The organism is Brachybacterium sp. UMB0905 (assembly GCF_002871795.1).
Lineage (GTDB): Bacteria > Actinomycetota > Actinomycetes > Actinomycetales > Dermabacteraceae > Brachybacterium.
Window position 1 is genome coordinate 9799 of sequence record NZ_PNHL01000013.1, and the last position, 56897, is coordinate 66695.

The following is a 56897-nucleotide window of genomic DNA, read 5'->3' on the forward strand; positions in this document are numbered from 1 at the left end:
TGATGACCATGATCGTGTGCCTGATCCTGGGGATGGGCCTGCCCACCACCGCGAACTACGTGGTCACCGCCACCGTCGCCGCCCCGATCCTCATTAACAACTTCGACGTACCCGTGATCGCGGCGCACATGTTCGTGTTCTTCTTCGGCATCCTCGCCGACGTCACCCCACCGGTGTGTCTGGCGGCATATGCGGGCTCCGGCATCGCCGGCTCGAACCCGATGAAGACCGGCGTGACCGCGCTGCGCCTGGCGATCGCCGGCTTCCTCATCCCCTACGTGTTCGTGCTGGAACCATCCCTGCTGCTAGAGGGGTCGATGCTCGAGCTCGCCCCGGCGCTGCTCACCGTGGTGCTCGGCATGATCGCGATCGCCTCCGCGCTGGCCGGCTACCTCTTTGCGGACACCACCAGGGTGGAGCAGGTGCTGCTGATCATCGCGGGGTTCCTCATGGTCTACCCGTCGATTCCCATCTCGCTGCTGGGCATGGCTATAGCCGCCGCCATCGTGGTGGTGCAGCTCCTACGGCGGCGGCGCCAGGATGGAACCGGCGGCGGCACCTCGACGGCGCCGACGACGACCTCCGGCGCAGCTACCTGACGGGCGCGGCGCGTCGGAGCCAGCCCGCCGCGGCGTCAGCTCCGCCCCGTGCGCGCCGCTTCCGGCATCGGCCGCGTGCCCACGAGGAAGAACCCGCCGACCATCCCCAGCAGCGCCACCACCCCGGAGACCAGGAACGCCACATTCACGCCGTGGATCGGGCCCTGCGCACCATGCGTCGCCGGATCCAGAGCGCTCGCCGTCATGACGGTGATCAGCACGGCCGTGCCCACGCTTGCGGCGATCTGCCGCAGCGTGTTGTTCACGGCGGTGCCGTGCGGGATCAGGGAGCTGGGCAGGTGGTTCAGCGCGGCGGTGGTCACCGGCATGATCACCATCGCCGTGCCGAGCATCCGCACTGCATTGGCCGCGGCGATGAGCAGCAGCGAGGTGTCCGCCCGCAGCATCGACAGCGGCACGGTGCTGACTGCGACGAGCGCGAAGCCGATCACGCACAGCCAGCGCGCCCCGTAGCAGTCGAAGGCCCGCCCGGTCAGCGGGGACATCAGCCCCATCACGATCGCGCCGGGCAGCAGCACCAACCCGGACTGCATCGCCGAATGGTCGGTCATGTTCTGCACATACAGCGGGATCATCATCATCCCGCCGATCATTGCCACGAACACCAGCATGCCCAGCACGGTGCCGAGCGTGAAGGTGACATGGCGCAGCACCCGCAGCTCCAGCACCGGGTCCGGCAGGGTCAGCTGGCGGTGGATGAACAGCACCAGGGTGATGCCGCCGATGATCAGCGGGACGAGCACCTCGGGACTGCTCCAGCCGGTGTTGCCGGCATTGCCGAAGCCGAACAGCATGCCGCCGAAGGCCAGGGTGGACAACACCACGGAGAGCACATCGAGGTGATGGGGCCGGGATTCGGAGATGTTCTTGAGGATGAACCACGCCACCGCCATCACGAGCACCGCGATGGGCACCATCATCCAGAACAGGACCTGCCACGGCAGATGGTCCACGATCCAGCCGGAGAGGCTGGGGCCGATGGCGGGGGCGAAGCTGATCACGAGGCCGAACATGCCCATGGCGCGGCCGCGCCGGTCCCGCGGGAACACGGCGAACAGGATCGTCTGCATCAGGGGCAGGATGATGCCGCCGCCGGCGGCCTGCACCACGCGGCCCAGCAGCAGCATCGGGTACACCGGCGCCAGTGCGCACAGCACCGTCCCGGCGGTGAACAGGCCCATCGCCGCGAAGTAGAGGGAACGCGTGGAGAAGCGTTGGATCAGGTACGCCGTCACCGGGATCATGATCCCGTTGACCAGCATGAACACCGTCGTCACCCACTGCGCGGAGTTCGCTGTGATCCCGAAGTCACCCATGAACGCCGGCAGTGCCGTGTTCAGCAAGGTCTGGTTCAGGATGACCACGAACGCCCCAGAGACCAGCACGGCCAGGACGATGTTCGGATCCACGGTCAGGGGCGAGGAGTCTGGATCTCCAGCGGTCTCATCGCGTGCCTCGCTCACCGTGGATGCGCCTCCTGTCGTGGGGATCGGTGCGCCGGGCCGATGTGCGCAACCTTCCGCATCCTAGGAGGAAGCGGCTCCGGCGGCAAGATGCCTGCGCAGTGATGTGACCGGCCAGCCTCGACCTGAGCATCAGGACCGGGCGACGGAGCCGCCGACACCGGAGAGGGGCCGAGTGCCAGATAAGACGGCGCCCGCCTCCTGCCGAGCAGGAGACGGGCGCGTGCGCAGCTGAGCGCTCAGTCCACCGCCAGCTCGCTCATCGGCCCCCAGCCATCCCCCTCCACCTGGTGGGAGACGATCTGCGGGGTCGCGGTGAGGTACTGCGGGAACTCCTCCTGCATGGTGCGGAAATGCTCAGACTTCACATGCGGCTCAGCGCCCTCGTCGGTGAACGCCTCGATGAGCACGTACGTGTTCGGGTCCTCGACGCTGCGGGACCACTCGAACCACAGGTTGCCGGGCTCGGCCCGGCTCGCCTCAGTGAATTCGCGGGAGATCTCCGGCCACGCATCGGCGTGCTCGGGCTTCACGGGGAACTTGACATTGATGAGGATCATCGCGGGGCCTTCCGGATCGACGGCGGGGTGCATTCCAGGATGCCAGCTCGGCTGACTTAGTACCCGATCGACCGCAGATACTCGCGGGATTCGCGGATGCAGTCGATGGGGTCGCGGCCGTAGGTGTCGTCCTGCTCGATGAGGAAGTACTCCGCCCCGGCCTTCTCAGCCGCCGGCAGCAGGGCCGGCCAGTTCATATTGCCCTGACCCACCTCGGCGAACTGCGCCAGGCCCACGAAGATCCCGAAGAACTCCTGCATGTCCATCTCGCCGGCCTGCATCTTCGCCACCGCCTCCTGCGGCAGCGGCGCCACCCGGAAGTCCTTGACATGGATCAGCTTGCAGGCGCCGGAGTACAGCTCGAGCATGTCCAGCGGTGCCATGCCGCCGCGCTGCACCCAGTGCAGGTCCACCTCGAACAGCAGTGACGGCGCGACCCGGCGGACGATGTCGAAGATCCGCTCGCCCTCGAACTGGATCAGGTCCACGTGGTGGTTGTGATAGCACAGCGTTACGCCGTGTTCGGCCAGACGGGCCGCGTACGGCTCCACCGAGGCCGCCCATTCCTCGCACGCCTGCTTCGAGGTCATCGCCTCAAACGGCATCATGCCGATGCGCAGGAATCGCGCCCCCGTGGTGTGGCAGGCCTCCACGGCCCGGTCGAACTCGGTGGACAGGGCGAAACCGTTGCCGCCCGGCTCGATCGAGGCGCTCATCGCAGCGGTCTGCACGCCCAGTTCCTCACGGCCGCGTACCAGGTCCGCGATGATCTCGTCGGTCATCTCCACCTGGGAGACCTCAACGGCGGCGATGTCCAGCTCGCGCACCTGGCGCAGCACGGCGAACATCCCCTTCTCGGTGATCTGGTCCTTGAGCATCATCAGCTGCAGTCCGATGACGGGCATGGTCTTCTCCTTCTGCGAGGTCATTGCGGGTAGTGCGACGTGTTTAGAGAGGGCCCGTCCCCGCGGGACGGGGACGGGCCGGTTCCACTCAAGAGCGGGTGGGGTACTTGCCCTCCTGCTCGATGCGGCGGTTCAGCTCGGTGAGGTACTCCTCTCCGGGGTAGTTCACGAGGTCGATCTCCCGGCCGGTCCAGGCCGACAGCTGCATACCTGAGGCGAGACGCACACCGTTGATGCCCTCGGCGCCATCGGCGATCAGCTCCGTGCCCTCCAGCAGGTGGGCGGCGAAGTTGGTGAGCACATCGATGTGCTGCTGGCCCCAGGCCGACTCGTACTCCTTGACCTCCGTCGTGAACAGGTCATCGGTGTTGATCTGCCCCATGAACAGACGCTTGACGTCCTCGGGCTCCATGGAGTCGGACAGCGAGCGTTCATCCTGTGTCAGCCGGGTGATGGTGACCTTCTTCGAGTCGTCCACCACCACCTTGCCCTTGTCGAAGAGCATCTCGAGGCGGTCGGTGCCGATGATGTCGTTCGTGGAGGTCATGAAGTGTCCGGTGGCGCCGTCGCCGAAGTCCACCAGGGCATTGACCTCATCTTCGGTGGCGATGTCGCGTTGGAAGCCGAAGGCGAGCTTGGCGAACACCTTCTGTGGGGTCCCGGCCAGCCACTGCCACAGGTCCAGCTGGTGGGGTGCCTGGTTGACGAGCACGCCGCCGCCCTCGCCGCCCCAGGTGGCTCGCCAGTCGGACTGGTCGTAGTAGGCCTGCGGGCGCCACCAGGTGGTGATGATCCAGGAGGTGTGGCGCAGCTTCCCCAGCTCCCCGGAGGTGATGAGCTGCTTGAGGTCCGTGTACACGGGGTTGGTGCGCTGGTTGAACATGATCGCGAAGGTGGTCTCGGGGTGCTCCTTCGCGAAGGCGTTCATCTCCTCGACCTGCTTCACGTACACCCCGGCCGGCTTCTCGGTGAGGGTGTGGATTCCCTTGCCGATCGCGGCGATCGTCATCTCGGGATGCAGGTAATGAGGGACTGTGGTGACCACGGCGTCCACATCCCCGGAATCGAGCATCGCCACGTAATCGTCGTAGAACGGGACATCCGCATAGTCGGCGGCGGCCTGCTCACGCTTGGCCGGGTCGATGTCGGCGATCGCGCCGAGGCTCATCCCGGGCACACGGCCCTCGCTGATGAGGCCGGCGTACATGCCGCCCTGGGCTCCCAGGCCGATGATGCCGAGGCGGACGGTCTTCTCGCTCATGGTGTCTCCTTCGTCGAGGCGATCAAGGTGATCAAGGTGATCAAGGTGGTCAAGATGGTCGAGATCGGGAGTCGTGGGGCCGACGTTGTCCGACGACTGCCGTGGGGGAGTGGGGATGGTGCCGCCGACAGCATGTGGCCGTCCTCACGACCCTATGCCCATTCCGGGGTGCTGGGCGAGGGCGAGGACGCCTCGGCCCGCCCGCGGCGGGGCAGACCGAGGCAACCAGATCAGCTCTGCACGTCCTCGCTGGTGAGCTCTCCGCGCTCGGCGCGGCGCTCATCGAGGATCGCGACGTTCTGCTCCACGCGTTCCTTGGACAGCGGGTACCAGAAGATCAGGCCAGCCGCGGAGATCGCCAGCAGCACCGCGGGGACGAGGGTGGAGAGGGTGTAGATGCCATTGAGCACCGCATCGCTCTGGGTCACGCCACCGGACTGGTAGCCGATCCAGCCCAGCGCCCATCCGGACAGCCCGCCGGCGACGGCCTGGCCCAGCTTCCGTGCCCAGGAGTACAGGGAGTAGACGGTGGCGTCATTGCGCTCGCCGGTGCGGATCTCTTGGTAGTCGATTGCATCGGTGATGAAGGCCCAGATCAGCACGTTCAGCGCGGCCAGACCCGTCATGAGGATCGTGTAGCCGATGATGTAGGTGACCGCGCTGTCGGTGCGCAGGATGAACAGCGCCAGGCCGGACAGCGCTCCGATGCTCAGCCCCGCGATGCCCACCTCGCGCTTGCCCACGGTCCGGGTGAGCCAGGCGCCGATCGGCACGAAGGCGAGCGTGGGCAGCAGGCCCACCAGGTTCGCGGTCGAGAGCATCTGGCCGTTGTTGAAGTACTCGTTGAACACGTATGGCAGGACCGAGGCCAGCAGCATCATGCCGATGAGCATGAACAGCGAGGAGAAGATCAGCCCGGTCAGCGCCCGGTTCTTGAGCAGGGAACCGAACATTGCGCCGAAGCCCATGCGCTCGTCCTTGGGCTTGGGCGAGGTCTGCACGCGCTCCTCGACGTTCACGAAGCACAGGAGGTAGCACATGACCGCGAGCACGGCACAGATCACCGCCGCGAAGAACATGCGGTTGCCGGAGAGCTGCGAATCCCCATCCACCTGGATGTAGACGAAGAGCGGGACGACCACGGAGATGCCGAGGTTGGCAAGCGTCGCGCCAAGGGAGCGGAACACCGATAGGGAGGCGCGGTGGTCGGGATCCGAGGAGATCACGGAGGCCATGGAGCCGTAGGGGATGTTGATGAGGGTGTAGAACACAGAGCCCCACAGGATGTACGTGACGATCATCCAGGCCAGACGCGCCCCGTAGTCGGCATCGGCCAGCAGCGGGGTGAACATGAGCACGCAGGCCACGGAGACAGGGATGCAGATCCGCAGCAGCCACGGCTTGAAGCGGCCGGAGCGGGACGGCGAGAGGGTGTCCACCAGACGGCCGGCGCCGACGTCGGTGAAGGCGTCGAGGATGCGCGCGCCGAACAGGAGGGTGCCGACATGCGCGGCGTTGATGCCCATGACGTTGGTGTAGAAGATCAAGAAGAACGCCGACTGCAGGATGAACGTGAAGTCGTTCCCCCAGTCGCCGAACATGTAGCCGATCTTGTCGCGCCAGCTGAAGGGCCGTTTCGTCGGCCTAGCCAGGGCGGGGGCGGGTGCTGCGGTGGTGCTCATCGTCGGGCTCCTTCAGGCTCGTCTTCGAGTGGCGGAGCGGCGGCACGCACGAGGCGGCGGCGGCTCGATCCCCGGGTCCGCGGGAGTTTCGAGAACGGTCCGATGGTGGGCGGCGGGGATGTCGAGAATTCTGCTGAGCACCCTGTCCGTCCAGCCTGGGTTGCCGCCGGTTGCAGATCTATGGACACTGCCAAGAAGTGAGCGTGAGGGGAAAAGGGCCAGATGTCCTGCGGTTATACGGATGGTCGGCGGTGTAGCGGATGTCGGCCGCGTCTTAAACGACACTTCCACACCCTTGGAATTGCCGTTGGTTGCCGCGGGACAAAGGTCCTGGAATCAGGGGGCCGCGCGCCTCCCGGTCCCGCCGTTTCATGGCGGCGGGGTGACCCGCAGCCCCCTGCGCACGTGCCGCCCGTGAGCACACGGAGCCCCCACAGCAAAGGGAACGGCCGGGCCCGTGCGGGGCCCGGCCGTCCTGGAGGGGCACGGCGGCTGCCGTGCGCTGTCGCCGCAGGGGAACGGCGACAGGTCTCAGTAGAGGTTCAGGAAGGTCTGCAGGACCTTCACCGTGTCCTCATCGATCTCGTCGGCACCGTTCTGCTGGGCGCCGACCTCATGCTGCAGGCCGGCCACCGTCTTCGGGCCGATCTCGCCGTCCTGCTCGGTCTTGGCCCAGGCCTGCAGGGCGAGGGTGGTCTGCTCGTCCATCTCGCCGGTCTGCTCGACGTTCAGCCAATCCTGCAGGGCGGTGATGGTCTTGGGGCCCATCTTCCCGTCCACCTCGAGGGTGCCGGCCACGCTGAGATCACCGGTGGCCTTCGGTCCGGGCTCAGGCGCGGAGCTCTCCTGCGCCGGAGCCTGCTCCTCCTGCTCCTGCTGCGGAGCCTCCTCGGTGGGCTTGGTGAAGCCGTTCTCATCGCAGTTGTTCGGAATGCCATCGCCATCGCAGCTCCAGTCGCCCTGCGGCTCGGAGGACTCCTGCTGCTGAGGAGCCTGCTGCTCCTGCGGCTCCTGCTCCTGGGCGGGGGCCTGCTCGGCGGGAGCGGAATCGTCCTGTGCCCCGCCGCCGGAGGTGTCAGCGCCGCCGGAGAGGGCCACACCGCACACCGGCCAGGCGCCCGGGCCCTGCATCGACAGCAGCACCTCAGCGGTGGCGATCTGCTGAGACTTCGAGGCGAGGTCCGCACGGGGCGCATACTGCAGGCCTCCCGCGGCCTCCCAGGAGGACTGCGAGAACTGCAGGCCGCCGTAGTAGCCGTTGCCGGTGTTGATCGACCAGTCGCCGCCGGACTCGCAGGCGGCGACCTCGTCCCAGCCGCTGGCGGCCTGCGCGGAGGTTCCGGTGGCCAGCATGCCGGCGGCGACGATCGCGCCTCCGGCGAGGCTCGCGGCGGTGCGACCCAGTCCGCGGCGGAGTCGGCCGGCGGAGGCGGGACGCAGGGCGTGAGTGGAATGAGCGGGCATGGTTACCGTCCTTTCGCTTGGATCGGAGATGTTCCGCGGTGACGGACGGCGACGAACATAGGGGCCGACGGGGGAGGGGCTGCAAGGCCGCAGCGCCGTTCCGGCGGAGTCTTGACCCGATCAAGAACCGGGCGTGACGGGGAGAAAACCATCCTGCAGCGCCCTGACCAGGTAGAACGTGGTGTAGCGCGTAGGCCGTGACGATTTTGTGATCTCTTGTGCAGCGCTGTTCCTTGGATCACGAAAGGGCCGACGGGGCAGTCCCCGTCGGCCCTTGGTGGTGCGTGCCGTGCCGGATCAGCGGCGCTTGGCCGCGGCGTGCTCCTCGCGGTGCCGCTCGCGCTCGGCCCGCTTGGCCGCCTTCTTCTCCTCGAGCGCCTGCTCTTCGGCGACGGTGATGACATTGCCGCTCGAATCGGTCGCGACGGTCCCGTCCTCCCGGGTCACGACGAGGCCCTCAGGCTGCTCATCGCTGCGCTCGCCACGGTCGTTGTAGGCCTGGCGCCGGTCGTGGATGCGGTGCGCATCGGCCAGCAGCTCGCGCACATTGCGCTCGGCCACGATCATGTCGTGGTACTTCTCCGGCAGGTTCTCCACGATCTGCTCATGCTCGAGCATCTTCTGGTAGAGCGCATCGCGGTGAGTCTCGAAGGCCTCGTAGGTCATCTCGATGTAGGTCTTCGCCTCGCGGTGGGCATTGTTCACCGCGGCCTGTGCCCGGCCCTTGGGGGACAGCAGGGAGGCGAGGATCGTGATGGTCAGCACGCTGATGATGACCGTGAGGGAGAAGCCGGTGGTGACCTCAGGGATAGCGTGCACCGGCTGGCCGCCGTTGATGAAGCCGAGCTCGTTCTCGTGCAGCGCGTGGACGATCAGCTTCACGCCGATGAAGGCGAGGATGAGGGACAGTCCCCAGCCGAGGTAGACCAGGCGATCCAGCAACCCGTCGATGAGGAAGTACAGCTGACGCAGGCCCAGCAGGGAGAACACCGTGGCGGTGAACACGATGTAGGTGTTCTGGGTCAGGCCGAAGATCGCGGGGATCGAGTCCAGGGCGAACAGCAGATCGGTCGCGCCGATCGCGATCATCACCAGCAGCATCGGGGTCAGCACCCGCTTGCCGTTCTCGATGGTGAACAGCTTGTCGCCGTCGTACTCATCGGTGGCCGGCAGCACCTTCTTCACCAGGCGCACGAAGATCCCGTCGGCCTGCTCATCCTCGTCGTCTTCGCCCTTGACCTCCTCGATCACCATCTTGATGGCGGTGTACAGCAGGATCGCGCCGAAGATGTAGAAGGCGAAGGACAGATGCTCGATCGCGGCGGCGCCGATCGCAATCATGCCGGAGCGGGCGATGATCGCGAAGGTGATGCCGAACAGCAGGACCTTCTGCTGGTCCTCGCGGGGCACGGAGAACGCGCCGATGATCACGAGGAACACGAACAGGTTGTCCACCGAGAGGGCTTTTTCGGTGATGTACCCGGCGAAGTATTCCCCGCCCATGTCTATGCCGCCGAAGACCAGCACCCCCACGCCGAACAGCACAGCGATGCCCACGTAGATGGCCGACCAGACGGCGGCCTCGCGCATGGTGGGGATGTGAGCCTTGCGCACGTGGAAGATGTAGTCGAAGGCCAGCAGTGCGGCGACCCCGACGATCGTCAGGATCCAGACCAGAGGGGAGACAGTCACGGGAGCTCGCTTTCCAGGGTCGCGTCATGGACCCGGGTCTCTCCACCGGCTGCTGCTGCGGCCGGCCTCTGCGCCCGGAGAACCGACGGCGGTCCTCGTGATGACGTGCGCAGGGTGACGGATACTCCCCCGTTGCCAGCGCCCACTGTACACAGCAGGCGCTGGGCGGCGAAGCGGCCGTGGTGCGCTCCACGAAAGGAGGCGCCCCGAGCAGGGTCAGAGCATGAAGGGCACCACGATCATCGCGGCGAGGAAGCCCAGCGCCAGACCGCCGGCCGCCGCGACGGAGTCCAGGGATCAGAACGTGAATCCCTGGAACAGCACGAGCGCCAGCAGCAGGCCCACCACGAGGTTGACGACGGTTGCGACGAAGAAGACGAGGATCGGCCGGACACCGGCCTCACGGATGGAGCTCGCGTTGAACTCCAGGCCGATGGAGACGAACGCGAGGGTGAGCGCCCAGGTTTGAAGCTCCTTCGCCGCATCGAGCCGCGGCTCGAGCACTTCGGCAGGAATCGTCTCCACGGAGACAGTCGCGATCGCCGAGGTGATCAGAAAGCCCAGCACGAACTTCGGGAACCGATCCCAGATCAGAGCGAGTGATGCCCTGCCGCCGCGCTGTCCCTCTGCCGCGCTGCCCCCATCCTGAGCGGTGCGCAGTGAGAACCAGATCGTCAGCAGCACTGCCACCACCCCCAACAGGGCGTTCTGCGTCACCTTGACGATCGAGGCGATCTGCAGCGGCTGCTCGCCTGCGACCTCCCCGGCCGCCGTCACCGCGGCCGTGGTGTCGATGTTGCCGCCGATCCACGCTCCGGTGACCGCCGGTGAGAGCTCCATCAGATCAGCGAGCCATGGCAGCAGGAAGATTGAGGGCACAGCGAAGGTGATGACCAGTGCCGCGGTGTACGCCAGCTGCTCTTTGCGGGCCTGCACCGCCCCCGCTGCCGCGACGGCCGCGGAGACCCCGCAGATCGCCAGGGCGGAGGCCAGCAGTGCGCGCAGCCGATCATCCAGCCCCAGCGCTCCGGCGAACCACCAGGTGGCGCCGAAGACGACGGTGATGAGGACGATCGCCTGGAGCACGGCGGGACCCGCCGCGCGCACGAGCACGGCGAAGCTCACGGTGGCGCCCAGCAGCACCAGACCGATCTTGATGAAGAATTCGGTGCGGAACGCCGCGGCCATCCGCTCGCGCACCCGGGCGAGGCTCAGCACCGCGTTGCCCGCAAAGCCCAGGGCAATGGCGTACACCGGGTATTCGATCGCCGCGACGACGCCGCTCAGTGGCGTGCCCGCGGCGAGGGCAGGCATCGACTCGCTCAGCTGCCGCCCCGCAGCGGCCAGCCCTACCACGATGACCAGCCCCAGCACCGTCCAGCCGTGGCCCGGCCCCGCGGGCGAGCTCTTCTCGGCGCTGCGTGCTGCAGGCGACGTGCGAGGCGCCGCGCGATCTGTCGCGCTCACGGGATCAGCGCCGGGGAGATCGCACCGGCCATGCACAGCCCGAACAGGGCCAGCCCCACGATCGTGGCGATCCAGTCCTCGCCGAGCGAGAAGCGGCGGTGGTCGTCGGGGTGATCCGGCCGACGTTCACTATCCATGGACATTCTCCTCCCAAAGGTCCGCTAGGTGCACGGTATGCGAGAGGATGCGCTGTGCGCGGGTCGACGGGCCGTGTACGGCACCTGGACCCGTCGTGTTCACGCGGAGGTCAGCCGTCGTTTGCGGTGGGGATCTCCGCCTCGGTCGCGACTTCGCGCCACGTCGCGGCAAGGGAGTCGATGGTGGCGTGGGCGTTCAGGCCACTGGGCTGCGGGACCACCCACAGCACGACGTCCTCGGGCCAGTCCTCCACGGTCGCAGGATCCTGCCTGCCCAGCTGGGCGCGCGGCAGATGATAGGCCGTGCGAAAGGCGGTGATCCCGGCGATCGCGACCACGCGCGGGCGCAGCTGGCGGATCCGCTGCACCATGTGGGCCCCGCCCTCGCGCAGTTCACGGGCTGAGAGCTGGTCGGCGCGCGCGGTCGCGCGACCCACCAGGTTCGTCAGGCCGATCCCGTGATCGATCAGGTCCTGAGCATCGACCTGCGCGAGCCCGGCCGCGGCATCGACCGCCCGCGAGGTGAGCCCGGCGCGGTGCAGAGAGGGCCAGAAGCGGTTGCCGGGACGAGCGAACGGGGCGTTGACCGCGGCGGTCCACAGCCCCGGGTTGATCCCCACGATGAGCAGTTTCAGAGGCGCCCCATCGGCCGGCAGCACATCATCGATGCTGTCGGGGTCCGTGGTGGAGACGGCGTCGAGCTCGGCCCGCGTGGGACGGCGCCCACCGAGCGGAGAGGGCCGACGCTGTGCTGGGGTGCTCACCCGATCGGCTCGGTGTCCTCATCCACGAGCTGGATGCCATCGAGGTCCCACTGCCCGTCGGTGCGGAGGATGAAGTACCGCAGGTGCACCTCTTCCGTCCCGCCATCCGCATTCAAGATGTTCTCGGTGACCTCGAAGATCGCGTACCCCTGGCGATTCACCCGGTCGTTGACCGTGTAGTCGACCGCCGAGACGGTGCCCAGCGTCTGGTCGAAGGCCGTGCAGGAGGTGGTCTCGAGGGCCCGGCGGAACTCCTCCGTGGTGGAGTCCATGTACAGCTCGCAGTCGCTGTTCTCCATCGAGCTGTAGAAGTCCTCAAGAGTGTCCTGCGGGTTGCCGCGGCCCAGGATGTTCAGCAGGAGGATCAGGCCCACGACGCTGACCAGCAGCAGGCCCACCAGGGCGATGCCGCCCAGCACGAGCCAGTGCCACATCGGCCGCCCGCCGATCTTCTTTCCGCCCGGAGCGGGTCCGCTCGGGCCGGCCGGCTGCGGCTGTGCGTAGATCATGACTCCCCCTGCTGCTCGTGGTTCCAGCTCGAGTATCGCGCACGGTGAGCACTCGTGCACGGCCCGTCACCGACTCGATACGCTGAAGCACATGATCGTCACTGCGGATTCAGGGCCCATCGGATCTCCCACCAGCAAGGACGCAGCGGGGTTCCTGGGCCCTGCAGCCGTGCGCTACACCACCCGGGCGGGAGAGCGCGAGCAGTCTGCGCTGCCGGTCGTGGACGGGGTGGAGGATGTACGCGGACGTACCATCGCCGCGGGGGACTCGCTGCGCTATTACGTCTTTCCCGTGCTTGATGAGGACGCGCAGACCTGGGGCGCCACCTATGTGAGCATCGATCTGCTGCTCGATGACGGCACCCACCTCAGCGACCACGCGCCGAAGGATCAGTACGGCACCGTCGCCACCGCCGCCGGGCTCGGCGATGGGAAGATCCTGTACGCCGATCAGTGGAACGACGTGCAGGTGGACCTCAGCGCGGTCGTCGGCCGCAGCATCCAGGACGTGCTGATCAGCGTCGACGTTCCCGCGCGCGAGAGCGATCCCGCCGACGGGGACGCGGACGAGGAGTTGGGCGGCTGGATCGACGGTCCCTACGTGGGGGCGCTCCCCGCGGACCCGGATGTCGACGACCCGGTCGCATGGGTGGACACCCGACGCGGCACCTATGCCTCCGGGGACTTCTCGCGCGGCAACACCCTGCCGCTGACGGCCTGGCCCAACGGCTTTGCGATGTTCACCCCGGCCACCGATGCGCGCAGCCGCCGCTGGGTGTACGAGTACCACCGCCGCAACGGGGAGGACAACCGGCCGCGCTTGCAGGCCCTCGCGATCTCCCACGCCCCGAGCCCGTGGATGGGTGACCGCCTGCAGTTCTTCCTCATGCCGCTGCTGGGACAGAGCCCCGACGCGAGCCCCGCGGCGCGCGCCCGCGGCTTCGACCACGCCGGGGAGACCGCGCGCCCCGACCTGTACGCGGTGACGCTCGACGGTGGCATCGGCCTGCGTCTGGCGCCCACCGACCATGGCGCGATCACCGAGATCACGCTGCCCGAGACGGCCGACGGCGTGCACTTGCTGCTCGAGGGCCACGACGGCGCCTCTCGCGTGGATGCGGCTGGTGCGGTGTTCGACGGGCAGGTGCAGGCCTGGGTGGATGCGCCCGCGGATGAGCGCGCCGACGGCGCCACCCGCATGTTCATCCATGCCCAGCTGGATCCCGCCCCGATCGCGGCCACCGCAGCGCGCGGGGACAGCGACGGCAGTGTGCTGACCTTCGCTCCCGGCACCACCACGGTCACCGTGCGCCTGGTCACGAGCTTCATCTCCCAGGAGCAGGCGCGGCGCACCTTTGCCCGGGAGCTCGACGGCCGCAGCGTCGAGCAGGTGCGCGAGGCCGCCCATGCCGCCTGGGCCGAGCGCCTGGGCGTGATCGATGCGCCATCGGCCACGCCGCCGCAGCGCCGCACCCTGCTGGGGAACCTCTACCGACTGAACCTGTACCCGAACTCCCACTGGGAGGATGCCGGCAGTGGGGAGCGCCGCGAACCGGTCCATGCCAGCCCCGTGCTGCCGCCCAAGGGAGAGGCCACCGACAGTCGGACCGATGCCCAGGTGGTCCCGGGGCGGATGTACGTCAACCACGGATTCTGGGACACCTACCGCACCGCCTGGCCGGCCTACGCACTGCTGTACCCGGAGCTCGCCGCGGAGCTCGCGGACGGCTTCATCCAGCAGCACCGCGAGGGCGGCTGGATCGCCCGCTGGTCCTCTCCCGGCTACGCCGACTGCATGACCGGCACCTCGAGCGATATCTCCTTCGCCGATCTCCAGGTCAAGGGGGTGCCGCTGCCCGATGCGATGGCTGCGTACACCTCGGGCCTGCGCAATGCCACGGTGGCGCCGGAGCATCCGCGGGTGGGTCGCAAGGGCAATGAGCGCGCCGTCTTCACCGGCTACGTGGACACCGACACCGATGAGTCCGTCTCCTGGGCGCTCGAGGCGCACATCAATGATGTGGGGCTCGCGGAGCAGGCGCGTCTGCTCGCTGCCCGCGCCGCCGCGGACGGTCAGACGGAGCTCGCCGAGCGCCTCGGGGAGGAGTCGCGCTACCTCGCTGCCCGCGCCCAGAACTATCCGCTGCTGTTCGATGAGGCGATCGATTTCTTCCAGGGCCGCCGCCGTGACGGCCAGTTCGCCACGACCCCCGAGGAGTTCGATCCGGAGAGCTGGGGCGGAGACTTCACGGAGACCGATGGCTGGAACTTCGCCTTCCACGTCCCGCACGACGGAGAGGGTCTGGCGGCCCTCTACGGCGGACGCGAGGGGCTGCGGGCAAAGCTCGACGCCTTCTTCGCCACCCCTGAGCGGGCGCAGAAGAAGGGCAGCTACGGGCATGTCATCCACGAGATGGACGAGGCCCGCGCGGTGCGAATGGGCCAGTTCGGGGTCTCCAACCAGCCCAGTCACCACATCCCCTTCCTCTATCACCACGCCGCGGCCCCCGAGCAGGCATCGCGCGTGGTCCGCGAGGTGCAGCGCCGTCTGTTCGTCGGCGAGCAGATCGGGCAGGGCTACCCGGGCGATGAGGACAACGGGGAGATGAGCGCCTGGTGGCTGCTGACGGCGCTGGGTATCTACCCGCTGCAGCTGGGCACGCCGCGCTACCACCTGGTGGCGCCGCTGTTCGACCGCGTCGACGTCACGCCGCTGGGCGGCCCCGCCTTCACGATCACCACCGACGGGGACCCGGGAACCGACGCGGTGTGCATCACCGGTGCGAGCATCCGCGGGGCGGAGCATTCAGGGGCCTGGATCGACCATGAGGACCTGCAGGGGCAGATCCACCTGCGCCTGGGCAGGGAGGCAGGGGCATGGGGCGAGGTGCCGCCCTCGCCCACCGCCCCCGGGGAACGGCCCGCACCGCTCGTGGACCTGCTCGAGCGCGATGCGACAAACCCCCTGCTCGATGATGACTCCACCACCGAGCGCACCTTCGAGACCGCAGCGGTGACCATCGACCTGCCGGAGCTGGCGCAGCCAGGACGCGCCCGTTTCCTCACCCTCACCTCCGGGACGGAAGAGGGCGGGGACCCGATCGCCTGGCGGCTCGAGGGCAGCGCCGACGGCCAGACGTGGGAGGTGCTCGATGAACGCTCCGGGCAGACCTTCCCCTGGCGGCGGCAGACCCGGCCCTTCGAGATCGCCACGCCGCGCGAGTGCACCCGCCACCGCCTGGTGGTCACCACCGCGCAGGGGCCGTTGCGGCTGGCTCAGGTGGAGCTGCTGGCCTGAGACTCCACTGCCGCTGATCGGCCGGGGCCCTCGTGCGGCGGGTGCGCTCGCCGCACGAGGCCATGCTTCCCATCGAGCGCCGTGCCATACCGACGGTCGCGCAGCACCCACGGCCAGGTCATCACCAGCGCCCACACGGCGGCGATCAGCAGGGCCTCCACCAGGAGGTACTGCGGCCAGGGGCCCAGCAGATCCAGGATCGACGGGCCCGCCGGCGCCCGGTTCAGGTACCCGTAGTTGGCTCCCGTGAGCAGGTTGCCGGTGAATGCCATCACCGCCCAGCCCAGGGTGATCACGTAGGCCACCGCGAAACCGCGCCACGTCGGCCGATACCCCAGCCCCCACACCAGCACCACGGGCACCACGATCCCGGCCCCGTGCGCGATCCAGTACTGGAAGAACTCCAGCGGCACCCACACGAAGTAGTTCACATCCGGGGTCAGCACCGACTGCAGGTTCAGCGTGAGCCCCCAGTAGTAGGCGACCACGATCGCCCAGCGCGCCTGCGTGATCATCGCCACCGGCAGCACGAACCGCAGCGCGTCGGAGTAATGCAGCGGCAGGGACTCATCGATGTTCCACGCCCACGGCATGAAGCCCCACGCCGTCCAGAACACAGAGTTTCCCAGCAGCAGCCAGCCGAGCCCGCGCAGCACCCGATCCACGCGCTCGCCGGGCGTCCGCCGCGCCCACAGCACCAGCGCCACCGAGGCCACCACGATGAGCGTCAGCATGCACCAGTGCTCGAGGCCATAGGGGGCCATGCGGCCCAGCGGGGGAGAGTTCATGGGGTGAGTATGCCGGTATTCGGGTGTCCGGGGGCCACGTCGGGAGGCCTATAGAGTGAAGACGCCCCCGATTCCCCGTGGAGGAAACCATGGCACGCCGCGGCTCTGCCCGTCGCCCTGAGATCGATGCATCCCCCGACCGTTCGCGAGAGGCCGACGCAGCCGCCTATGCGGCGGACCGGCGGCGCGCCCTCTTCTCCGCCCGGGAACAGGCCCGTCGTTTCCTTCGAGAAGTGAACTATCCCCACAGTATTCATCCGGCTCTGGTGCCGGGAGTGTCCGTGGAGGACCAAAAAATTCGCTATGGCATCGACAAGGGAATTCTCGGTGTCGTTGGCGCACTGATCATCGGATTCGTCGTGTGGGGCATCGTCGCCCCGCAGCAGGTGTTCGACGTCTCCGGTATCGCATTGAGCTGGGTGATGCAGAACCTCGGCTGGCTGTTCAGCCTGCTAGCGATAGGACTGGTGCTACTTCTGCTGATGCTCGCCTTCTCCCGCTACGGCAAGATCCCGCTGGGTGTGGAGGGTGAAAAACCCGAATATTCCACCGCTTCCTGGGCGGCGATGCTGTTCGCCGCCGGCATTGGGATAGGAATCATCTTCTTCGGTCCCTATGAGCCACTGACCTATTACCTCTCCCCCCCGGCCGGGCGCCCCCTACGACGCCGGCAGCATGAACGCTATGAAGGGCGCGATCGCTCAGTCCGCCCTGCACTGGGGTGTGAACGCCTGGGCGGTGTACGGCATCGTCGGCCTGGCGGTTGCGTACATCTCCTATCGGCGCGGCAGGGTGCCGCTGATGAGCTCGGTGGTTTCGAGCCTGTGGGGCGGTGACCACACTTCTCCTGCCAGCCGCATCATCGACGCGCTCGCGATCATCGCGACTCTGTTCGGAACCGCCGCATCACTCGGGATCGGCGCACTGCAGATCGCCCGCGGCGTGGAGATCGTGGGCGGGCTGGGGGCCGCCGGCAACACCCTGGCCCTCTTCATCATCACCGTGCTGACCATCGGCACGATCATCTCCGCCGTTTCAGGAGTGGCCAGGGGCATTCGCATGCTCTCCAACATCAACATGGTGCTCTCGGTGGGCCTGGCGGTGTTCTTCTTCGTCGTCGGCCCCACCGTGTTCCTCATCAACATCATCCCCGGCGCGATCACCGAATATTTCGGCACCATGCCGGACATGCTCGCGGCGAACATGGCCGAGGGTGAGGATATGCAGGCCTTCCTCTCCGCCTGGACCACCTTCTACTGGGCCTGGTGGGTGAGCTGGGCACCGTTCGTCGGGGTGTTCGTCGCCAAGATCTCCCGCGGCCGCACTATCCGCCAGTTCGTGCTGGGTGTTCTGCTGATCCCCTCGACCATCATCGTTCTGGCTTTCGCCATCCTGGGCGGTACCGCGATCTGGCTCCAGCGCCGCGCCAGCGAGCTCGACGAGCTGGGGAACACGGTCGGCATCGCCGCTTCGGAGGGGGCGATCGCCCCCGACGGGACGACGGACTCCTTGCCGCTGCCCGCCGAGATCTTCTACGCCGTGGTGGACCAGCTACCTGGCGGTGGACTCGTCGCGACAGCCGTCATCGTGGTCCTGGCGATCTTCTTCATCACCACCGCGGACTCCGCGTCCCTGGTCAACTCGCAGCTGTCCCAGGGCGGCAACCCCAACCCGAATCGGCTGGTGACGGCGTTCTGGGTGCTGTGCATGTCCGGGATTGCCGTGGTGATCCTGCTGTTCGGGGGCGAGAACGCGCTATCGGGTCTGCAGAACCTCGTGGTGGTGACCGCTACCCCCTTCGCGGTGATCCTTGTGGCGATGGCGGTGGCACTGGTCAAGGAACTTCGATATGACCCCATGGCGATCCGCGACCACTTCCAGGATGCCGCGCTGGAGAACGCGGTGAAGCAGGGCGTGACCGAGTATGGCGATCACTTCGCGCTGGCGATCGAACCGACCACCACTGACAGCGAGTACGCGACCGGAGGGGATTTCGATTCCACCGCCCCGGAGTTCACCGAGTGGTACACCCGCACCGACGAAGACGGCAATCCGGTGGAGTATGACTACGAGCGCGGCCAGTACATCGAACCGGCGGGCGAAAGCCCGACGGGGGCCGATACCCCGCGCGACTGACCCCCAGCCGTTCCCGCTACGATCACCTCACCCGATGGATCCAGCACCCCAGGAGACGCGACCCGATGACCGAGGCCCAGCCCGCCTACCACGCCGATTCCTCTGACCTGGTGGACAAGGAGGTGCTGACCTGGGAGCGGTTCGGCACCGCCACGAGGGAGCTCGCGCAGGCCGTCGCGGATTCCGACTTCAGCCCGGAGATCATCATCGCGGTGGCGCGCGGCGGTCTGCTGCCGGCCGGCGGGCTCTCCTATGCGCTGGGTGTGAAGCTCTCCGATGCGATCAACGTGGAGTTCTACACCGACGTCCATGAGACGCTGCCGGACCCGGTGCTGCTGGCCCCGATGCTGGACACCGAATCCATCAAGGGCAAGAGACTCCTGGTGGTCGACGATGTCGCGGACTCCGGGCGCACCCTCGCTCTGGTGCTCGATCTGCTGCGGGACATGGGCGCCGATGCGCGCAGCGCCGTGCTGTACGCGAAGTCCGCCTCCGTGGTGGACCCGGACTTCGTATGGCACCGCACCGATGAGTGGATCGTCTTCCCGTGGTCGGCGCAGCCGCCGGTCACTCCTGGTGGGGGCGCTGCGGGCTGACCGCGCGCGAACCCGAGGCAGGGCCCTGGGCGGTGTCTGCGGCGGAGTCGCTGGGATGGCCTGCTGAGCTCGCAGCAGTGCTGGGCACGTCGGCATCTGCAGCCGCATCGTGCCCGTCCTCGTTCGCGTGGTGCCCGATGGGCAGCAGGTGCATGATCCCCGCGGCGACCAGGCCGATCACCAGGCCGAACAGGAACGAGAAGAACGTGTTGACCAGCCACGCGAGTGCCGTGCCGACACCGGCGACGCCGTGGACCTGCTCCTCGAGGTGGTGCACGAAACCGTAGGGCTGAGCGAGCCCCAGATCGTGGGTGCCCACCAGCAGGATGTGCCCACCCACCCACAGCATCGCGACCATGCCCACGTAGCTGATGACCTTCATGACGGTCGGCATCCCCTGCACCAGGCCGGTGCCGAACCTGCGCTTCGCCGCGGAAGCGTCCTCATCACGGGCCATCGCCAGGCCGATGTCGTCCATCTTCACCAGGATCGCCACCGCCCCGTACACCAGGGCGGTGATGCCGATCGCGATGACCACGAGCACCGCAGCGCGCATCCACACGCTGTCGGTGTCCACCGAGTTCATGGAGATCACCATGATCTCCGCGGAGAGGATGAGGTCGGTGCGCACCGCGCCCTTGACCACCGTGTCCTCCGCATCAGTGCCCGTCGCAGCTGCGGGCGCCTTCTTCTCGACACCCCGGACCAGCTCGATGATCTTTTCCGCGCCCTCGAAGGAGAGGTACAGGCCGCCCAGCATCAGCAGCGGTGTCAGCAGCCAGGGGGCGAACACGCTCAGCAGCAGCAGGATCGGCAGGATGATCAGCAGCTTGTTGCGCAGCGACCCCTTGGTGATCCGCCAGATGATCGGCAGCTCCCGCTTGGGCTTGATGCCCTGCACATACTGCGGCGTGACCGCCGCGTCGTCGATCACCACACCAAGTGCCTTCGTCCCGGCGCGGCTCGAGGCCGCTGCCACATCATCGGCGCTCGCGGCGGCCAGGCGCGCGAGCGCGGCGACGTCATCGAGCAGTGCGGCAAGTCCACCGGCCATCGGATCCTTCTTCCCCTCGGGCAGCACCGCGGTCGCGGCTCGGCACAGAATAGCGGCCCGGGGCACAGGATCCTGCCCTACAGTGGCCCGGGCTCGGGAGGCGCTCGGGCCGCACAGCAAGGAGCGGCAGTGGACGGCATGCGCACGTGGCTGGGGGTGACATCCCTGGCCGTGGGGATCTTCGTGCTCATCACCGTCGAGGAGCTGCCCATCGGGGTGCTCTCGGTGATGGCCCCGGATCTGGGGGTCAGCGAGGGCGTCGCGGGGCTCGCGGTGACCGTCCCCGGCGTGCTCGCCGCCCTCGTGGCGATGTCCACACCCCTGCTGGTCCGGGGGCTGGACCGGCGCCTGGTGCTCATCATCGCTCTGCTCAGCGTGGTGATCTCCTGCGCTCTCAGCATCATCGCCCCGAGCTTCGGATGGCTGCTGCTGGCACGACTGTTCGCCGGGGTGTCCATCGGCCTGTACTGGGCGGTCCTCCCGATCGTGGCAATGGGCCAGGTGGAGCCCCACCGCGTCCCTGCCGCGCTGACGCTCGCCTTCAGCGGCACCGGCGGTGCGCTCGTGCTGGGCGTGCCCACCGCCGCATGGATCGGCTCCCACGTGGGCTGGCGCGCCTCCTTCGCGGTGGTGGGAGCCGTCGCAGCCCTCGTCGCCGTGGCTATCCTGCTGCTGGTCCGGCCGGTCCACTCCCGGCAGGCCGTCACCCCCTCCATGATGCGCACCGCTCTGACCACCCGGGCCGTGCGCTACGTGCTGGCCTTCACGGGCCTCGGCGTGGTGGGCCAGTTCGCCACCTACAGCTATGTCAGCCCGCTGCTGGTCCAGCGCGCCCAGGTGCCGCTGCGCGATCTCGGGCTGCTTCTGCTGCTGTTCGGCATCGCCGGGCTGATCGGAAACTTCGCCGTCGGCCCGCTGATCCGCCGCAGCGCTCCACTCGCGGTGCTGGTGGTGATCGGCGGGACCCTCGCAGCGTTGCTCGCCGTGCTCGTGCTGGTGCACTCACCGGGGGCCGCGATGATCGTCATGCCGCTGTGGGGGCTGTGCGTCGGGGCGGTGTCCGTCAGCGTGCAGGCGTTCATCACCGCCGAAGCCCCGGAGGTCCTCGAGGAAGGCACCGCGCTGAACAGCGCCATGTTCAACGCCTCCATCGCCGTCGGGGCACTGATGGGAGGCATGGTCCTGGACCGCGCCGGAATGGATCCGATGATCCTCACCTCGGTGATCCTGGTCGGAGCGGCGACGGTGCTGGCCGCCGATTACCTGCGCCGACTGGGGGCACGGCCCGCCCGGCCCTGACTCACGGCAGGGCGGGGCGGGACGCGCTCAGCGCGGAGAGCTCATTCGTTGTCCCCGCCGGTGTCGAGCCCGGCGGCTGCGGCATCGCCGCCGTCATCCCACTGCCAGGCGGCGATCTCCGGCAGGTCCTCGCCCTCGGCGTACGCGTAGGCCCGTGCGCGCAGCCGCTCGTCCTCCATCCGCTGGCGCAGGCTCGCGTAGCGGGTCCCGAGCCCGTCGACCCGGTCGATCACGTCCATCACCAGGTGGAAGCGGTCCGTGTCGTTGCGCATGAGCATGTCGAAGGGCGTGGTGGTGGTGCCCTCCTCCTTGTAGCCGCGCACGTGCATTCGCGAGTGGCGGTCGTGCCGGTAGGCCAGGCGATGGATCAGCCACGGGTAACCGTGGTAGGCGAAGATCACCGGGATGTCCTCGCCGAAGTACCCCTCGAAGTCCTTCTGCGACAGCCCGTGCGGGTGCTCGGTGTCGTCCTGGAGACGCATCAGGTCCACGACGTTGATCACGCGCACCTTGAGGCCGGGGACCTCCTCGCGCAGGATCTTCGCCGCCGCGAGCACCTCGATCGTCGGGATGTCGCCGGCAGCGGCGAGGACCACGTCGGGCTCTTGCCCGGCCACCTCGGTGCCCGCCCATTCCCAGACTCCCAGGCCGCGCGCGCAGTGCAGCACGGCCTCATCCATGCTCAGCCAGTTCGGGTTCGGCTGCTTTCCGGCCACCACCACGTTCACGTACTGCTTCGAGCGCAGGCAGTGGTCATAGGTGGACAGCAGCGTGTTCGCATCCGGCGGCAGGTACACCCGCACGATCTCCGCCTTCTTGTTGACCATGTGATCGATGAAGCCGGGGTCCTGGTGCGAGAAGCCGTTGTGGTCCTGCCTCCACACATGGGAGCTCAGCAGGTAGTTCAACGAGGCGATGGGGCGGCGCCACTCGATCTCGTTCGTGACCTTCAGCCACTTGGCGTGCTGGTTCACCATCGAGTCGACGATGTGGATGAAGGCCTCGTAGGAGGAGAACATGCCGTGGCGGCCGGTGAGCAGGTAGCCCTCGAGCCACCCCTGGCACTGGTGCTCGGAGAGCATCTCCATCACGCGGCCCGCACGGGCCAGATGCTCCTGGTGGTCATGGTCCTCGAAGTCCGCATTCCACTGCTTGTCGGTGACCTCGTAGACGGCCTGCAGACGGTTCGAGGCGGTCTCATCCGGCCCGAAGATGCGGAAGGTCGTGGGGTTATCCCGCGCGACGTCCCGCAGGAAGGTGCCCAGCACCTTCGTGGCCTCGGCGAGAGTGCCGCCCGGACCGGGCACGTCCACGGCGTAGTCGCGGAAGTCAGGCATCCGCAGCGGGGCGAGGACCGATCCGCCGTTGGTGATGGGGTTCGCCGACATGCGCAGCTCCCCCTCCGGGGCCGTCTGCGCGATCTCCTCGCGCAGGCGGCCGCCCTCGTCGAACAGCTCCTCGGGGCGATACGACCGCATCCAGTCATCGAGGTCGCGCAGGTGCTCCTCGGTGTCGCGGGCGTTCGCGAGCGGCACCTGGTGGGAACGCCAGGAGCCTTCGGTCTGCTGCCCGTCGATCTCCTTCGGCCCGGTCCATCCCTTCGGGGTGCGGAAGATGATCATCGGCCAGGCCGGACGCACGGTCTCGCGGCCGGCCTCGGCGTCCTCCGCCGCCTGTCGCTTGATCGCGGCGATCGCATCCAGTGCCTGGTCCATGACCTTTGCGAACCGGCGGTGGATGGAGAGATGGTCCTCGTCGTCGAACCCGGCGGTGAAGACCAGGGGATCGTGGCCGTAGCCGCGCATCAGCGAGACCAGCTCGTCCTCCCCGATACGGGCCAGCAGCGTGGGATTGGCGATCTTGTAGCCGTTCAGGTGAAGGATCGGCAGCACCACGCCGTCCTGCTGGGGATTCACGAACTTGTTCGAGTGCCAGGAGGTGGCGAGCGGGCCGGTCTCCGCCTCGCCGTCTCCCACCACGGTGAAGGCGATCTGATCGGGGTTGTCGAACATCGCACCGTAGGCATGGGAGAGGGAATAGCCCAGCTCCCCGCCTTCGTGGATCGAGCCGGGCGTCTCCGGTGCCACATGCGAGGGAACCCCGCCGGGGAAGGAAAACTGGGTGAACAGCCGCTTCAGGCCCTCCTCGTCCTCGCCGACCGCGGGGTAGACCTCGGAGTACGTGCGCTCGAGGTACGTGGCGGCCACGAGCCCGGGCCCGCCGTGACCCGGACCGGTCACGTACATGGCATGCAGGTCGCGCTGCCGGATCGCCCGGTTGGCGTGCGCGTAGAGGAAGGTGAGTCCCGGGGTGGTGCCCCAGTGCCCCAGCAGCCTCGGCTTGACGTGCTCGCGCTGCAGCGGGCGGCGCAGCAGGGGATTGTCCTTGAGGTAGATCTGTCCCACCGAAAGGTAGTTGGCGGCGCGCCACCAGGCGTCGAGCCGCTCGAGGTCCTTCTTCTGCGGGGCGGAGGCGGGGGAGTCCGGCCAACGGGGGATCGTGGTCATGGTGTCAGAGCACCTTTCCGAGTCGACGTGCCCGCGGCGCTGCCGCGGGAAGTTGTCTTCCACCGTACGGCGCGAGGGAAGTGACAGGAAGGGATGTCCGGAGCTGGTGGCGCCTCGGGGCGACCCGTCGGGGAGAGGTGCGCAGAGGGACGATAAGGCGCAGATGAGAGTCTTTTCAGAGGAAGGCCGACGCTAGTGTGGAGCCTTTACGCTGGTCACATCGCAGACATCGTGGCGCCCGTGTCCGGGCGTCAGGAATCAGGAGGGCCCCCTGAACCGCGCCCTCATCCGCCCCGCCCCGCTGCGAGCTGCTGCCGCTGGTCTGCTCGCCCTGGCATTCGCCACCGGCTGCAGCGCCGGCAGCGAGGAGCAGGGCGACGCCACTGACGCCCCCGGCATCGGCCAAGAGGAGGGCGACGCCGACGCTGAAGACCCGGCCGCGAGCGGCGGCGGTGACGACCAGGCGAGCGACGGCGGTGGTGCCGCGGCGAGCGACGGCTGGGGAGAGACTGCAGAGGACACCGCAGCGGCCGCGCCCCTGCCGGCCGACGCGGACCTCGCGACCGAGGCGCTGCCCGTCCCGGCCGAGGAGGCGGTGCGGATCGCGACCGAGGCAGCCGGTGGGGGCGATCTGGTGCAGATCGACATCGATCACGAGGACGGCAGCTGGCAGTGGGAGGTCGAGCTCGCCGCCGACACCGTGCGTCACGACGTCACCGTGGACGCGACCACCGGCGATGTCGTCGAGCAGGAACAGGACGACGAGGACGAGCAGGATCCTATCGTGGATGTCACCACGCCTCTGGCCTGGCAGGACGCCCTGGACCTCGCGGTTCAGGAGGTGCCCGGCGCGGTCAGCGGCTGGGTGCTGGACTCCGACGACGGCGTGATCGCCTATGAGATCGACATCGAGCGCGAGGACGGCGGCGACGTCGACGTCCTCGTGGAGGTCGAAAGCTCTCAGGTGACCGTCGACGACTGATCGGGCGACGTGACGCAGCGGGGGCGGGGTCGATGACCCCGCCCCCGCTGTGTCGCTGCACCGCACGTGATCAGCGCGGAGCGATCACCGCAGTCCCGTCGGCGTCTCGGTGCATGACCTCCTTGCCCGCCTGCCACACCCGTTCGGTGCGGTGGCGCACGTCCAAGGGGTCGCCCTCCCACAGCACGAGGTCCGCCTCCTTGCCCTCAGCGATCGAGCCGATGCGGTCCGCGAGCCCCAGCACCTCGGCGGGATTCAGGGTGATCGCCCGCAGCGCAGCGGCCGGATCCATGCCGTGCTTGACCGCGAGCGCCGCCTGATGGACCAGGAACTCGATGGGCACCACCGGGTGGTCGGTGATGATCGAGACCTTCACCCCAGCCGCGGTGAGGATCCCCGGTGCCTTCGGGGTGCGCTCACGCACCTCCACCTTCGAGCGGGAGACGATCAGCGGCCCGTACAGCACCGGAACTCCCGCGGCGGCGATGCGGTCGGCGATCAGGTAGGACTCGGTGCCATGGTCCAGCACCAGCTCGTAGCCGAACTCCTCCGCGATGCGCAGCGCGGTGGCGATGTCATCGGCCCGGTGTGAGTGCTGCCGCCAGGGGATCTCCCGCGCCAGCACCTTCGCGAGTGCATCGGAGACCAGATCCGGATCCCGCTCATCCTCCGGCTTCGCCGCCCAGGCGCGGGCTTTCGCGAACGCTTGCCGGATCGTCAGAGCCACGCCCAGGCGCGTGGCGGGAGTGCGCTTCTGCTCGCCGTAGACCCGCTTCGGATTCTCGCCGAGCGCCGCCTTGATGCCCGAGGGTTCGCGCAGCACCATCTCGTCGACCACCCGGCCGTGTGTGCGCAGCGCGACCGCCAGCCCGCCGATGGGATTGCCCGAACCGGGGTTGACGTTCACCGCGGTGATGCCGCCTTCGATCGCGTCATCGAACCCGATCTCCATCGGGTTGATCGCATCGATCGCGCGGGCCGCGGCCATTACCGGGTCGGTCATCTCATTGGTGTCCTGCCCGGCCCAGCCCTCACCCTCCTCATGGACCCCCAGGTGGACATGGGCGTCGACGAACCCGGGCAGCAGCCACGCCCCGCCTGCATCGATCACCGCAGCGCCGTCGGGGATCGGGGCGTCGGGGCCGAGCGCAGTGATGCGGTCGCCGGTGACCACGACGGCGCCGTCGAAGGGCTCGGACTCGATCGGGACGACGTGGGCGTTGGTGATGGCAAAGGTGTCGGGTGTGCTCATGGCATGACCCTGTGCGGCGGCGGGCAGGACGTCAAGTCCGGTCCTGGCGCGGGATCACTCCTGGTGGCGTCTGGCCGGGATGGTGCTCGTGGTGTTCGCGGTGGCGGCGATGGTGCTGCTGGGCGTGCAGTACAACCTGGTCGCCGCGCAGCTGCGTTTCTGAGCGAGGCACCGGATGCGGTGGCACTGACGGGTGGGGTGCGGGGCCGCAGGGCCGACGGATGCTCTGCCCGTCGGCCCCGGTGCGCGGTACCCTGCGGGGATGTCGAAGCAGACGAAGGCGAAGAAGTCCGGTGCGAAGGCCCGCCCGCACGGCTACGAGATCCCCTCGGGCTGGACCGGGGACGTCACCGAATTCGATCCTCGGGCCACCCCCGGGTTCGACGGCGGCAAGAAGCAGGGCAAGCAGCTGCTCGCCGAGCGCTCCGAGAAGCTCTCCGAGCTGCAGGAGCGCCTGTACGCCGCGCACCACGGCGCGGACGGCGGGCGGTCCGTGCTGCTCGTGGTGCAGGGCATGGATACCTCCGGCAAGGGCGGCATCATGCGTCATGTGGTGGGGCAGGTGGATCCGCAGGGCGTCGAGATCGCCGCGTTCAAGGCCCCCACCGCGGAGGAGAAGAAGCACGACTTCCTGTGGCGGATCCGCAAGCGTCTGCCGCAGCCCGGCCTCATCGGTGTCTTCGACCGCTCCTACTACGAGGACGTGCTCATCCACCGGGTCCACGGCTGGGCCGACGCCGGTGAGATCCGCGAGCGCTACACCGCGATCAACGCCTTCGAGCGTGAGCTCGCCAAGGACGGCATCGCCGTTATCAAGGTCATGCTGCACATCTCCCACGCCGAGCAGGGTCAGCGCCTCATGGAACGCCTCGAGCGGGCGGACAAGCACTGGAAGTTCAATCCCGGGGACGTCGATGAGCGCAGCCACTGGGAGGACTACATGGAGGCGTACACCCGCGCGCTGCGGGCCACCTCCACCGTCGGCACCCCGTGGCACGTGATCCCGGCGGATCGCAAGTGGTTCGCGCGTCTGGCGGTCCAGCAGCTGCTGCTGGATGCACTCGAGGAGATCGACCCGCAGTGGCCCGTGGCGGAATTCGACGTGGCCGAGCAGATGGAGCGCCTGCGCGCCACCATGGCCTGAGCGAGAAGCTGCCATCCTTCCGCGGACCTGCCGGTTCAGGGGGGACCTTGTGCCCGCGGCGAGTCCGCGTGAGGATGGGGCCATGGCTTCCATCACCTTTCAGAACAACCCCGTGACCACCATCGGCGAGCTGCCGGCCACCGGCAGCAGCCTGCCTGCCTTCGAGCTTGTGGGCACTGACCTCAGCGCCGTGCGGAGCGAGGACCTCGCTGGTCAGCGCCTCGTGCTGAACATCTTCCCGTCGGTGGACACCGGCACCTGCGCCATGTCCGTGCGAGCCTTCAACAAGCTCGCCGAGGAGCTGCCGAACACCCGCGTGGTGTGCGTGTCCAAGGATCTGCCGTTCGCGCAGGACCGCTTCTGCGGCGCCGAGGGCATCGAGAACGTCACCACCGCGAGCGCCTTCCGCTCCTCCTTCGGTGAGGACTTCGGCGTGACCATGACCGATGGTCCGCTCGCCGGGCTGCTCTCCCGCGCGGTGGTCATCGCCGATGAGAACGGCAAGGTCATCTACACCCAGCAGGTCCCCGAGATCGCCGACGAGCCCGACTACGACGCGGCGAAGGCGGCTCTGTCCTGAACGGCTGCATCTGCGCGGTGCGTGCTCGATGAGCATCCTGGACATCTCCTGCGCCCGGGTGCGGGATCTGCTGGACGACGGCGGTCCCGCCCCGGGCGAGCATCGCGCCCTGGTGGATCGCTTGTGGCCGCGGGGAGTGCGCAAGGACCGCCTGGCCCTGACCGAGTGGACGAAAGACGTCGCGCCCAGCACGGAGCTGCGTCGAGCCTTCCACCACGATGAGCTGAGCTTTGAGCAGTTCTCCGCGCAGTATCGCGAAGAGCTCACCGCCTCCGGGGAGGCTGAGGCGCTCGCCGAGCGAGCCCGCAACGCAGGTGCTGATCACCTGGTTATCGTCTACGCGGCACGTGATCCCGAGCGCAACCATGCCCGGGTGCTCGCCACCCACCTCACCTCCAGGGCCTGAGCCGGGATCACGGCCGCGACAGGGCGGCGGCGCTCAACCCCGCTCGGGGGACAGATAGTCTCGACCCCTGTGGAACCCCTCTCCCTGCTCGTCCTGTTCACCATGGCGGTGATGGCAGGGGCGATCAATGCCGCCGTCGGCTCAGGATCGCTGCTGACCCTGCCCGTCCTGTTGGCGATCGGCGTGCCGCCGGGAGCTGCGGTGCGGACCAACACCATCGGCATGGTGTTCTCCACCCTCGGCTCCTCCTTTGGCTATCGCCGGGAGATCGCAGCGGAGAAGGAGCAGCTGGCGCCGCTGGTGATCACGACCTCGCTGTGCGCCACCGCAGGAGCGATGCTGCTGCTCGTCTCCCCCTCGGGGGCCCTGGACGTGGTGGTCCCGGTGCTGATCGTCGTGGCGCTGGCGATGGTGGTGTTTCAGAAACCGCTCACCCGTGCCCTGCGCGGACGGCAGGACCGGCCGTGGATCGCTGCCCGCGGCGGGGAGGCCGCCGACGGCGCTGAGGACGCGAAGACGGTCCCGTCGGCCGCCTCGCATGACCTCTCCCCCTACCGGCAGCGCGGACTCGTGGCCGCGATGGGAGCGGCGAGCGTGTACGGCGGATACTTCACCGCCGCGCAGGGCGTGCTGTACCTGGGAGTGCTCGGCATCTTCACCGGCCGCACCATGGGCTCGGTCAACGCGGTGAAGAACCTGCTGAGCCTCGTGGTCAATGTCGCCGCGGCGCTCGTCTACCTCGTGGCGCACCTGTGGTGGGGAGCTGCCGTGCTGTGGAGCGCGACCGCAGCGATCGCGGTGGGATCTCTGCTGGGCGGCTACTTCGGCGCCCACCTGGCCAAACGAATGCCTGAGTGGCTGCTGCGCGGTGTCATTGTGCTTGTCGCGCTGGTGGCGCTCGTGCGGCAGGTGATGTGAGAGCTGGTCGGCGGCAGACTCCATCGGGCCCGCCGGGCTCATCAGCCCCATCGGCCCTATAAGCCCCATCGACCCCATCGGGCCCGCCGGACCTGGTGGCGGGTTGAGCACAGCTGGAGGGCTGGCACAGCGGCTCGCAGCAGATGGCAGGGCCCGGATCCGTGTGGAACCGGGCCCTGCGCTCACCCCGCCCCCGGGGTGGTCTTCACAGCGTCAGTGACGCTGGGTATCGGGGCGATCCTGCTCGCGCAGGCCGTCGCGGCCGGTGCGGTCTCCATCGCGGTCGACCTCGACCTCCTCGCGCGCGACGTCGGTGCGGACGGTCTCGGTGTCCTGCACCGACTGCTTGCCCAGCGAGACGTTCTCCGTGGCCACGGTCTCCTTGTCGACGACCGGGCGCTCCTCGTGGAGGGCCACCTCGATCTCGCCCTCGGAGAGCTCGGCGCCGTCGGCCTCGCCGGAGGCGGGAGTGCGCTCAAGGACGACCTCCTCGTGCTCCACCGGGACTTCCACCTGCTCGGTGTCGGTCACGACGTACTTGCGCAGGCGCACACGGCCGGTCTCGCGACGCTCGGTGCCCACGTTCACACGCTCCTCATGGAGGGTGGTGGAGGCGCCGTCCCCGTCGCGCACACCATCGCGCACACCGTCGCGGTCGTGGTCCATGCCCGCTCCCGCGCCAGCGCCAGCCGCTCCCGCAGCACCTGCGGCACCGGCGGTTGCACGGTCGCGATCATCCAGCCCGTGATCGCGGCGGTCGTCGCGCAGGCCCTCCTGGTCGCGGCGGTCATCGTGCAGGTCGCCATCGCGGCGGTCGTCGCGCAGGCCCTCCTGGTCACGGCGATCATCGTGCAGGTCGCCATCGCGGCGGTGGTTGCCGTGCGCCTGACCCGGGATGTCGGAGTCGGACACGCCGTAGTAGCGGTAGAGCTCATCCTCCTGCTCGGGGGTGATCTCGCCATCCTCATCCACGTTCGGAGCGTCCTTGATGAAGGACTTCTCGTAGGGGACGCTGATCGTGCCGGACTCGACCCTCGCCTCCGCCAGCGGGATGAAGGTCTCCTTGGTGCCGAACAGGCCGGTGTTCACGGTGACCCACGAGGGGGCATGGCCGTCCTGGGTGACGAACAGCTGCTTGACGTCGCCCACCGACGCACCGGTGGAGTCGACCACCTTGGCGTTCTGCAGATCAGCGGGGGAGAGGTTGTCAGCGGTCATGACTGTGTCCTTCCTGCTTCCAGGGTCTGAAACCGCAGCGAGGGCCGCGGCTGGCTCGCGCCACAGCCCCGACCCTATTGACGACGGTCACGAGACGGGGACGATTGCTCGTTCCGCCGCCCAGCTCTTGCGTCGAGGCGTCTTCTGCGGTACGCGACAGCTGTCCGGGTGTCACAAGGGAGACTGACCGCTCGGCAGGGAAGGGGGTCGCGCCCCGTTTACGCTCCAGTCGCCCGCGGTTTATCTGCCTACCAATAGGTTGAGCAGATATCCCCGACGGCGTCGGGCGCTGCGTTGCTGTGTCGGCTGTACGGCGGTGTCTGCTGCACGGCGCTCCTGGGTGGACCGGGTCAGCGCAGGAACGGCAGTACCTGCTCGAGCACCGGGCCTGCCGGGGCCAGGGTGATGCCGTGATCGCGGCCCACGAGCGGGACGAACCGGGCCTGCGGCATCGCCTGAGCTGCCTGCTGTGACTGCTCGTAGCGGGGGTGATCCTCGGTCCCGGCCATCCAGAGGGCCGGCGCGGCCACCTGGGCAAGCACCTCGGGCGGGATCTCGTCGGCAGCATCGGTTGCGGTGAACAGCGCCGCCATCGCCTGCGGATCGGCCCGCAGGAACGCGAAGCGGGTGGACTGCGCCAGAGGATCCGTGCGATCCGCGGTCAGGCCCTGCCGATCGGCGAACGCCTCCATCCCCTCCCGGGCCAGCGTCTCGATCACGCCGGGAAAGAACAGCTGCTCGAGCGCGCCCTGCTGGGCGGCAGCGCTCCCGCCCAGCAGCACCAGGCGCTCCACCCGCGCGGGATGCTCGACCGCCGTGGCCAGCGCCACGCGTGCTCCCAGGGAATAGCCCAGCAGATGCGCCCGCGAGAATCCCGCATCATCGAGCACGCTCAGCACGTCCTCGACCTGCACGCCCGTCGCATACGCGGCCGGGTCGACGGGCTTGCCGGAGGTGCCGTGCCCCCGCAGATCCATCCGCAGCACCTCGCGCTCGGCCCGCAGCGCCTCCACATAGCCCAGGCCCCGCCAGAGCGCCCGGGAGAGCACGGAGCCGTGCAGCAGGAGCACTGGGGTGGCATCAGGGGACGCAGCGGGGCCGGCGCTCGCGCGGTCGTAGACCAGCACGGTGCCATCGGCACGGGACGACACGCGGTGAGACATGACCCCATTGTCCTCGTCAGCGTTGTCATAGACGACGGCGGGCCGGGGCCCACGCCCCGACCCGCCGTGCGGTCGCCGCCTCACAGGGCGGCGGAGATCTCCTCCAGGATCCGGTTGAAGGTGGCCGACGGGCGCATGACCGCCGCCGTCTTCTCCGGGTCCGGACGGTAGTAGCCGCCGATGTCCGCGCTCTTGCCCTGCACGGACAGCAGCTCCTCGGCGATCACCTGCTCGCTGTCCGCGAGCTTGGCCGCGATCGGCCCGAAGGCCTCCGCGAGCTCAGCATCCTCGGACTGCGCCGCAAGCTCCTGCGCCCAGTACAGGGCCAGGTAGAAGTGACTGCCGCGGTTGTCGATCGAGCCGAGCTTGCGCTGCGGGGACTTACCCTCGTTCAGCAGCGTCTCCGTGGCGCGATCGAGCGCCGCGGCGAGCACGCCGGCGCGAGCATTGTCCGCGGTGCGAGCCAGATGCCGCAGAGACTCCGCGAGCGCCAGGAACTCGCCGAGCGAATCCCAGCGCAGGTAGTCCTCCTCCAGCAGCTGCTGCACGTGCTTGGGGGCCGAACCACCGGCCCCGGTCTCGAACAGCCCGCCGCCGTTCATCAGCGGCACCACCGAGAGCATCTTCGCGCTCGTGCCCAGCTCCATGATGGGGAACAGGTCGGTGAGGTAGTCGCGCAGCACATTGCCCGTCACCGAAATGGTGTCCTCGCCGCGGCGCACCCGGGCGAGTGTGTGCTTCGTGGCCTCCACGGGGGAGAGGATCCGGATGTCCAGGCCCTCGGTGCTCTCGCCGTCCACATCCTCCGCCAGGTACTGCTTCACCTTCGCGATGAGGTTGCGGTCATGGGCGCGGGAGTCATCCAGCCAGAACACGGCCGGCATCCCGGAGATGCGCGAGCGGCGCACCGCCAGCTGCACCCAGTCACGGATCGGCGCATCCTTGGCCTGGCAGGCGCGGAAGATATCCCCGGCGGCCACGTCATGGCTCATGAGCACCTGACCTGAGGCATCGCGGACCTCCACGCGGCCCGGCGCGGCGATCTCGAAGGTCTTGTCGTGGGAGCCGTACTCCTCGGCCTTCTGCGCCATCAGCCCCACGTTCGGGACGGTGCCCATCGTCGTCGGATCGAAGGCGCCGTGCTCCTGGCAGTCCTCGATCGTGGCCTGGTACACCCCGGCGTAGGAGGAGTCCGGGATCACCGCGAGGGTGTCCTGCTCCTGATCGTCCTTGTTCCACATGTGCCCGGAGGTGCGGATCATCGCCGGCATCGACGCGTCGATGATGACGTCGCTGGGCACATGCAGGTTCGTGATGCCCTTGTGGGAGTTCACCATCGCCAGGTCCGGGCCGTCGGCCATGTCCTGCTCGATCGCGGCCTCCACCCCGGCGCGGACCTGCGGATCCAGGGTCTCCAGGCCGGCGAGGATGCCGCCCAGACCGTTGTTGGGGGACAGCCCCGCAGCCTCGAGCTGCTCGCCGTACTGTGCGAACACGGTGGGGAAGTAGGCCCGCACGGCGTGCCCGAAGATGATCGGGTCCGAGACCTTCATCATCGTGGCCTTGAGGTGAACCGACAGCAGTACCCCCTTCTCCTTTGCCGCCGCGACCTGGGCGCGCAGGAACTCCTGCAGTGCCGCAGCGCGCATGATCGTGGAGTCCACCACCTCACCGGCCAGCACCGGCACGGTCTCCTTGAGGACCGTCTCGCTGCCGTCCTCGCCCACATGCACGATCGTGAGGGTGTCCTCGCTGTCCATCACCACGGACTGCTCATTGGCGCGGAAGTCATCGGCCTGCATCGTTGCGACAGAGGACTTCGAATCCTTCGCCCACTCGCCCATGCGATGCGGGTGGGCCTTCGCGAAGTTCTTCACCGCCGCGGGGGCACGCCGATCCGAGTTGCCCTCGCGCAGCACCGGGTTCACCGCCGACCCCTTCACGGAGTCGTAGCGGGCCCGCACGTCCTTCTCCTCCTCGGTCTGCGGGGGCTCGGGGTAGTCCGGCAGCGCGATGCCCTGGCCCTGCAGCTCCGCGATCGCGGCCTTCAGCTGCGGCACGGAGGCGGAGATGTTCGGCAGCTTGATGATGTTCGCCTCGGGGGTCTGCGCCAGCTCGCCCAGCTCCGCGAGAGCATCGGCCTCACGCTGCTCTTCGGGCAGCAGATCGGAGAAGGCGGCGACGATGCGGCCGGCCAGGGAGATGTCGCGCGTGGTGACGTCGATCCCGGCGGTGTCGGAGAAGGCGTCGAGGATGGGCAGGAACGAGGCGGTGGCCAGCATCGGCGCCTCGTCGGTATGGGTGTAGATGATGCGCGCCATGGGCAGCGGTCTCCCTCGGGTCGATGGAGCAGGTGTCTTGACGTCAAGACTAATCGACGGCGGCCGACGGGCGGCCGGGCGTCCGGACCCCTCCACGGTACGTCCCGCGGCGGCGACCGGGATGGGCCGACGGGTCACTCCTGCCCGTCGGGCTCCTCATCGGTGACTGTCACATCCCAGGGCGTCGAGAGGATCAGGTGAGTCGTGCCCTCGGCATCCCGCGTCAGGGCGGCGCCGTGCGCCGTGTACGTGCCCGGGGAGAGGGCATAGCCGGAGCAGGTCTCATGACCCACCCGGGCGAGCTCCGACAGCGTCGTCCCCTCCGCGGACACCCAGTGCAGCGGCGCCAGCTCGGCATTGCGGGCCCCTGCGACGATCCGCCCCGTGTCCGGGTCGGTGAGCACCACCGCCGGCAGCAGCGCACGCGTGCCCGGCTCCTGCGTCGCGAACGTGAGCGACGCCGTGACCGCGGGCGTGGTGTCCTCCTCGGTCGCGACAGTCGAGATGTTCTCGGTGCGATCGCCGAGCTCGAGCGTCACCCCGGCGCCATCCCCGACCGGCTCGAGCCTCGCGCCGCAGCGCAGCGGCGAGGGATCGATCCGCCCCTCGTCCTCGGGGGCAGTGACCACGCCCGGCACAGGACGGACCTTCCCACCCGCCACATCGATCAGCACCGGTGCGGGGGCGGCCCAGCCGGAATCCCGCGCGGCGCGACCCTGCCCGCCATCACCGCGCAGCAGCAGTACGTACTGCCCATCGGGCAGCGGCGCATCATCACAGGTGCCGAGCGTGAGCTTCGCGGTCGCCCGAGTGGGCGGCGGGCCATCGGAGGGGATCTCCACGCGCGCCCGCACCACGATCGGCGGGGCCGGTGCGCTCGGATCCGCGAGGTCCATGTCGTAGGGCTCGGCGACGGTTCCGCGCTGTTCGGGCTGCGCCGGAAGCACCAGCGCATCGGGGAAGAACCCGGTGTAGGCCTCCGGGTCATCGAGCTGAAAGGCGCCGGTGATCAGCACGTCATTGCCCTCGGCGCTCACGGACTCAGGCGTGAATGTGCCGCGGTTGCGCACCGGCACCGGGTCATCACCGCCCCCGGTGCCGCACAGCCACGCGGGATCAACCGCCGTGGTCGCCGCCTGCTCCACCTGTGCGGGATCCATCGGCGAGGGAGCGGCCGACGGGGCGGTGCCGCCGCTGCCGGGCAGGGCATCGCAGCCGGTGAGCGCGAGGCCCAGGGCGAGGACGGCAGCGGCGCGGACGGGGCGGCGCGGGGAGAGCGGCCGCGAGGGCGTGCGCATCGGCCGGACACTGGCGCTCTCATGCGCGGAGTGGGTGGAGGGGGCCCTGCCGGGGCGGGCGCGTGCGCTCGGTCGCGGTGCGCGTGCGCTCGGTCGTGGTGTACCTGTGCTCATCGGCGCCGCCTCCTTCCCCGGGTACGCTCGGTCCTCCCGCGGATCTGCACCAATCCGCGCGGTGCGCGGTGACACACCTGGAGCGAACGTACCCGACGGCACGGCCCCGTCGGGCGCACGGCGCTCGCCGTCTCCATCGGAAGGGTTCTGGGGCACCGGTGGTGCAGCGCCTTGATCCCCACGGCAGTGTTCACAGCACCAGCAGGGTCGCCGCCATGAGCGCCATTCCCGCCACCAGCGAGTAGATCGCAGCATGATGCTCGCCGGTCTCCTCCGCGGCGGGCAGCAGCTCATCCAGCGATACGAACACCATCACGCCTGCGACCGCCGCGAGCACCCCGCCCATCGCGGCGCCGCTCAGCAAGGGCGCCAGCAGCGCGAACCCCACCACGGCGCCGACCGGCTCCGCCAGCCCCGTCATCGTGGCCAGCCAGAACGCCGTCTTCCGAGACCCGGTGGCGCGCCGCACCGGCACCGCCACCGCGAGCCCCTCAGGAATGTTGTGCAGCGCGATCGCGGCAACCACGGGGATCGCGATCTCGGGAGACTGCAGCGCCGCGACGAAGGTCGCGAACCCCTCGGGCACGTTGTGCAGGGCCAGGGCGATCGCCGTGACCGTGCCGGTGCGCAACAGGCGTGCCCGCAGGGCGGTATCCGCGGCACGCTCCTCGGCGTCCCGCGTGTCATGGGCGGCGTCGATGCGGCCGGAGAACTCGTGCGGGCTCACGGCATCGGGCACCAGGCGGTCCAGCAGCATGATCACCGCGATCCCCAGGAAGAAGCAGCCCACCGCGATCGCCGTACCGTGCGGCGTGGTCTCACCGCCGGAAAGCACCGCGGCACCCTCGGGCAGCAGCTCCACGAAGGACACGTACAGCATCACCCCGGCCGAAAGCCCCAGCCCACCGGCCAGGAACCGCGGCCCCGTCCCGGGTCCGAGCACCGCGATGGCCGCGCCGATGCTGGTGGCACCGCCCGCGAGCAGGGTCAGGAGGAAGGCGAGAAGCACCCCTTGACCCTAGTGCGCCCGAGACGCGGGCGACGGGACCGCGCCACCGCGTCCGCTCCTAGACTTCTGTGCATGTCCTCACCTGCTGCATTCCTGGCCGTCACCGATCTGCGCGGGCGGCGCCTCGCTCCCGCCGAGCTCGAGGCGGCGCTGCCGCGCGCCGAGCTGGACGTTGAGGCCGCCGTGCAAGCGGTGCGGCCGGTCGTCGAGGACGTCGCCGCCCGCGGGGCCGCTGCGGTGCTCGAGGCCTCCGAGCGGTTCGACGGGGTGCGGCCGCCGCACCTGCGCGTCCCGCCTGCGGAGCTGCGCCGGGCGCTCGATGAGCTGGACCCGGCGGTGCGCGAGGCGCTCGAGACCTCCGCCGAGCGAGTGCGGGCAGTGGACAGCGCGCACACCCGCCCATCGGACGCGGTGCAGGTGGTGCCCGGTGGCACCGTCACCCAGCGCTGGGTGCCGATGCGACGCGTGGGCTTGTATGTGCCCGGCGGGCGCGCGGTGCTGCCCAGCTCCGTGGTGATGAACGTCGTGCCCGCCCAGGTGGCCGGGGTGGAGCAGATCGTCGTCGCCTCCCCGCCGCAGCAGGAGCACGGCGGCCTGCCGCACCCCACGATCCTTGCGGCCTGCGCGCTGCTGGGCGTGGACGAGCTGATCGCCGCCGGCGGTGCCCAGGCCATCGCATTGCTCGCCCACGGCGCGGAGGATCTCGGGGACGGAGCGGGGCTCGAGCGCGTGGACCTCGTCACCGGGCCCGGAAATGTGTACGTCGCTGCCGCGAAGCGCCTGGTGCGCGGCGTGGTGGGGATTGACGCGGAAGCGGGGCCGACGGAGATTGCGATCCTCGCCGACGGGCAGGCGGAGGCAGCGTTCGTGGCCGCAGACCTCATCTCCCAGGCCGAGCACGACCCGCTGGCCGCCAGCGTCCTCGTCACGGACGCAGCGGATCTGGTGGAGGCGGTGGAGCGCGAGCTCGCCGCCCAGGTGCCGCAGGCGCCGCATCGGGAACGGATCGAGCAGGCGCTGCGCGGGCCGCAGAGCGGCGTGGTGCTCGTCGATGACGTGGAGCAGGGGCTCGCGGTGGTCAACGCCTACGGCGCCGAGCACCTGGAGATCCAGACCGCGGAGGCGGAGGACGTCGCGGCGCGGGTGACCAATGCGGGCGCCGTGTTCGTCGGCCCCTACAGCCCCGTGAGCCTGGGCGACTACGCCGCGGGCTCCAACCACGTGCTGCCCACCGGCGGGACCAGCCGGTTCTCAAGCGGGCTGGGGGTGCAGACCTTCCTGCGCGGCATCCACGAGATCCGCTACGACAAGACGGCGCTCGAGGCTTCCCGGGGCGCGGCGACAGTGCTGGCCGCGGCGGAGGGGCTGCCCTCGCACGGCCGGGCCGTGGACGTGCGGTTCGATAAGCACCCTGCACGGCCCAGCTCGCGAAAAGCATCGCTTTCGACTCCAATCTGAGTCGGAACCCATGCTTCCCGTGCGGCCTGGGTGGCTGGGACCCTCAGCGCTGTGGCGTCTTGACCGTGGTGCGCTCGTCGCGCGTGAGGTAGGTGGCCGCGAGGCGCCAACCGAGCATGCCGAGCGCCGTCACGCCGGCGGTGACCGCGATGAAGCTCGGCTCAGTGCCGGCACCGAAGAGGGTCCGCACCGTCATGCCCGTCGCGACCGTGATCGCCCACACGAACACGCCGTGCGGCCACAGGCGGAACGGGGCACGCCAGGCTCGGATCGCAAGGTGCCCCAGCAGCACGCCGGCCGCGAACGGCCAGCCCACCAGGAACACGTTCTCCACGGTCAGCGGGTTGTTATGGGACAGCAGCCCCACGGCGACGAACACGAAGACCACGAGCAGATCGCCCACCAGGGCGCCGAGAGAACGGAACATCCCGTCAGGGTATCGCCGGGGGCGGGGGTGCCTAGAACCTGAGGCCCCACCCAGGCCCACCGCGCGCCCGCTCTGCCCCGTTCCCGCGCCGCGCCCGTGCTCTGCTCCGCGCCGCGCCCCCGCCCTGCTCCCGTGCCCGCGCCGCCCCGCGGACGCTCGGGCCGCTTGCAGCACCCGCGGATACGATGGGGCCCATGCCTGCCCAGCCCGATCTGCGCCCCGACGTGTCCGCGCTGCCGATCCCCCGCGAAGGCGTCGCCGGCGCCGCCCCTTACGGTGCTCCGCAGCTCGAGGTCGCGCATGCCCTGAACGTCAACGAGAACCCCTACGGGCCCTCCCCGGAGCTTGCCGCGGCGATCGGTCGCGCCGCTGCTGAGGCTGCCACTACGCTGAACCGCTACCCGGACCGCGAGGCCCTCGACCTTCGTGCTGACCTGGGAGAATATCTCGCCGCGGAGTCCCATATCCCGGCCCCACCACCGGAGCAGGTGTGGGCCGCGAACGGCTCCAACGAGGTCATGCACCAACTGCTGCTCGCCTACGGCGGGCCCGGCCGCACCGCCCTCGGCTTCACCCCGCACTACTCGATGTACCCCGAGTACGCGCGCGACACCTACACCGCCTGGGTCACCGCTGAGCGCGGCCCCGCCCCGGACTTCACGCTCGATGCCGCGGCCGTCACCGCCGCGATCGCCGAACATGACCCCGGCGTGGTGGTTCTCACCTCCCCGAACAACCCCACCGGCACTGCGCTCGACCTCGAGGTGGTACGCGCCGCCGCCCAGGCCCTCGCCCCGCGCCGCGGCCTGCTGGTCGTCGATGAGGCCTACGGCGAGTTCCGCCGCGACGGTGTGCCGAGCGCCCTCACGCTCCTGCTCACTACGCCGAACCTCGTGGTCACGCGCACGATGTCCAAGGCGTTCGCGCTCGCCGGTGCACGCCTGGGCTACCTCGTCGCGCACCAGGACATCGTCGACGCACTGCGCGTGGTGCGCCTGCCCTACCACCTCTCGGCCGTCACCCAGGTGGTGGCCCGCACCGCGCTTGCGCACCGGAAGGAGCTGCTGGGCACCGTCGCCCTGCTGCGCCGTGAGCGCGACGCCCTGGCCGAGCACCTGATCCAGCGGGGCCATGACGTCGCCCCGTCGGACGCCAACTTCGTCCTGTTCCGTTCCTTCGCGGACCGCCAGCACGTGTTCGAGCAGCTGCTCGCACGCGGGGTTCTGATCCGCGTGGTCGGCCCCGACGGCTGGCTGCGCGTGAGCGTGGGCACCGAGGAGGACAACATCGCATTTCGCACCGCCCTGCAGGAGGCCGACCCCCGATGACCAGCCCCGACTCTCAGAACACCGACTCTCAGAACACCGAGTCCCTGAACCGCGCGCCCCAGGGGTCCGATGAGGCGCTGCCCGCAGCCCGCCCCCGCCGCACCGCGAGCATCTCCCGCACCACCCGCGAGTCCAGTGTCGAGGTCACCCTGGATATCGACGGCACCGGCCAGGTGGATGTCTCCACCACTGTGCCGTTCTTCGACCACATGCTCACGGCGCTGGGCACCCACGCCCGCTTCGACCTGACCGTCAAGGCCACCGGTGACACCCATATCGACGCCCACCACACCGTCGAGGACACCGCGATCGTGCTGGGCCAGGCCCTGAAGGAAGCCCTCGGAGACAAGAAGGGCATCGCCCGCTTCGGCGACGCGATGGTGCCGCTGGATGAGGCCCTCGCCCAGGCCGTCGTGGACCTCTCCGGCCGCCCCTACTGCGTACACAGCGGGGAGAGCGAAGCCCAGGCCCTGCACCTGATCGGCGGGCACTTCACCGGCTCGTTGACCCGCCACGTCTTCGAGTCCCTCGCGCACCATGCCGCGATCTGCCTGCATATCCGCCTGCTGGCTGGCCGCGACCCGCACCATGTGGTCGAGGCGCAGTTCAAGGCCCTCGCCCGCGCGCTGCGCGCCGCCTGCGCGCACGATGACCGTGTCCTCGATGTCCCCTCCACGAAGGGAGCCCTATGAGCACCGCCGACCCGCGTGACCCGCACGATGACATCGACGCCGAGTTCGCCCGCCTGACCGAGGGGCTGAGCCTGGACGACGGTGACGCCCTGACCGTGGAGGACGTTCTGGCGGAGTCCGACGGTGGGGATGACACCCCTTGCATCGCCGTGATCGCAACCTCCGTGGCGACCGCGAAGGCCCTCGCCGGCATGATCCGCCTGGGCGTGGAGGCCCGCACCGACGGCCTGACCATCCCCGAGGGCACCCGCACCGTGGAGACCTCCACCGGCGCGATCGCCGTCGGCGCGCTGCAGGAGGCGGCCGCGCATGACCTGGCCGCCATCACCTCCACCGCCCTGCAGCGCAATGGCCTGGTGCTGTTCTGGCGCCGCGGCGACCGCATGACCGCCACCCGCTACATGACCGGCGAGCGCAGCGAGGACATCTCCCCGGTGATCGTGCTCGGCGCCGTGGATGACGTGGTCGAGGAGCTGCTGCTGGGCGCCCGCAGCGTCGAGGAGCTGGGGGAGGGACTGGACCCCGCGGCACTGTCCCGCACCGAGGCGCTGACCTGGATCGCCACCGGGAGGAAGCGGAAGTGACCGCCCAGCAGGCCACCGAGCAGGCCTCCCCGCAGGCCACCGGGCTGGCCGACCCGCCCGCCCGCGTGGTCGTGCTCGACCACGGGTCGGGGAACGTCCGTTCGGTGGTGCGCGCCCTCGAGGCCGTCGGCGCCGAGGTCCAGCTGACCGCGGATCGCACCGCGGCACTGGAGGCCGATGGGCTGGTGGTCCCCGGCGTCGGCGCCTTCGCCGCGACCGTGCAGCAGATCCGCGCCGTGGGCGGTGACCGCATCGTCGAGACGCGACTGGCCGGGGGCCGCCCCGTGCTCGGCATCTGCGTGGGTCTGCAGGTGATGTTCGACGCTGGCGATGAACATGGCGAGCGCAGCACGGGACTGGGGCAGTGGCCCGGCGAGATCACACGCCTTATGGCCGATGTGGTCCCGCACATGGGCTGGAACACCGTCGACGCGCCGACGGGCACCGCGCTGCTGGACGGTATCCAGGGTGAGCGCTTCTACTTCGTCCACTCCTATGCTGCGCGCACTTGGGAGCTCGATGCGGTCGGCCCCCTTGAGGCGCCGCTGGTGACCTGGGCTGAGCACGGCGGAGACCGCTTCATCGCCGCGGTGGAGAATGGCGCGCTGATGGCCACGCAGTTCCACCCCGAGAAGTCCGGTGAGGCCGGGGCGCGTCTGCTGCGCAACTGGCTGGGCACCCTGCCACGGTACGGCCGGGCGGAGGCGAGCGCATGATCCTCGCGTTCGTGATGCTGTTCGTCGGGGGGATGCTGCTGGGTGGCGTGTGGTCCTTTCACCGCTCCGGCAAGCCGTGGTGGATGACCGTCGGCCTTGCCGCCATCGCGATCGCGTGCCTGGCGATCTCTTTCTGGCGGATCCAGTCCGGCTGATCGGCACGGCCCGACCCTCCGCCGTCCCTGCCAATGCTGCACCCGAGCCCAGACCGTCACGCCCGCACTCGCACCCACCCTTCGCGCCCGCCCTCACGCCCGCTCTTGCTGTTCACCCGGTACGATCCGAGCCCCCGTCGCCCTCAAGGAGGCACCCCATGACCGCTCCCGTGCTCGACCTGCTGCCCGCCGTCGACGTCCAGGACGGCCAGGCCGTGCGCCTGGTCCAGGGGGAGGCAGGCACCGAGACCGCTTACGGCGCCCCGCTGGATGCCGCACTGACTTTCCAGGAGGGCGGCGCGCAGTGGCTGCACCTGGTGGATCTCGATGCCGCCTTCGGCCGCGGCTCCAACGCCGCACTGCTCGCAGAAGTGGTCGCTGCCGTGGACATGAACGTGGAGCTCTCCGGCGGTATCCGCGATGACGAGTCCCTTGCCGCGGCCCTTGCTACCGGCTGCCGGCGCGTGAACCTGGGCACCGCGGCGCTCGAGAACCCCGAGTGGACCGCGGAGGTGATCGCCGAGCACGGTGACCGCATCGCCGTGGGCCTGGACGTGCGCGGCAGCACCCTCGCCGCCCGCGGCTGGACCCGCGAGGGCGGCGACCTGTGGGAGACGCTCGAACGGCTCGATGCCGCCGGCTGTCAGCGCTACGTCGTCACAGACGTCACCAAGGATGGCACCCTGCGCGGCCCGAATGTGGAGCTGCTGCAGAAGGTGTGCGAGCGCACGGACGCGAGGATCGTCGCCTCCGGCGGGGTGTCCTCCCTGGCGGACCTCGAGGCGCTGCGGGCCCTGGTCCCGCACGGCGTGGAGGGCGCGATCGTCGGCAAGGCCCTGTACGCGGGGGCTTTCACCCTCCCCGAGGCGCTCGAGGTGGCGGGCCGGCCGTGACCGCCCGGCGCGAACTGCCGGCCCACTTCCAGGACAAATCCCCGCTGACCGACACCGCCGGGGTGCCGTGGAAGGGCCGCGACTACACCACCAGCCCCTTCCCCGAGGACGACGGATCCTGCCCGCCGGTGCTCCGCACCGCGCTCGAGCAGCTGCACGAAGGGCAGGACCCCTACCGGGCGGGCCTGGTCGCCGCCCTGGCGGCCTCCCGCGTGCTGGTGCCGATCATGGCCGTCGGCACCGAAGAGACGATCAGCGCCCACGGACTGACCTCCGACAACGGCGCCGACATGGCGATGGTCACGATCACTGCGGCCGATGGGTCCCGCGTGCTGCCCGTGTTCACCTCCGTCACCGAGCTGTCCCGCTGGCAGGGCACGGCCCGGCCCGTCCCCGTCGTGACGGCGCAGGCAGCGCAGGCCGCCGTGCAGGAGGGCTGTACCGCCCTGCTGGTGGATGCCGCGCGTCCCGACGAGCCCGGCCCGGTGCTGCTGCAGCGCTCAGCTCTGTGGGCCCTCGCCCAGGGCCGCACCTGGGTGCCGCCGCATGAGGATCCTGAGGTCGCCGCGGAGCTCGAACAGATCGCGGCCCAGGTGCCGACGGTGCTCTCCCTCACCGCGCAGCCGGGTCAGTCCAGCGAAGTCACGCTCGTGGCCCGGCTCGTGGAGGGCCTGGATCGCACTGGACTGCAGCAGGCGGTGCAGGCGATCAGCTCAGCCCTCGGGGACAGCCCGCTGATCGCCGAGCGGATCACCTCGCTGAAGCTCTCGCTGTCGCGCTGAGCACGTTCCGTCCAGCGCACGGCGGTCTCGCGCGCGAGAACCTGAGATAGTGCCTCCCGGACCCGACGCCCATCGGGCCTGTGGACACCGGCGGTGACAAGGAGGGGACATGGCTCTGCAGGGGTACCGTGCGGCGCTGCGCACCCCGGGCGTCCCCGTGGTGCTGACCATCGGTTTCCTGGCCCGCATCCCGTTCTCCACGATCGGGATCCTGCTGACCCTGCACACCGTGATCACGCTGCAGGAGAGCTTCTTCTCCGCGGGGCTCGTGGTCGCCGCCTCGACGCTCGGCATCGCGATCGCCTCCCCGCTGCGTGGGCGGCTGCTGGACCGCCACGGACTGCGGCGCGCCGTGCTGCCCTCGCTGCTGTTCCAACCGCTCATCCTCGCTGTCGCCACGCTCGTGCCCTATTCGGCGCTGGTGCTGCTGGCACTGGTCGGTGGTCTGTTCGCGATGCCGGTGTTCGCGATCGTGCGCACGTCACTGTCGGTCCTGGTGCCGGCCGATCAGCGCCGCACCGTCTTCTCCCTCGACTCGGTGTCCACGGAGCTGGTGTTCATGCTCGGCCCGGCCGCGGCGACGATCGCCGCGGTGGCGCTCGGCACCACGACGGCGCTGCTCGTCGTCGCCGGGCTGATCGTGCTGGCCGGGATCGGGATCATGCTCGCGAACCCGCCCACTCGCAGCGATCAGATCATGCTGCCCACCCGTCTGCCGCGCGCCCTGGAGGCCGCTGAGTCCGGGATGCTCGCCACCGGGGAGGCGCATCATGAGGCGCGCGTTGCCCAGAACCTCACCACCGGGCAGATCCCCGTGATCGACGAGCGCACGGGCCGTCCGGTCCATGAGCTGCCCGCCCCGTCGGTGCGGCCGCATCTGCTGACCCTGGGCGGGCTGGCGCTGCTGGCCGCGACGCTCGTCGGGTCGCTGCTGATCACTGCGACGGACCTGACGGTCGTCGCGTTCCTCGAGGGCGATGGGAACACCACGGCGATCGCCTGGGTACTGGCGATCTGGTGCGCCGGGTCGGCGATCGGCGGGTTCGTCTACGGGGCGAGCGCCCGGGACATCGGCCCCTTCACCGTGCTGCTCGCCCTGGGGGTGCTGTCCCTGCCGATCGCGGCCTCGCAGTCGGTGTGGATGCTCGCGGTCACGACTTTCGGGGCAGGCCTCGCGCTGGCCCCGATCATCACCGCGACCGGGGAGGCGATCGCCCGCCGCGTCCCCGAGCAGGTGCGGGGGGAGGCGATGGGCTGGCATGGCTCCGCCCTCACTGCTGGAGCGGCGGTCGGTGCCCCGCTGATCGGCGTGGTCATCGACCTGGCCGGACCACGCGTGGGGATCCTCGTGGGGTCCGCCCTGGCGATCGCTCTCGCGCTGACCGGTTTCGTACTGCGCGCCTGGCGGCTGCGGCGCACCCGCCGCCGCCTGGCCGGGTAGGCCCCGGGACGCAGCGCCCATGGTGGCCGGTCAGGTCAGGTGAGGGGCCGACGGTGGCGCCGCGTCCTGGGGAATGGGCCGACGGGGGCGCCGCGCCGGGTCAGCTGACGCGGCCGGTGTATTTCTCGCCCGGCGCCTCGCCAGGCGGATCGGGGAACGGCAGCGCCTCAGCGAAGGCCAGCTGGAGGGAACGCAGCCCATCGCGCAGCGAGCGGGCATGCACATTGCCGATCTCCGGTGCCGCCGCGGTGACCAGCCCCGCGAGCGCAGTGATGAGCTTCCGCGCCTCCGAGAGGTCCTGATAGTTGCCGGTCTCCTCGTCATCGGCGAGGCCCACCTTCACCGCCGCGGCGCTCATGAGGTGCACGCAGGCGGAGTTGATGATCTCCACCGCGGCCACATCGGCGATATCCCGCAGCTCAGCAGCCGCCTCCGCGTCCGTGGTCGCCGGACCGCCGCTCTCAGTCGCGGGGGAGGCGTGGTGCTCGGGGCTCGGCGCAGTTCCGGTCGGCTCAGTCTTACTCGCCTCAGTCGTGCTCGCCGCAGTCGTGCTCGGCTCGGAGCTGGTCGGCTCTGTCATGGGGCTCCTTCATCGGGTTTGGCGTCATCGGGAAGGGCGCGAATTCTCTCGATCCGACGCACCGGGGTGGAAAACACTTGCGGTTCAGCCTGCCAGGGGCAGCTCGATCGTGAGGTCCCCGTCCAGCTCGAGGTGCAGTGCGGCGGGCTCGCTGCCGATGGGCGCGTCGAACACGGCGACGAACTCACGGGTCTCGCCGACGGGGATGGGCCGGGTGGAGGCCGAATCGGAATCGCGCGCATAGGCGGAGATCGCAGCGGCCGAGCTGGGGATATTCTCTCCTGCCGCCGTTGCCAAGGTGACGCGATCTGCGGTCAGCTGGAGGGTGCGCTCGCTGTCATTGGTGATCTCCACGATGACCGCCACGAACTGCCCCTCGGCCGTGACCTCGGTGGCGCCGCTGCCCACGGAATCCAGTCCCGTCTCCGTCCTGAGTTCAGCGACCGTTACGCCGTCGACCTCCACGGGCCCCGCGTCCTGCCCGGACCCATCGGAGGTATCGGCGGATGCGGTGGCCGCGGGGGCAGTGCTCTCCCCGTCCGCGGGCAGTGTGCGCACCACGAGGAATGCACCGCCCACGGCGATCACGAGGGCGAGCACCCCCACGAACGCCGCGGCGACGACGAGCAGGCGGCCCCGACCGGGATCACGCTGTTCAGGTGGCGTGACCAGAGCGGGCCGACGGTTCGGGCGGGCTGGGCGCGGTGGGGGAGTGGGGAAGCCCTCGGGAACCGGGCGCAGGACCGCGCGCGCCGTGGTCTGATTGCGCAGGCGGGTCTGCGTGGACGGCTCCGGCTCCGACGGATCCTCAGCGAGATCCTGCAGCGGGGCCGTCGGCTCATCCGCAGGCGAGGCCCCCTCCGGGTGCGATGGCTTCTCGGCGTGCGCCTCCCCGGTGCCCGGATCCTCAGTGCTCGATGGTGCATCCGCAGGCGACGGCTCAGCGGGAGTGAGCCCCGTCGGGATCTGCTCGGCGTGCTCACCCTGCTCAGCGCGCTGAGGCTGCTCGTCAGGGGTCTCGCGATCCGTCGCCACCGCTGCTCCTCATCGTTCGATATCGTTCGATCGCTCGACTGCGCTGCAGACTGCTCAACTGCTCTGCATGCAGCTGCACTGCGCTGCGCGACGCACATCACCTGGACCCACGCCGTTTCGCTGGTAGGATAGTCGACCGGAACAGGACGAGACCTCGCCCGTTCCCGCAAGTGGAGTCCCCTCCCACCTCGTGACGACCGGCCGCGGACAGCGGCCAGCAGTTGCCGGGTCAGCATCGCCACCGGGCCATCGTGCCCGGGAGCAGGTAGCAGCGCCAGTGGCGCTCGGTGCCCGCTCCGCTCACCCTGGGGCCTCCGCACGGATTCAGCGGGGGCCTTCGTCGTGTCCCGCCCCAACTCGAGGTGAGGAGCCACCATCAGCGAACAGCGCATCAACGGTCAGATCAGGGTCCCCAAGGTCCTCCTGGTCGGACCTGCCGGCGAACAGGTCGGCGAGGTTCGGGTCGAGGACGCCCTGCGTCTCGCCCAGGAAGCCGATCTCGACCTGGTCGAGGTTGCCCCCGGAGCGAACCCCCCGGTCGCCCGGCTCATGGACTACGGCAAGTACAAGTACGAGGCCAACCTGAAGGCCCGTGAAGCGCGCAAGAACCAGGCGAACACGGTCCAGAAGGAGATCCGCATGGGTCTCAAGATCGACAAGCACGATTACGAGACCAAGCGCCGCAACGTTGAGAAGTTCCTGTCCGGTGGCGACAAGGTCAAGGTCCAGCTGCGTTTCCGCGGCCGCGAGCAGTCGCGTCCCGAGATGGGGGTGCGCCTGCTGGAGCGCCTGGCGGAGGACGTCAGCGAGTACGGGTTCGTCGAGTCGCGCCCGCGACAGGACGGCCGCAACATGGTGATGGTCTTCGGGCCTCACAAGAAGAAGGCCCAGGCCATGGCCGAGGCCCGCAAGCGCAGGAGCGACGCCGAGAAGGCCGCCGCCAAGGCGAAGGACGAGAAGTCCCAGCCGGCGAACGGATCCGACGACGCGTCCTGAGAACGGAACGAGGAGAACAGGCACATGCCGAAGAACAAGACCCACTCGGGCACCAAGAAGCGGGTCCGCGTGACCGGTTCGGGCAAGCTCATGCGTGAGCGGGCGAACGCCCGCCACCTGCTGGAGCACAAGTCCTCCACCCGCAAGCGCCGCCTGGGCAACGACACCGAGGTTGCCAAGGCCGATGTCAAGCGCATGAAGAAGCTGCTGGGCCGCTGAGCGCCCCGCGCAGGCCAGCGCCTGCGCCCTGAACATTTCGATCGAAGGAGTATCACGTGGCACGCGTGAAGCGGGCGGTCAACGCCCATAAGAAGCGTCGGGAGATCCTCGAGCAGGCCAGCGGCTACCGCGGTCAGCGCTCGCGCCTGTACCGCAAGGCGAAGGAGCAGGTGCTGCACTCGCAGACCTACAACTTCCGCGACCGCAAGAAGCGCAAGGGTGACTTCCGTCAGCTGTGGATCCAGCGCATCAACGCTGCGGCCCGCGCCAACGGAATGACCTACAGCCGCTTCATCCAGGGCCTGGGCCTGGCTGGTGTCGAGGTGGACCGTCGCATGCTCGCCGAGCTCGCCGTGAACGACGCCGCGACCTTCGCCGCCCTGGTCGAGGTCGCCAAGGACGCCCTCCCCAAGGACGTCAACGCCCCCGCGGCCTGACACGCGCATCGCAGCACGACCGCGATGACCGAGCGCCCGGATCAGCCCGTCCCCACCTCGCCCCGCTCCGAGCGGGTGCGGCGTGCGGCGGCGCTGACCGGGCGCTCGGCGCGTCGCAAGCAGGGACGCTTCCGCGTCGAGGGGCCGCAGGCCGTGCGCTCCCTGCTGCAGCACCGCCCTGAGCTGGCGCGCGAAGTGTTCACCACCGAGCGCGGCGCCGACGAGCACCCCGAGCTCGGGGACCTCGCGCGCCCGGCCGGGGTGCCGCTGCGTGTGATCGACGAACCGGTGCTGCGCGCTATGGTGCGCGAGAACCCCGGCGGGGCCGACGGGGCCGCAGCCCCCGGAGCTCTGGTCTCCCCGCAGGGCGTGGTGGCGGTCGCGGACTTGCCCGGCGCCGACCCCACCGCCGCGATCCAGGCGCTCCACACGCTGCCCGCTGCGGACCCCGTGACCGTGGTCGTGCTGCATGAGGTGCGCGACCCCGGGAACGTCGGCACCCTCCTCCGCACCGCCGATGCGGCTGGCGCGGACCTGGTGCTGCTGACCCGCACGAGCGCCGACCCGTACTCCCCGAAGGCCGTCCGCGCCTCCGTCGGATCCCTGTTCCACCTGCCGGTCCTCACCGAAGCAGCGATGGACGAGGTCCTGCCGGCGCTGGCCGAACACGCCATCACCGCAGCTGCCACCAGCGGGTATGCCGCAGCTGATGTGTTCGCCGCGGAGCTTCCGCCTCGCATCGCCTGGATCTTCGGGAACGAAGCGCACGGCCTGGATGAGCAGACCCTTGAGGCCGCGCCGCTCGCCGTGCGGATTCCGTTGGCCGGGCACGCCGAATCCCTCAACGTGCACACCGCCGCGACCGTGTGCCTGTTCGAGACGCTCCGCCGCCGACGGGAGGGCGCATGAGCATGAGCGCTCCGCGCACCCGGCCCGCCGCCCCGCAGCAGGCTTTCCCTCGCCGGGTCGGCCACACGGCGGAGAGCGCGATCCTCGCGGTGCTCGTACTGCTGACCCTCGCGGCGGCCTTCGCGGGCATGGCGGCGACCGGCGCACTGCGACCCGCCGCCCTCGTGCCCGCCTCACCCCTGGTCACCTGGGGTTTGCCCGCCGCACGGGTGCTCCACCACCTGGGCGTGCTACTCGCCATCGGCGCTGGAGGCACCGCGGTGCTGCTCCTGCCCGGCCCGGGCCGCCGCGACGTGCACACCCTGCACCCGCCGCGCCGTCGCGCCGTGCGTCTGGCCGGATACGGGGCGCTGCTGTGGACCATCGCGGCACTCGCCCTCATCCCCCTGGGCGGTCTCGAGGCTGCGGGCGCCGGAAGCGGCCTGAACGTCTGGCAGGTGGCACTCAGCACGGAGCTGGGCCGCATCCAGCTGAGCATCGCGATCCTCGCTGGCTGTGCCACCCTGCTCCTGCTGTTCGCCCGCGGCACGGTCATGGCCTGCTGGGGTCTTGCGTTCGCGGGCCTCGGCGTGGGGGCGCTGGGGCTTGCCGGGCATGCCGGCGCGAGCCTGGACCACATCAACGCCGTGAACGCCATGATGCTGCACTTGGTGGCGGTCGCCGTCTGGGCCGGTGGCCTGCTCGCCATCGCGTTGCTCGCACCGGGCCTCACGGAGCAGGACCTCGCCACCACGATCCGCCGCTTTTCCCCGTGGGCGCTCGCTGCGGTGGTGACGATCGCGTTCAGCGGGCTGCTGTCGGCCTCGATCCGCCTGGCCGGCTGGGGGGATCTGCTGACCACCGGTTACGGGCAGGTGGTGCTGCTGAAGACCGTCGGGCTGCTGGGGCTGGCCGTGCTCGGTGCGGCGCAGCGCGCACGCCTGGGGGAGCGCGTGCGCTTCCGCCACCTCGCGCTCACCGAGGGGGTGGTGATGGCGCTCGTGATCGGGGCATCGATCGCCCTGGGCCGCTCCGCCCCGCCGGTGCCGCAGGAGATCCCCGCCGTCGGAGATCTCACGGTCCTCTCGCTCGTGGGGTATCTGCCGCCGGAGCAGGAATTCTCCCCGCTGGCCCTGCTGACTGTGTGGCATGCGGACTGGGGTTCGATCGCGATCGGTGTGGCGATGGCCGGGTTCTACCTCGCGGGTGTGGCGCGGCTGCGTCGGCGTGGGGACGACTGGCCGTGGGTGCGCACCATCTGCTTTCTGGCTGGTTGCTTCGCTTTCATCTGGGTCCTGAGCGGCGGGGCCGCCGCGTGGGGGAAGTTCCGCTTCGACGCGCACATGGTCCAGCACATGGCGATGATGATGATCGTCCCGCCGCTGTGGGTGCTGGGCGCCCCCGTCACCCTGCTCACACGCGCGGTCGCGCCCCGCACCGACGGGTCCCGCGGCATCCGCGAGTGGGTGCTCGCCGCCCTGCATTCGGGGTATGCGCGGTTTGTGTCCTCCCCGCCGATTGCCGGGCTGCTGTTCGTCGGCTCCCTGGTCATCTTTTACTTCACTCCGTTGTTCGAGGCGGCGATGTACCACCACCTCGGGCACATCCTCATGAGCTTCCACTTCCTGGCCTCGGGGTACCTGTTCGCGTGGGTGCTGATCGGCATCGACCCCTCCACAAAGCCCATCAACCCGGTGCTGAAGCTCATCACCCTGCTGGTCACCCTCGCGTTCCACGCCTTCTTCGGGGTGGCACTGACCAGTGCGACGTGGATCATCGCGCAGGACTGGTATCAGGACCTGGGCATGTACTCCCTGGAGCGGCTGGAGCTGATCCAGGTGCGCGGCGGCTCGATCATGTGGGCGATCTCCGAAGTGCCCACCGTCGGCTACGCGCTCATCGTCGCCGTGTGGTGGATGCGCAGCGAGGACCGTCGGGCGCGGCAGTGGGACCGCAAGGCCGACCGCGACGGGGGCGCGGAGCTCGAGGCCTATAACCGCTACCTCGCCGGGCTCGACAAGCCGGAGAACTGAGCGGGGGCGGGCCCGTGCTCGACATGCCGTCCCCGCCTGCCGAGTGCACTGATCTGTGGCGATATGGAGACGTATCGGTGTTCTCGGCGGCGTGGTGGTGGCGTGTCGTCAGCGCCGACCGCTCGCGCGGCATCGTCACCTCGCTCATCGCCGAGCATGACGGCGACCGCGCCGCCGCGTTCGCCGCCGAGCATCCGGCCTGGGGCGGCCAGGCCCCGGTCTCGCTGCGCTGGATTCTCACGCACATGATCGGGGAGTACGCCCGCCATCACGGCCACGGGGACCTTCTGCGCGAGGCGATCGATGGGCAAACGGGGGAGTAGAGACCGAGCGGTCGGGCACCATGCCCTCATGACGGCCGTTCCGACCGCCCCGCGCCAGCACGAATACCCGATGCCCCCGGGCATCACCGCGCTGCTGGCCCTGCGCGATGTGCTCATGGGGAGCAGCCTCGCCGCGTTCATCGTCTTATTCCTGGTACTTGCCATCATGCTGCCGGTGGAGACCGGTGTCTTCGACGGCGCGGAGTGGCTCGACATCGACGCTGTGGATCGGCGGTCGCGCGCCGCGATGGTCAGCCCGCTCGTCGTGGGTTTCGGCGGCCTGTCGGTGATGTTCGTGGTGCGCGCCTTGCACGGCAGGTTCGAACGGAAGCACCTCCTGCGGATCTTCGCCGAGGCCGCGCAGCCCGAGCTGCTGGTCCCGATCCGGCGCCAGCGGGCCAGTCTCAGCCGGGAATCCTCCACCGGGCTGGCGGTGCTCGGCTTCGGCGGTGTGCTGATGGGCCCGATCGTCGCGATCAGCGTGTTCGCCGGCAGCGTGAGGGACTTCTGGTATCCGCTGCCGATCGGCGTGCTGATGACTGTGGTGGGCGTGCTCTTCCTGCGCAGCCAGCTGAACGCCGCGCCACTCTCCCACCAGATGCAGCATGACCTGGACCGAGCATGGGGAAAGCAGGCGGTAGAGAACCTGCGCCGGCTCGCCGAGGAGCAGGAGCTCGAGCTTCCCTCCGTCGATGATGAGTATCCGCGCGGCCGACGGGTCTGGCGGGCCGTGGGCTCGGTGGGGATGGCCGCCGGGAGCTTCCTGCTCGGGGCGTGGGGAATTGGTGCGACCATCATCGCGCCGATCGTTCAGCCCTGTCAGGACTGCGATCCGCTGGACTTCAGCGGGGACCTCGAGAATCTGGGCACGATGCTGGGCCTCATCCTCACACTGCTCGGTATCGCGGCGGTTCTCGGCGCGGTCCTCACGCTGGTGGGCGGGGTCGGCATCGCGATGGCCACCTGGCAGGAGGAGCGCACCCTGCGGCGGATCATCGCGGAAGGCCGCGAGGGCCAGGTGCGCCCGTCCGCCCAGGAGCTGGAGGTGCATGCGGGGGACCGGCCGATGCTGCTGCAGACCGGTCAGGTGGTGCTGGGCCTCGGCGTGCTCATCAGCACCCTGGGGTTCGCGGTGCGTTTTGACACGGTGGAGATGGCGCTGGTGGAAGAGCCCCCGCTGTGGTGGTTGAACACCCTGCTGGTGGGCATCGTCATCATGCTGGCAGGCGCAGCGGTGATCGCCGTGGCACGTTTCGTCTTCGCCGTGCGGGCGAACACGATCCGTCACGCCTGGCCGCTGCCGGAGCTCGATGACGACGACGAGGACGACGGAGGCCACGGGGCCTGAGCCTCACGCTGAGCCCCCGGGGCCAGGAAAAGCAGCGGCTTCGAGAACGCCGCGGCCGCGAAGATGCGGTCACGAGTAGGCGGCGGTCACGAGAAGGCCGCGCTCGCGAGACCGCGGCGGTCGCGCGGCCGGGCCCCGAACCAGCCCGGCCCCGCGCCCCTCAGAGCCAGTCGCCGCGCGCGGCCTCCTGCTCGGCGCCGATGGTGGTGTCCGGGCCGTGCCCGGTGTGCACCACCGTGTCCGCGGGCAGCTGGAACAGCCGCTCGCGGATCGACTCCTCGATCGTCTCGCGGGAGGAGAAGGAACGGCCGGTCGCACCGGGCCCGCCCTGGAACAGGGTGTCGCCGGTGAACACCGCACCGAGCTCCTCGCTGTAGTAGCAGGTGGAGCCGGGGGAGTGGCCGGGGGTGTGCATGGCCTCGAGGTTCACCCCGGCGATGGTGAACATGTCGCCATCGGCCACATCGTCATCCCAGGGCAGATCCCCGTGGGTGAGCTGCCAGACCTCACGGTCCGCGGGGTTCAGCAGGATCGGGGCCTCGAGCGCCTCGGACAGCTCAGGGGCGAAGCGCACATGGTCATCGTGGGCGTGGGTGAGCAGGATGCCCACGCATTCGCGGTCGCCGACGAGCTCTTCGACGGCCTCGACGCTGTGCGGGGCGTCGAACACGATGCACTGCTCATCGTCGCCGAGCACCCACACGTTGTTGTCGACCTCGAAGGTCTCGCCGTCCAGGGTGAAGGTGCCGGAGGTGGTGGTGTGGTCCAGTCGTGCGGTCATCGCAGTCTCCTCAGAAGTCATGGTGCTGGTGTGGTGCTGGCGTGGGGTGGGCCAGTGCGCTCAGGCGCCGATCATCGCGACGGTGCGCAGGTTCATGCCGTCATGCAGACCATTCAGGGCCGCATCCACGCCCTCGAGGTCGGTGCGGCCGGTGACGAAGCGGTCCAGCGGCAGGCGCCCCTGCTCGAACAGGTCGATCAGGTACGGGAAATCCCGTTCCGGCAGGCAGTCGCCGTACCAGGAGGACTTCAGCGCCCCGCCTCGGCCGAAGACGTCCAACAGCGGCAGGGTCACCTCCACGCCGGGGCGCGGAACGCCCACGAGCACAACGCGGCCGGCGAGGTCACGGGCGTAGAACGCAGTCTCGTAGGTCTGCGGGATGCCGACGGCGTCGACCACCACATCGGCCCCGAAACCGCCCGTGAGCTCGCGGACCTTCTCCGCAATCTGCTCGGGGGAGAGGTCCTTGGTGGACAGGGTGTGGGTGGCGCCGAGCTCCTTTGCGGCAGCGAGCTTCTTCTCGTCCAGATCCAGGCCGATGATCGTCGTGGCCCCGGCCATGCGGGCGCCGGCGATCGCGGCGCAGCCCACACCGCCCAGGCCGATCACGGCGATCGATTCGCCGCGCTGGATCTGCCCGGTGTTCACGGCGGCGCCGATCCCGGCCATCACCCCGCAGCCCAGCAGCCCGGCGACCTCCGCCGGGGCGTTCTTCGAGACCTTCGTGCACTGGCCCTCGTGGACCAGGGTCTTCTCGGCGAAGGAGCCGATGCCCAGCGCCGCCGTGAGCTCGGTGCCGTCGGTGAGGGTCATGGGCTTCGACGCGTTGTGGGTGTCGAAGCAGTACTGCGCGACGCCCTTGCGGCAGGCGCGGCACTGCCCGCATACGGCTCGCCAGTTCAGGATCACGTAGTCGCCCACTGTCACGTGGGTGACGTCCTCGCCGACCTGGGAGACGTAGCCGGCAGATTCGTGGCCTAGCAGGAAGGGGAAGTCGTCGGTGATGCCGCCGTCGCGGTAGGCGAGGTCGGTGTGGCACACGCCGGTGGCGGCGATGTCCACCACGACGTCGTTCGGGCCCGGATCGGGGATGACCACATCCACGAGCTCGGCGGGCTGGTTCGCGGCGCGGGCGATGACGCCCTTGACGGTCTGAGACATCGGGGGTCCTCTCGTCGAGAGCAGGGGTTTCCCGTCAGCCTATCGGGCCGATACCGCTCGTGATCGGTTCCGGGTCGACCACAGCGGGGACACCTCGGCGCACCGGGGCCCGGCCCCCTAGAATGGTCAGGTCCTGTGCGGTCCGCCCTGCCTCTGGCGCGGGCCGCTCCTGTCGCCGGACGAAAGAGACTCCGTGTCCCAGACACCTCCTGCCCCTGACGCCGGACTGCCCACGGCCGTCACCGAGCCCGTCGTCACCGCCGCCGTGACCGCTGCCCTCGAGGCGATCGCCGCCGCGCCCTCCACCGCGGAGCTGAAGCAGGTGCGCATCTCCCACCTGGGCGATGACGCGCCGATCACCGTGGCTGGCCGCTCCATGCGCGAGGTCCCCAAGGAGCACAAGGCCGCCACCGGCAAGCTCGTCGGCGAGTCCAAGGGGCGGATCTCCAAGGCGCTTGCCGCCCGACAGGAGGAGCTCACCGCCGCCGAGCAGGAGCAGGCGCTCGCCACCGAGACGGTGGATGTCACGCTGCCCACGGATCGTCGTCCGCGCGGCGCCCTGCACCCGCTGACCGCACTCACCGACCGGATCGAGGACTTCTTCATCGGGATCGGCTGGGAGATCGCCGAGGGCCCGGAGATCGAGTCCTCTTGGATGAACTTCGATGCTCTGAACGCGGACCCCGAGCATCCCTCGCGCTCCTTGCAGGACACCCTGTACCTCGCGCCGGAGGACTCCGGGATGCTGCTGCGCACCCAGACCTCCCCGGTGCAGATCCGCGCCATGCTCGAGCGCGGCGCTCCGCTGTACGTCGCCTGCCCCGGCACCGTCTACCGGGCCGATGAGATCGACGCGACCCACTCGCCGATGTTCCACCAGGTGGAGGGACTCGCGATCGACGAGAACCTCACGATGGCGAACCTCGTCGGCACCCTCGACGCCTTCGCCGCGCACCTGTTCGGCGGCAGCCCCGTCACGCGCCTGCGCCCCAACCACTTCCCCTTCACCGAACCCAGCGCCGAAATGGACTTCCGCTGCTTCAGCTGCGAGGCACGCCTGGGCACCGACCACGACCCCGCCCCGGACTGCCGCGTCTGCGGCGGCACCGGCTGGATCGAGATGGGCGGCTGCGGCATGGTCCACCCCGACGTGCTGCGCGCCGCCGGCGTGGACCCCGAGCGCTACCAGGGATTCGCCTTCGGCCTCGGGATCGAGCGGCTGCTCATGCTCCGCAACGGAGTGGCCGATATGAGGGACATGATCGAGGGGGACGTCCGCTTCTCCCAGCACTACGGGACGGAGATCTGAGATGCCGCGCATTCCCCTGACCTGGCTTTCTGAGCACACCACCCTGCCTGTCGGCGCGAGCGCCGAGCAGGTCGCCACCGACCTGTCCCGCGTGGGCCTCGAGGAAGAAGCGATCTTCGGCGCCCAGGTGACCGGGCCGCTCGTCGTCGGCCGTGTCCTCGACCTCGTCAAGGAACCGCAGAAGAACGGCAAGACCATCAACTGGTGCCGCGTGGACGTCGGCCCCGAGCACAACGAGGACCTCGACAACCCCAAGGACCCCCAGCCCGGCGAGGAACGCCCCTCCCGCGGCATCATCTGCGGTGCCCACAACTTCGAGCCCGGGGACCTCGTGGTCGTCTCGCTGCCCGGTACCGTGCTGCCCGGCCCGTTCCCCATCGCCGCCCGCAAGACCTATGGACATTTGTCCGACGGCATGATCTGCTCCGGGGAGGAACTGGGCCTGGGCCCGGACCCCGACGGCGTGGACGGCATCATCGTGCTGGGCCGCGGCCACGGCGCGGGGCTGACTGGTGAGCCCGGCGACGACGCGGTCTCCCTGCTGGGACTCGGCGATGAGGTCGTCGAGATCAACGTGACGCCCGATCGCGGCTACTGCTTCGCGATGCGCGGCGTGGCCCGCGAGTACGCACACGCCACCGGCGCGGACTTCACCGACCCCGCCACCACCGTCAAGATCCCCGAGCTGACCGGCGCCGGGATCC

At 69.5% G+C, this 56897-nt stretch carries 52 protein-coding genes and 1 pseudogene (1 of these 53 running past the window's edge); 28 read left to right on the plus strand and 25 right to left on the minus strand.

Annotated elements, in window-relative coordinates; genetic code table 11:
* A partial coding sequence (locus CJ197_RS11925) for a TRAP transporter large permease subunit (protein ID WP_146007772.1) occupies positions 1-599 on the plus strand: 599 nt, incomplete at its 5' end.
* Positions 600-634: 35 nt separating this feature from the next.
* On the opposite strand, the gene CJ197_RS11930 is transcribed toward CJ197_RS11925, so the two are convergent.
* The 11 genes from CJ197_RS11930 to CJ197_RS11975 all read right to left on the minus strand — a co-directional run bounded on the left by CJ197_RS11930 (position 635) and on the right by CJ197_RS11975 (position 12524).
* Complete coding sequence (locus CJ197_RS11930; RefSeq protein ID WP_304528974.1) at positions 635-2083, minus strand: MDR family MFS transporter; 1449 nt, start codon at positions 2081-2083, stop codon at positions 635-637.
* Positions 2084-2322: 239 nt separating this feature from the next.
* On the minus strand, positions 2323-2643 hold the full coding sequence (locus tag CJ197_RS11935; protein ID WP_102237032.1) for a putative quinol monooxygenase: 321 nt from the start codon (positions 2641-2643) through the stop codon (positions 2323-2325).
* Positions 2644-2699: 56 nt separating this feature from the next.
* Entirely contained in the window at positions 2700-3572 is an 873-nt protein-coding gene (locus CJ197_RS11940; protein ID WP_233190903.1) for a sugar phosphate isomerase/epimerase, read from the minus strand.
* 64 nt (positions 3573-3636) lie between these two features.
* Positions 3637-4809: a Gfo/Idh/MocA family protein gene (locus CJ197_RS11945; protein ID WP_102236976.1), complete on the minus strand. Its 1173-nt coding sequence runs from the start codon at positions 4807-4809 to the stop codon at positions 3637-3639.
* 230 nt (positions 4810-5039) lie between these two features.
* Positions 5040-6491: an MFS transporter gene (locus tag CJ197_RS11950; protein ID WP_102236977.1), complete on the minus strand. Its 1452-nt coding sequence runs from the start codon at positions 6489-6491 to the stop codon at positions 5040-5042.
* A 531-nt stretch (positions 6492-7022) separates the two neighbouring features.
* The gene (locus CJ197_RS11955; RefSeq protein ID WP_102236978.1) at positions 7023-7955 is read right to left on the minus strand and encodes a transglycosylase family protein; all 933 of its coding nucleotides are present in this window, start codon (positions 7953-7955) and stop codon (positions 7023-7025) included.
* 297 nt (positions 7956-8252) lie between these two features.
* Positions 8253-9647: a TerC family protein gene (locus CJ197_RS11960; RefSeq protein ID WP_102236979.1), complete on the minus strand. Its 1395-nt coding sequence runs from the start codon at positions 9645-9647 to the stop codon at positions 8253-8255.
* Positions 9648-9944: 297 nt separating this feature from the next.
* Positions 9945-11114, minus strand: a complete 1170-nt coding sequence (locus CJ197_RS11965) for a YeiH family protein (protein WP_233190905.1) — start codon at positions 11112-11114, stop codon at positions 9945-9947.
* Positions 11111-11251: a hypothetical protein gene (locus CJ197_RS15395; RefSeq protein WP_199173926.1), complete on the minus strand. Its 141-nt coding sequence runs from the start codon at positions 11249-11251 to the stop codon at positions 11111-11113. The genes CJ197_RS11965 and CJ197_RS15395 overlap by 4 nt, the downstream gene beginning before the upstream one ends.
* Positions 11252-11361: 110 nt before the next feature.
* Positions 11362-12015 (minus strand): mismatch-specific DNA-glycosylase, encoded by a 654-nt coding sequence (locus CJ197_RS11970; RefSeq protein WP_102236980.1) that lies wholly within the window; start codon positions 12013-12015, stop codon positions 11362-11364.
* On the minus strand, positions 12012-12524 hold the full coding sequence (locus tag CJ197_RS11975) for a hypothetical protein (RefSeq protein ID WP_102236981.1): 513 nt from the start codon (positions 12522-12524) through the stop codon (positions 12012-12014). Before CJ197_RS11975 ends, CJ197_RS11970 begins: the two co-directional genes overlap by 4 nt.
* Before the next feature lie 91 nt (positions 12525-12615).
* Here CJ197_RS11975 and CJ197_RS11980 point away from each other — a divergent pair, with 91 nt between their 5' ends.
* Entirely contained in the window at positions 12616-15822 is a 3207-nt protein-coding gene (locus CJ197_RS11980) for a GH92 family glycosyl hydrolase (protein ID WP_102236982.1), read from the plus strand.
* Here the strand turns inward: CJ197_RS11980 and CJ197_RS11985 are convergent.
* Positions 15801-16610, minus strand: coding sequence for a TIGR02206 family membrane protein (locus tag CJ197_RS11985; protein WP_233190906.1), 810 nt, complete (start codon positions 16608-16610; stop codon positions 15801-15803). The two genes, CJ197_RS11980 and CJ197_RS11985, sit on opposite strands and share 22 nt — an antisense overlap.
* A gap of 89 nt (positions 16611-16699) precedes the next feature.
* Here CJ197_RS11985 and CJ197_RS11990 point away from each other — a divergent pair.
* Together CJ197_RS11990 and CJ197_RS11995 are read left to right on the plus strand one after the other, a co-directional pair.
* Positions 16700-18746 (plus strand): annotated as a pseudogene (locus CJ197_RS11990) (BCCT family transporter).
* A 65-nt stretch (positions 18747-18811) separates the two neighbouring features.
* Positions 18812-19342 carry a phosphoribosyltransferase gene (locus CJ197_RS11995; protein WP_102236984.1) on the plus strand — a complete coding sequence of 177 codons (531 nt, stop codon included), beginning with the start codon at positions 18812-18814 and terminating at the stop codon, positions 19340-19342.
* On the opposite strand, the gene CJ197_RS12000 is transcribed toward CJ197_RS11995, so the two are convergent.
* The gene (locus CJ197_RS12000) at positions 19314-20396 is read right to left on the minus strand and encodes a DUF808 domain-containing protein (protein ID WP_102236985.1); all 1083 of its coding nucleotides are present in this window, start codon (positions 20394-20396) and stop codon (positions 19314-19316) included. The genes CJ197_RS11995 and CJ197_RS12000 overlap by 29 nt on opposite strands.
* A gap of 138 nt (positions 20397-20534) precedes the next feature.
* Here CJ197_RS12000 and CJ197_RS12005 point away from each other — a divergent pair, with 138 nt between their 5' ends.
* On the plus strand, positions 20535-21695 hold the full coding sequence (locus CJ197_RS12005) for an MFS transporter (protein WP_102237034.1): 1161 nt from the start codon (positions 20535-20537) through the stop codon (positions 21693-21695).
* A gap of 41 nt (positions 21696-21736) precedes the next feature.
* On the opposite strand, the gene CJ197_RS12010 is transcribed toward CJ197_RS12005, so the two are convergent.
* The gene (locus CJ197_RS12010; RefSeq protein WP_102236986.1) at positions 21737-24202 is read right to left on the minus strand and encodes a phosphoketolase; all 2466 of its coding nucleotides are present in this window, start codon (positions 24200-24202) and stop codon (positions 21737-21739) included.
* Between the two features lie 571 nt (positions 24203-24773).
* Here CJ197_RS12010 and CJ197_RS15620 point away from each other — a divergent pair.
* Complete coding sequence (locus tag CJ197_RS15620) at positions 24774-25184, plus strand: PepSY domain-containing protein (protein WP_255407883.1); 411 nt, start codon at positions 24774-24776, stop codon at positions 25182-25184.
* Positions 25185-25254: 70 nt separating this feature from the next.
* Here CJ197_RS15620 and CJ197_RS12020 read toward each other — a convergent pair whose 3' ends face one another.
* A complete protein-coding gene (locus tag CJ197_RS12020) occupies positions 25255-26436 on the minus strand; it encodes an amidohydrolase (protein ID WP_102236988.1) in 1182 nt (393 codons plus the stop codon).
* Between the two features lie 262 nt (positions 26437-26698).
* On the opposite strand from CJ197_RS12020, the gene CJ197_RS12025 reads away from it, so the two are divergent.
* The 4 genes from CJ197_RS12025 (at position 26699) to CJ197_RS12040 (ending at position 29484) form a co-directional block, all read left to right on the plus strand.
* The gene (locus CJ197_RS12025; RefSeq protein ID WP_102236989.1) at positions 26699-27580 is read left to right on the plus strand and encodes a PPK2 family polyphosphate kinase; all 882 of its coding nucleotides are present in this window, start codon (positions 26699-26701) and stop codon (positions 27578-27580) included.
* An 82-nt stretch (positions 27581-27662) separates the two neighbouring features.
* On the plus strand, positions 27663-28160 hold the full coding sequence (tpx, locus tag CJ197_RS12030; protein WP_102236990.1) for a thiol peroxidase: 498 nt from the start codon (positions 27663-27665) through the stop codon (positions 28158-28160).
* Between the two features lie 28 nt (positions 28161-28188).
* Positions 28189-28566 (plus strand): DUF488 domain-containing protein, encoded by a 378-nt coding sequence (locus CJ197_RS12035; protein WP_102236991.1) that lies wholly within the window; start codon positions 28189-28191, stop codon positions 28564-28566.
* A gap of 69 nt (positions 28567-28635) precedes the next feature.
* Positions 28636-29484 (plus strand): sulfite exporter TauE/SafE family protein, encoded by an 849-nt coding sequence (locus CJ197_RS12040; RefSeq protein ID WP_102236992.1) that lies wholly within the window; start codon positions 28636-28638, stop codon positions 29482-29484.
* 213 nt (positions 29485-29697) lie between these two features.
* Here the strand turns inward: CJ197_RS12040 and CJ197_RS12045 are convergent, their stop codons facing one another.
* From CJ197_RS12045 to zupT, 5 genes are all read right to left on the minus strand, one after another.
* Positions 29698-30702 (minus strand): DUF2382 domain-containing protein, encoded by a 1005-nt coding sequence (locus CJ197_RS12045; protein WP_102236993.1) that lies wholly within the window; start codon positions 30700-30702, stop codon positions 29698-29700.
* Positions 30703-31052: 350 nt separating this feature from the next.
* Positions 31053-31865 (minus strand): alpha/beta fold hydrolase, encoded by an 813-nt coding sequence (locus CJ197_RS12050; protein ID WP_102236994.1) that lies wholly within the window; start codon positions 31863-31865, stop codon positions 31053-31055.
* Between the two features lie 80 nt (positions 31866-31945).
* Positions 31946-34186 carry an NADP-dependent isocitrate dehydrogenase gene (locus CJ197_RS12055; protein WP_102236995.1) on the minus strand — a complete coding sequence of 747 codons (2241 nt, stop codon included), beginning with the start codon at positions 34184-34186 and terminating at the stop codon, positions 31946-31948.
* Between the two features lie 134 nt (positions 34187-34320).
* Positions 34321-35484 (minus strand): hypothetical protein, encoded by a 1164-nt coding sequence (locus tag CJ197_RS12060; RefSeq protein ID WP_102236996.1) that lies wholly within the window; start codon positions 35482-35484, stop codon positions 34321-34323.
* A 304-nt stretch (positions 35485-35788) separates the two neighbouring features.
* Positions 35789-36607, minus strand: coding sequence for a zinc transporter ZupT (zupT, locus tag CJ197_RS12065; protein WP_102236997.1), 819 nt, complete (start codon positions 36605-36607; stop codon positions 35789-35791).
* Between the two features lie 72 nt (positions 36608-36679).
* Between zupT and hisD the strand changes: the two genes are divergently transcribed.
* Positions 36680-38065: a histidinol dehydrogenase gene (gene hisD, locus CJ197_RS12070; RefSeq protein ID WP_102236998.1), complete on the plus strand. Its 1386-nt coding sequence runs from the start codon at positions 36680-36682 to the stop codon at positions 38063-38065.
* Between the two features lie 43 nt (positions 38066-38108).
* Here the strand turns inward: hisD and CJ197_RS12075 are convergent, their stop codons facing one another.
* Complete coding sequence (locus CJ197_RS12075) at positions 38109-38492, minus strand: DUF3054 domain-containing protein (protein WP_102236999.1); 384 nt, start codon at positions 38490-38492, stop codon at positions 38109-38111.
* A gap of 185 nt (positions 38493-38677) precedes the next feature.
* Here CJ197_RS12075 and CJ197_RS12080 point away from each other — a divergent pair, with 185 nt between their 5' ends.
* The 8 genes from CJ197_RS12080 to CJ197_RS12110 all read left to right on the plus strand — a co-directional run bounded on the left by CJ197_RS12080 (position 38678) and on the right by CJ197_RS12110 (position 45083).
* Positions 38678-39820 carry a histidinol-phosphate transaminase gene (locus CJ197_RS12080; RefSeq protein ID WP_102237000.1) on the plus strand — a complete coding sequence of 381 codons (1143 nt, stop codon included), beginning with the start codon at positions 38678-38680 and terminating at the stop codon, positions 39818-39820.
* A complete protein-coding gene (gene hisB / locus CJ197_RS12085) occupies positions 39817-40512 on the plus strand; it encodes an imidazoleglycerol-phosphate dehydratase HisB (RefSeq protein WP_233190910.1) in 696 nt (231 codons plus the stop codon). The genes CJ197_RS12080 and hisB overlap by 4 nt, the downstream gene beginning before the upstream one ends.
* Positions 40509-41096, plus strand: a complete 588-nt coding sequence (locus CJ197_RS12090) for a hypothetical protein (RefSeq protein WP_102237001.1) — start codon at positions 40509-40511, stop codon at positions 41094-41096. The genes hisB and CJ197_RS12090 overlap by 4 nt, the downstream gene beginning before the upstream one ends.
* 44 nt (positions 41097-41140) lie before the next feature.
* Positions 41141-41812, plus strand: a complete 672-nt coding sequence (gene hisH, locus CJ197_RS12095) for an imidazole glycerol phosphate synthase subunit HisH (protein ID WP_158239490.1) — start codon at positions 41141-41143, stop codon at positions 41810-41812.
* Positions 41809-41967 (plus strand): hypothetical protein, encoded by a 159-nt coding sequence (locus CJ197_RS15400; protein ID WP_199173927.1) that lies wholly within the window; start codon positions 41809-41811, stop codon positions 41965-41967. Before hisH ends, CJ197_RS15400 begins: the two co-directional genes overlap by 4 nt.
* Positions 41968-42125: 158 nt before the next feature.
* A complete protein-coding gene (gene priA, locus CJ197_RS12100) occupies positions 42126-42860 on the plus strand; it encodes a bifunctional 1-(5-phosphoribosyl)-5-((5-phosphoribosylamino)methylideneamino)imidazole-4-carboxamide isomerase/phosphoribosylanthranilate isomerase PriA (protein ID WP_102237003.1) in 735 nt (244 codons plus the stop codon).
* A complete protein-coding gene (locus CJ197_RS12105; RefSeq protein WP_102237004.1) occupies positions 42857-43642 on the plus strand; it encodes an SseB family protein in 786 nt (261 codons plus the stop codon). Before priA ends, CJ197_RS12105 begins: the two co-directional genes overlap by 4 nt.
* 109 nt (positions 43643-43751) lie before the next feature.
* Positions 43752-45083, plus strand: coding sequence for an MFS transporter (locus tag CJ197_RS12110; RefSeq protein ID WP_102237005.1), 1332 nt, complete (start codon positions 43752-43754; stop codon positions 45081-45083).
* Positions 45084-45183: 100 nt separating this feature from the next.
* On the opposite strand, the gene CJ197_RS12115 is transcribed toward CJ197_RS12110, so the two are convergent.
* Positions 45184-45501, minus strand: coding sequence for a DUF1844 domain-containing protein (locus CJ197_RS12115; RefSeq protein WP_102237036.1), 318 nt, complete (start codon positions 45499-45501; stop codon positions 45184-45186).
* A 246-nt stretch (positions 45502-45747) separates the two neighbouring features.
* A complete protein-coding gene (locus tag CJ197_RS12120) occupies positions 45748-46698 on the minus strand; it encodes a hypothetical protein (protein WP_102237006.1) in 951 nt (316 codons plus the stop codon).
* A 423-nt stretch (positions 46699-47121) separates the two neighbouring features.
* On the opposite strand from CJ197_RS12120, the gene infC reads away from it, so the two are divergent.
* From infC to CJ197_RS12155, 7 genes are all read left to right on the plus strand, one after another.
* Positions 47122-47694 carry a translation initiation factor IF-3 gene (gene infC, locus CJ197_RS12125; protein ID WP_233190923.1) on the plus strand — a complete coding sequence of 191 codons (573 nt, stop codon included), beginning with the start codon at positions 47122-47124 and terminating at the stop codon, positions 47692-47694.
* A 24-nt stretch (positions 47695-47718) separates the two neighbouring features.
* Entirely contained in the window at positions 47719-47913 is a 195-nt protein-coding gene (gene rpmI, locus CJ197_RS12130; RefSeq protein ID WP_102237008.1) for a 50S ribosomal protein L35, read from the plus strand.
* Between the two features lie 56 nt (positions 47914-47969).
* A complete protein-coding gene (gene rplT, locus CJ197_RS12135; RefSeq protein ID WP_102237009.1) occupies positions 47970-48350 on the plus strand; it encodes a 50S ribosomal protein L20 in 381 nt (126 codons plus the stop codon).
* Between the two features lie 24 nt (positions 48351-48374).
* Positions 48375-49259, plus strand: coding sequence for an RNA methyltransferase (locus CJ197_RS12140; RefSeq protein WP_102237010.1), 885 nt, complete (start codon positions 48375-48377; stop codon positions 49257-49259).
* Positions 49256-51271, plus strand: coding sequence for a cytochrome c oxidase assembly protein (locus CJ197_RS12145; protein ID WP_233190911.1), 2016 nt, complete (start codon positions 49256-49258; stop codon positions 51269-51271). Before CJ197_RS12140 ends, CJ197_RS12145 begins: the two co-directional genes overlap by 4 nt.
* 77 nt (positions 51272-51348) lie before the next feature.
* On the plus strand, positions 51349-51594 hold the full coding sequence (locus CJ197_RS15765) for a DUF664 domain-containing protein (protein ID WP_369801544.1): 246 nt from the start codon (positions 51349-51351) through the stop codon (positions 51592-51594).
* 28 nt (positions 51595-51622) lie between these two features.
* Positions 51623-52942 carry a hypothetical protein gene (locus tag CJ197_RS12155; protein WP_102237012.1) on the plus strand — a complete coding sequence of 440 codons (1320 nt, stop codon included), beginning with the start codon at positions 51623-51625 and terminating at the stop codon, positions 52940-52942.
* A gap of 160 nt (positions 52943-53102) precedes the next feature.
* On the opposite strand, the gene CJ197_RS15215 is transcribed toward CJ197_RS12155, so the two are convergent.
* Entirely contained in the window at positions 53103-53723 is a 621-nt protein-coding gene (locus tag CJ197_RS15215) for an MBL fold metallo-hydrolase (RefSeq protein ID WP_158239486.1), read from the minus strand.
* A 60-nt stretch (positions 53724-53783) separates the two neighbouring features.
* Positions 53784-54884 (minus strand): S-(hydroxymethyl)mycothiol dehydrogenase, encoded by a 1101-nt coding sequence (locus tag CJ197_RS15220; protein WP_158239487.1) that lies wholly within the window; start codon positions 54882-54884, stop codon positions 53784-53786.
* Between the two features lie 193 nt (positions 54885-55077).
* On the opposite strand from CJ197_RS15220, the gene pheS reads away from it, so the two are divergent.
* Both pheS and pheT read left to right on the plus strand, forming a co-directional pair.
* Positions 55078-56193, plus strand: a complete 1116-nt coding sequence (gene pheS / locus CJ197_RS12165; protein ID WP_158239488.1) for a phenylalanine--tRNA ligase subunit alpha — start codon at positions 55078-55080, stop codon at positions 56191-56193.
* Between the two features lies 1 nt (position 56194).
* Positions 56195-56897, plus strand: partial view of a phenylalanine--tRNA ligase subunit beta gene (gene pheT, locus CJ197_RS12170; protein WP_102237013.1) — the start only. The gene runs 1892 nt beyond the window's last position; only the first 703 of its 2595 coding nucleotides appear in the window; it begins with the start codon at positions 56195-56197; its stop codon lies beyond the right edge, outside the window.

Bases quoted from the DNA above. Each gene is read 5' to 3' on its own strand.
- CJ197_RS11995 (WP_102236984.1), top strand. From the start codon at position 18,812: ATGACCGAGGCCCAGCCCGCCTACCACGCCGATTCCTCTGACCTGGTG.
- CJ197_RS12020 (WP_102236988.1), bottom strand. From the start codon at position 26,436: ATGAGCACACCCGACACCTTTGCCATCACCAACGCCCACGTCGTCCCG.
- CJ197_RS11940 (WP_233190903.1), bottom strand. From the start codon at position 3,572: ATGACCTCGCAGAAGGAGAAGACCATGCCCGTCATCGGACTGCAGCTG.
- CJ197_RS15400 (WP_199173927.1), top strand. From the start codon at position 41,809: ATGATCCTCGCGTTCGTGATGCTGTTCGTCGGGGGGATGCTGCTGGGT.
- CJ197_RS12035 (WP_102236991.1), top strand. From the start codon at position 28,189: ATGAGCATCCTGGACATCTCCTGCGCCCGGGTGCGGGATCTGCTGGAC.
- CJ197_RS12055 (WP_102236995.1), bottom strand. From the start codon at position 34,186: ATGGCGCGCATCATCTACACCCATACCGACGAGGCGCCGATGCTGGCC.
- CJ197_RS11955 (WP_102236978.1), bottom strand. From the start codon at position 7,955: ATGCCCGCTCATTCCACTCACGCCCTGCGTCCCGCCTCCGCCGGCCGA.
- CJ197_RS12145 (WP_233190911.1), top strand. From the start codon at position 49,256: ATGAGCATGAGCGCTCCGCGCACCCGGCCCGCCGCCCCGCAGCAGGCT.
- CJ197_RS12025 (WP_102236989.1), top strand. From the start codon at position 26,699: ATGTCGAAGCAGACGAAGGCGAAGAAGTCCGGTGCGAAGGCCCGCCCG.
- CJ197_RS12045 (WP_102236993.1), bottom strand. From the start codon at position 30,702: ATGACCGCTGACAACCTCTCCCCCGCTGATCTGCAGAACGCCAAGGTG.
- hisB (WP_233190910.1), top strand. From the start codon at position 39,817: ATGACCAGCCCCGACTCTCAGAACACCGACTCTCAGAACACCGAGTCC.
- CJ197_RS12140 (WP_102237010.1), top strand. From the start codon at position 48,375: ATGACCGAGCGCCCGGATCAGCCCGTCCCCACCTCGCCCCGCTCCGAG.
- CJ197_RS12050 (WP_102236994.1), bottom strand. From the start codon at position 31,865: ATGTCTCACCGCGTGTCGTCCCGTGCCGATGGCACCGTGCTGGTCTAC.
- CJ197_RS11980 (WP_102236982.1), top strand. From the start codon at position 12,616: ATGATCGTCACTGCGGATTCAGGGCCCATCGGATCTCCCACCAGCAAG.
- CJ197_RS11975 (WP_102236981.1), bottom strand. From the start codon at position 12,524: ATGATCTACGCACAGCCGCAGCCGGCCGGCCCGAGCGGACCCGCTCCG.
- CJ197_RS12000 (WP_102236985.1), bottom strand. From the start codon at position 20,396: ATGGCCGGTGGACTTGCCGCACTGCTCGATGACGTCGCCGCGCTCGCG.
- CJ197_RS11945 (WP_102236976.1), bottom strand. From the start codon at position 4,809: ATGAGCGAGAAGACCGTCCGCCTCGGCATCATCGGCCTGGGAGCCCAG.
- CJ197_RS12010 (WP_102236986.1), bottom strand. From the start codon at position 24,202: ATGACCACGATCCCCCGTTGGCCGGACTCCCCCGCCTCCGCCCCGCAG.
- CJ197_RS15215 (WP_158239486.1), bottom strand. From the start codon at position 53,723: ATGACCGCACGACTGGACCACACCACCACCTCCGGCACCTTCACCCTG.
- rpmI (WP_102237008.1), top strand. From the start codon at position 47,719: ATGCCGAAGAACAAGACCCACTCGGGCACCAAGAAGCGGGTCCGCGTG.
- CJ197_RS12080 (WP_102237000.1), top strand. From the start codon at position 38,678: ATGGGGCCCATGCCTGCCCAGCCCGATCTGCGCCCCGACGTGTCCGCG.
- CJ197_RS12005 (WP_102237034.1), top strand. From the start codon at position 20,535: ATGCGCACGTGGCTGGGGGTGACATCCCTGGCCGTGGGGATCTTCGTG.
- CJ197_RS11935 (WP_102237032.1), bottom strand. From the start codon at position 2,643: ATGATCCTCATCAATGTCAAGTTCCCCGTGAAGCCCGAGCACGCCGAT.
- CJ197_RS11950 (WP_102236977.1), bottom strand. From the start codon at position 6,491: ATGAGCACCACCGCAGCACCCGCCCCCGCCCTGGCTAGGCCGACGAAA.
- CJ197_RS15395 (WP_199173926.1), bottom strand. From the start codon at position 11,251: ATGGATAGTGAACGTCGGCCGGATCACCCCGACGACCACCGCCGCTTC.
- CJ197_RS12155 (WP_102237012.1), top strand. From the start codon at position 51,623: ATGACGGCCGTTCCGACCGCCCCGCGCCAGCACGAATACCCGATGCCC.
- CJ197_RS12060 (WP_102236996.1), bottom strand. From the start codon at position 35,484: ATGCGCACGCCCTCGCGGCCGCTCTCCCCGCGCCGCCCCGTCCGCGCC.
- hisD (WP_102236998.1), top strand. From the start codon at position 36,680: ATGTCCTCACCTGCTGCATTCCTGGCCGTCACCGATCTGCGCGGGCGG.
- CJ197_RS11985 (WP_233190906.1), bottom strand. From the start codon at position 16,610: ATGAACTCTCCCCCGCTGGGCCGCATGGCCCCCTATGGCCTCGAGCAC.
- CJ197_RS12090 (WP_102237001.1), top strand. From the start codon at position 40,509: ATGAGCACCGCCGACCCGCGTGACCCGCACGATGACATCGACGCCGAG.
- CJ197_RS15220 (WP_158239487.1), bottom strand. From the start codon at position 54,884: ATGTCTCAGACCGTCAAGGGCGTCATCGCCCGCGCCGCGAACCAGCCC.
- CJ197_RS12110 (WP_102237005.1), top strand. From the start codon at position 43,752: ATGGCTCTGCAGGGGTACCGTGCGGCGCTGCGCACCCCGGGCGTCCCC.
- tpx (WP_102236990.1), top strand. From the start codon at position 27,663: ATGGCTTCCATCACCTTTCAGAACAACCCCGTGACCACCATCGGCGAG.
- CJ197_RS12075 (WP_102236999.1), bottom strand. From the start codon at position 38,492: ATGTTCCGTTCTCTCGGCGCCCTGGTGGGCGATCTGCTCGTGGTCTTC.
- priA (WP_102237003.1), top strand. From the start codon at position 42,126: ATGACCGCTCCCGTGCTCGACCTGCTGCCCGCCGTCGACGTCCAGGAC.